Origin of the sequence: Phyllobacterium bourgognense, assembly GCF_003337575.1 — a bacterium.
Lineage (GTDB): Bacteria > Pseudomonadota > Alphaproteobacteria > Rhizobiales > Rhizobiaceae > Phyllobacterium > Phyllobacterium bourgognense.
Genome location: NZ_QPJM01000019.1, coordinates 56241 through 98464, shown reverse-complemented (window position 1 = coordinate 98464; position 42224 = coordinate 56241). Strand labels below are relative to the sequence as shown.

General features: G+C 56.8%; 41 protein-coding genes and 1 pseudogene (1 of these 42 only partly in view). 15 read left to right on the top strand and 27 right to left on the bottom strand.

All coding sequences use genetic code 11. The features are described 5' to 3' along the window. The 6 genes and pseudogenes from C7476_RS23545 to C7476_RS23525 all read left to right on the top strand — a co-directional run. A partial coding sequence (locus C7476_RS23545) for a helix-turn-helix transcriptional regulator (RefSeq protein ID WP_147274717.1) occupies positions 1–195 on the top strand: 195 nt, incomplete at its 5' end. 131 nt (positions 196–326) lie between these two features. After that, a pseudogene (locus C7476_RS23540) lies at positions 327–482 on the top strand (ATP-binding cassette domain-containing protein); the annotation flags it as partial. A gap of 53 nt (positions 483–535) precedes the next feature. Then, positions 536–694, top strand: a complete 159-nt coding sequence (locus C7476_RS28345; RefSeq protein ID WP_181872579.1) for a type 2 periplasmic-binding domain-containing protein — start codon at positions 536–538, stop codon at positions 692–694. Between the two features lie 658 nt (positions 695–1352). Beyond that, positions 1353–2318, top strand: coding sequence for a tonB-system energizer ExbB (exbB, locus tag C7476_RS23535; RefSeq protein WP_245426503.1), 966 nt, complete (start codon positions 1353–1355; stop codon positions 2316–2318). Positions 2319–2328: 10 nt separating this feature from the next. After that, the gene (exbD, locus tag C7476_RS23530) at positions 2329–2787 is read left to right on the top strand and encodes a TonB system transport protein ExbD (protein WP_114432303.1); all 459 of its coding nucleotides are present in this window, start codon (positions 2329–2331) and stop codon (positions 2785–2787) included. A gap of 83 nt (positions 2788–2870) precedes the next feature. Beyond that, positions 2871–3683 (top strand): energy transducer TonB family protein, encoded by an 813-nt coding sequence (locus tag C7476_RS23525; protein ID WP_181872575.1) that lies wholly within the window; start codon positions 2871–2873, stop codon positions 3681–3683. Here the strand turns inward: C7476_RS23525 and C7476_RS23520 are convergent, their stop codons facing one another. Genes C7476_RS23520 through C7476_RS23495 form a run of 6 tightly spaced genes read right to left on the bottom strand, consistent with a single transcriptional unit; the run spans position 3684 to position 9876 of the window. Then, positions 3684–5276: a GMC family oxidoreductase gene (locus C7476_RS23520; protein WP_114432300.1), complete on the bottom strand. Its 1593-nt coding sequence runs from the start codon at positions 5274–5276 to the stop codon at positions 3684–3686. 1 nt (position 5277) lies between these two features. Continuing rightward, positions 5278–6270 (bottom strand): branched-chain amino acid ABC transporter permease, encoded by a 993-nt coding sequence (locus C7476_RS23515; protein ID WP_114432298.1) that lies wholly within the window; start codon positions 6268–6270, stop codon positions 5278–5280. Then, complete coding sequence (locus tag C7476_RS23510) at positions 6263–7150, bottom strand: branched-chain amino acid ABC transporter permease (protein ID WP_114432296.1); 888 nt, start codon at positions 7148–7150, stop codon at positions 6263–6265. The genes C7476_RS23515 and C7476_RS23510 overlap by 8 nt, the downstream gene beginning before the upstream one ends. Before the next feature lie 2 nt (positions 7151–7152). Continuing rightward, entirely contained in the window at positions 7153–7857 is a 705-nt protein-coding gene (locus C7476_RS23505) for an ABC transporter ATP-binding protein (RefSeq protein ID WP_114432295.1), read from the bottom strand. Further along, a complete protein-coding gene (locus C7476_RS23500) occupies positions 7850–8671 on the bottom strand; it encodes an ABC transporter ATP-binding protein (protein ID WP_245426501.1) in 822 nt (273 codons plus the stop codon). Before C7476_RS23500 ends, C7476_RS23505 begins: the two co-directional genes overlap by 8 nt. Continuing rightward, on the bottom strand, positions 8671–9876 hold the full coding sequence (locus tag C7476_RS23495; RefSeq protein WP_114432293.1) for an ABC transporter substrate-binding protein: 1206 nt from the start codon (positions 9874–9876) through the stop codon (positions 8671–8673). The genes C7476_RS23500 and C7476_RS23495 overlap by 1 nt, the downstream gene beginning before the upstream one ends. Positions 9877–10179: 303 nt before the next feature. On the opposite strand from C7476_RS23495, the gene C7476_RS23490 reads away from it, so the two are divergent. Continuing rightward, on the top strand, positions 10180–11091 hold the full coding sequence (locus tag C7476_RS23490; protein WP_114432291.1) for a LysR family transcriptional regulator: 912 nt from the start codon (positions 10180–10182) through the stop codon (positions 11089–11091). Here the strand turns inward: C7476_RS23490 and C7476_RS23485 are convergent, their stop codons facing one another. The 10 genes from C7476_RS23485 to speB all read right to left on the bottom strand — a co-directional run bounded on the left by C7476_RS23485 (position 11092) and on the right by speB (position 20173). Beyond that, a complete protein-coding gene (locus C7476_RS23485; protein WP_114432289.1) occupies positions 11092–12204 on the bottom strand; it encodes an NAD(P)/FAD-dependent oxidoreductase in 1113 nt (370 codons plus the stop codon). Further along, a complete protein-coding gene (locus C7476_RS23480; RefSeq protein WP_114432287.1) occupies positions 12201–12980 on the bottom strand; it encodes a carbon-nitrogen hydrolase family protein in 780 nt (259 codons plus the stop codon). Before C7476_RS23480 ends, C7476_RS23485 begins: the two co-directional genes overlap by 4 nt. Continuing rightward, positions 12977–13777 carry an ABC transporter permease gene (locus C7476_RS23475; protein WP_114432286.1) on the bottom strand — a complete coding sequence of 267 codons (801 nt, stop codon included), beginning with the start codon at positions 13775–13777 and terminating at the stop codon, positions 12977–12979. Before C7476_RS23475 ends, C7476_RS23480 begins: the two co-directional genes overlap by 4 nt. Further along, a complete protein-coding gene (locus tag C7476_RS23470; protein ID WP_114432284.1) occupies positions 13774–14628 on the bottom strand; it encodes an ABC transporter permease in 855 nt (284 codons plus the stop codon). Before C7476_RS23470 ends, C7476_RS23475 begins: the two co-directional genes overlap by 4 nt. Beyond that, positions 14625–15662, bottom strand: coding sequence for an ABC transporter ATP-binding protein (locus tag C7476_RS23465; RefSeq protein ID WP_114432282.1), 1038 nt, complete (start codon positions 15660–15662; stop codon positions 14625–14627). Before C7476_RS23465 ends, C7476_RS23470 begins: the two co-directional genes overlap by 4 nt. 72 nt (positions 15663–15734) lie before the next feature. Further along, positions 15735–16823 (bottom strand): ABC transporter substrate-binding protein, encoded by a 1089-nt coding sequence (locus tag C7476_RS23460; RefSeq protein ID WP_114432280.1) that lies wholly within the window; start codon positions 16821–16823, stop codon positions 15735–15737. A 75-nt stretch (positions 16824–16898) separates the two neighbouring features. Next, positions 16899–17549 (bottom strand): amino acid ABC transporter permease, encoded by a 651-nt coding sequence (locus tag C7476_RS23455; RefSeq protein ID WP_114432279.1) that lies wholly within the window; start codon positions 17547–17549, stop codon positions 16899–16901. Then, a complete protein-coding gene (locus tag C7476_RS23450) occupies positions 17546–18214 on the bottom strand; it encodes an amino acid ABC transporter permease (RefSeq protein WP_114432278.1) in 669 nt (222 codons plus the stop codon). Before C7476_RS23450 ends, C7476_RS23455 begins: the two co-directional genes overlap by 4 nt. A gap of 3 nt (positions 18215–18217) precedes the next feature. Then, positions 18218–19015, bottom strand: a complete 798-nt coding sequence (locus C7476_RS23445; protein WP_114432277.1) for a transporter substrate-binding domain-containing protein — start codon at positions 19013–19015, stop codon at positions 18218–18220. Positions 19016–19111: 96 nt separating this feature from the next. Then, a complete protein-coding gene (gene speB / locus C7476_RS23440; RefSeq protein ID WP_114432275.1) occupies positions 19112–20173 on the bottom strand; it encodes an agmatinase in 1062 nt (353 codons plus the stop codon). A 212-nt stretch (positions 20174–20385) separates the two neighbouring features. Here speB and gcvA point away from each other — a divergent pair, with 212 nt between their 5' ends. Both gcvA and C7476_RS23430 read left to right on the top strand, forming a co-directional pair. Continuing rightward, complete coding sequence (gene gcvA, locus C7476_RS23435) at positions 20386–21432, top strand: transcriptional regulator GcvA (RefSeq protein ID WP_114432273.1); 1047 nt, start codon at positions 20386–20388, stop codon at positions 21430–21432. Between the two features lie 8 nt (positions 21433–21440). Beyond that, positions 21441–22616, top strand: a complete 1176-nt coding sequence (locus C7476_RS23430; protein ID WP_114432271.1) for an aminotransferase — start codon at positions 21441–21443, stop codon at positions 22614–22616. 164 nt (positions 22617–22780) lie between these two features. Here the strand turns inward: C7476_RS23430 and ggt are convergent, their stop codons facing one another. Both ggt and C7476_RS23420 read right to left on the bottom strand, forming a co-directional pair. Then, complete coding sequence (ggt, locus tag C7476_RS23425; protein ID WP_114432269.1) at positions 22781–24526, bottom strand: gamma-glutamyltransferase; 1746 nt, start codon at positions 24524–24526, stop codon at positions 22781–22783. 101 nt (positions 24527–24627) lie between these two features. Next, positions 24628–25350, bottom strand: coding sequence for a glutathione S-transferase (locus C7476_RS23420; RefSeq protein ID WP_114432268.1), 723 nt, complete (start codon positions 25348–25350; stop codon positions 24628–24630). A gap of 291 nt (positions 25351–25641) precedes the next feature. Between C7476_RS23420 and C7476_RS23415 the strand changes: the two genes are divergently transcribed. The 5 genes from C7476_RS23415 to C7476_RS23395 all read left to right on the top strand — a co-directional run bounded on the left by C7476_RS23415 (position 25642) and on the right by C7476_RS23395 (position 30931). Then, on the top strand, positions 25642–26985 hold the full coding sequence (locus C7476_RS23415; protein WP_114432267.1) for an extracellular solute-binding protein: 1344 nt from the start codon (positions 25642–25644) through the stop codon (positions 26983–26985). A gap of 79 nt (positions 26986–27064) precedes the next feature. After that, positions 27065–27961: a carbohydrate ABC transporter permease gene (locus C7476_RS23410; protein WP_114432266.1), complete on the top strand. Its 897-nt coding sequence runs from the start codon at positions 27065–27067 to the stop codon at positions 27959–27961. Between the two features lie 9 nt (positions 27962–27970). Further along, positions 27971–28858: an ABC transporter permease subunit gene (locus C7476_RS23405; protein ID WP_114432264.1), complete on the top strand. Its 888-nt coding sequence runs from the start codon at positions 27971–27973 to the stop codon at positions 28856–28858. Positions 28859–28868: 10 nt separating this feature from the next. Continuing rightward, on the top strand, positions 28869–29990 hold the full coding sequence (locus tag C7476_RS23400; protein ID WP_114432263.1) for a sn-glycerol-3-phosphate import ATP-binding protein UgpC: 1122 nt from the start codon (positions 28869–28871) through the stop codon (positions 29988–29990). Between the two features lie 20 nt (positions 29991–30010). Then, positions 30011–30931 (top strand): sugar phosphate isomerase/epimerase family protein, encoded by a 921-nt coding sequence (locus C7476_RS23395; RefSeq protein ID WP_114432261.1) that lies wholly within the window; start codon positions 30011–30013, stop codon positions 30929–30931. 40 nt (positions 30932–30971) lie between these two features. Here C7476_RS23395 and C7476_RS23390 read toward each other — a convergent pair whose 3' ends face one another. The 8 genes from C7476_RS23390 to C7476_RS23355 form a co-directional block, all read right to left on the bottom strand. After that, positions 30972–31958 carry an aldo/keto reductase gene (locus C7476_RS23390; RefSeq protein ID WP_114432260.1) on the bottom strand — a complete coding sequence of 329 codons (987 nt, stop codon included), beginning with the start codon at positions 31956–31958 and terminating at the stop codon, positions 30972–30974. A gap of 25 nt (positions 31959–31983) precedes the next feature. Further along, positions 31984–34305 (bottom strand): Tex family protein, encoded by a 2322-nt coding sequence (locus C7476_RS23385; protein ID WP_114432259.1) that lies wholly within the window; start codon positions 34303–34305, stop codon positions 31984–31986. A 79-nt stretch (positions 34306–34384) separates the two neighbouring features. Next, on the bottom strand, positions 34385–35524 hold the full coding sequence (locus C7476_RS23380) for a Gfo/Idh/MocA family protein (RefSeq protein WP_114432310.1): 1140 nt from the start codon (positions 35522–35524) through the stop codon (positions 34385–34387). A 14-nt stretch (positions 35525–35538) separates the two neighbouring features. Next, a complete protein-coding gene (locus C7476_RS23375) occupies positions 35539–36285 on the bottom strand; it encodes a sugar phosphate isomerase/epimerase family protein (protein ID WP_114432258.1) in 747 nt (248 codons plus the stop codon). A gap of 27 nt (positions 36286–36312) precedes the next feature. Further along, on the bottom strand, positions 36313–37410 hold the full coding sequence (locus C7476_RS23370) for an ABC transporter ATP-binding protein (RefSeq protein WP_114432257.1): 1098 nt from the start codon (positions 37408–37410) through the stop codon (positions 36313–36315). After that, a complete protein-coding gene (locus C7476_RS23365; RefSeq protein WP_114432256.1) occupies positions 37407–38306 on the bottom strand; it encodes a carbohydrate ABC transporter permease in 900 nt (299 codons plus the stop codon). Before C7476_RS23365 ends, C7476_RS23370 begins: the two co-directional genes overlap by 4 nt. Continuing rightward, on the bottom strand, positions 38303–39211 hold the full coding sequence (locus tag C7476_RS23360) for a carbohydrate ABC transporter permease (protein WP_114432255.1): 909 nt from the start codon (positions 39209–39211) through the stop codon (positions 38303–38305). The genes C7476_RS23365 and C7476_RS23360 overlap by 4 nt, the downstream gene beginning before the upstream one ends. A 71-nt stretch (positions 39212–39282) precedes the next feature. Continuing rightward, a complete protein-coding gene (locus C7476_RS23355) occupies positions 39283–40527 on the bottom strand; it encodes an ABC transporter substrate-binding protein (RefSeq protein ID WP_114432254.1) in 1245 nt (414 codons plus the stop codon). 285 nt (positions 40528–40812) lie between these two features. Here C7476_RS23355 and C7476_RS23350 point away from each other — a divergent pair, with 285 nt between their 5' ends. Further along, the gene (locus C7476_RS23350; RefSeq protein ID WP_114432253.1) at positions 40813–41868 is read left to right on the top strand and encodes a LacI family transcriptional regulator; all 1056 of its coding nucleotides are present in this window, start codon (positions 40813–40815) and stop codon (positions 41866–41868) included. 15 nt (positions 41869–41883) lie between these two features. Here the strand turns inward: C7476_RS23350 and C7476_RS23345 are convergent, their stop codons facing one another. Further along, a protein-coding gene (locus C7476_RS23345) for a PCC domain-containing protein (RefSeq protein WP_114432252.1) crosses the window boundary here: on the bottom strand, positions 41884–42224 show its final stretch. Its footprint extends 517 nt past the window's final position; only the last 341 of its 858 coding nucleotides appear in the window; the start codon falls outside the window, past its right edge — the gene reads right to left on this strand; it ends in the stop codon at positions 41884–41886.

The following is a 42224-nucleotide window of genomic DNA, read 5'->3' as shown; positions in this document are numbered from 1 at the left end:
CCCTATGCCTTCATTATCCGGCGCAGGATCGAGCGGGCAAAGGACTTTCTGCGCCATTCCTCGATGCCGGTCACCGATATCGCCCTGTCATGTGGTTTCTCCAGTTCAAGCCATTTTTCCAATGCCTTTCGCCGGGAAGTGGGTACGACCCCCGTGGCGTATCGCGGCGCCTGGCCGGGCAAAGCATCGCAATGATTTACTGATCAGATCCCGCAGCTGCATCAATTTACTGCAAGCACCCTCGCGTTTGCTGTCGCATCTTCGCGAAAAACAAACGAGGGTCTCCAGTGCATACGCAATCGGATAGCGGTCAATTTCAGCCACTCATTTCTGACATCAACGCCCCGCTGCGCGTCAAAAATCTGAAGAAGCGCTTTGGTACGCTCGAGGTCCTCAAAGGGATTTCCATGACCGCGCAGCGCGGCGATGTGATCTCCATCTTGGGAAGCAGCGGGTCGGGAAAAAGCACCTTTCTGGGCTGTGGACTGGTAGATTACTCTGTCTGGAAGGCATTTCTGGAGTCCAAGATGGTGCGATGGCTGTGCTCTACGGCCCCAGAATTTCGGGCGGGCTTTTCGGTCCAGGTGTGGGCATCGGTTTGCGGAAGCAGGACAAGCAACTTGCCGAGCTCTTCAATAGCGCGATCGAAGCAATCGAGGCGGACGGATCGTTGAAAGCGATAAGCCTTAAATGATTTGGAGCCGATTTAGTGTCGAACTGAACCAATTTCGGAGAGACGGATTTGGCAAGCGCTTTTGACTTCCTCCGAAGTATCATTCTTGACTTCACCGAAAATGAGTAACTCCGCACGAAACATGGTCTGCGCAATTGGGATCCAAGTGAGCGAATTGACGACTTCGGCGCTGGCCATCGCTCGACCTTGCAACGTTCGAGGTCTGGGAAGGGGCGGAGCGGTCGATTCATGGGCAATTCCTTTGCTCCAATAAGCCATTGCTATCGCTACGAAGTCGCGCTTCGAATTCGAATCCACCGCTCCATATGTCGGCTATCGTCTTAGCCGCCTCGGTGACGTCGTTGTCAATGTCGTGCTGTCCCATTTCTTTGGTGATGCGATCAAAGATCTGGGCGCCGTGCTTGACAACGCGGTGAAGCCTGGCTGCCTGAGCCGGGCTTGAATCAGGGATCTCCAGAGTTTTAGAGACGTCATCTGGCGATCTGCCTCATGAACCTCATCAGCGAAACCATCCCGTCACCCGATTCAAAAAATAGTTGATTATTTTAGTCATAAATACTAAGCCGCTACCAACCGAAGATTGCGCCGCTCGACGGAGGCCAGGTTGATCGACGAGCCAGGGCCGTTTGCAGCGAATGTAGTGAAGGATTGCGGAGCGATGCGACCAACCCCCAAAAAGCATTCAACAGCTGGCAATTTTGCTGCGGTATTGAGAATAGGGGCTCTGGGATGTGCGCTGGTCGTGTGCGGTCCGACTGCATTAATCGCCTATGCACAAAACAATATGGCTCCGGCGCCTCAGAACGAGGTTGCAGCACAGCCCGTGCAGCAACCGGAGATAACCCAGCCGCCAATCATGCAGCCTACTGCACCAGTGGAGGGGAGCCAACCTGGTCAGACGAATGGAACGCTGCCACATAATCTTTCACCCTGGGGCATGTTCATGGCCGCGGACTGGGTGGTCAAGTCGGTGATGATCGGTCTCGCTTTCGCCTCGCTCATTACTTGGACTGTCTGGCTGGCGAAGACGCTTGAGCTTGCCGGAGCAAGAGTGCGCGCCTATCGCGCACTCAACGCCATCGGCAATGCTCGCACGCTGCACGATGCCGAACGGGCGCTCGAAGGCCGAGGCGGCCCGGGCGCAGCGCTTGTCAACGCGGCACGCGAGGAAGTGCGTCTCTCCGGTGAGGTTCAACGATACACAAGCGCCGATGGTTTGAAGGAGCGCGTCGCCTCGCGTCTGTCGCGCATCGAAGCTCAAGCAGGACGCCGCATGAGTCGCGGCACGGGAGTACTTGCAACCATCGGTTCAACTGCGCCCTTCGTCGGGCTTTTCGGCACGGTTTGGGGCATCATGAATTCGTTCATCGGCATTTCAGAGTCCCAAACGACCAATTTGGCGGTCGTTGCGCCGGGCATTGCCGAAGCCCTTCTCGCCACAGCGATTGGACTCGTCGCCGCTATTCCGGCGGTTGTGATCTACAATGTCTTCGCCCGGTCTATCACCGGTTACCGGCAGTTGCTCGCCGATGCGTCGGCGGGGGTCGAGCGTCTTGTCAGCCGCGATGTGGATTTTGCCACGGTGCCTGCGACCGCCCACACCTCGCGCGCTGCTGCAGAGTAGGGGAGCGATCATGGCTGGTGGCATCAGGCATAGCGCGTCGGACGACGAGCTCCAGGAAAATCATGAAATCAACGTGACGCCGTTCATTGATGTCATGCTGGTCCTGCTCATTATTTTCATGGTGGCAGCGCCCCTGGCGACTGTCGATATCAATGTCGACCTGCCAGCCTCGACGGCAACGCCCGCGACGCGCCCCGAGCAACCGCTTTATCTGACGCTCAAGGAAGACAAATCCATCGCAGTCGGCAACGAAACGATTTCGCGTGAAACCCTTGGCAGTTTTCTTAATCAGCGCACGCAGGGCGACAAGGAAACCCGGGTCTTTCTTCGCGCAGACCGGGCAGTCGACTACGGTGCCTTGATGGATCTGATGAACGGCTTGCGCGACACGGGCTATCTCAAGATAGCGCTTGTCGGTCTGGAAAGCGTTCCTTCTCGACCCGCACCCGCCGGTGAAGGCCTACAGTAGTGCATCACCCAACTGCAATCAGAAGAGGTTTCCTGCGTCCAGATTGGCGTGAGGTTGGTCTTTGGTCGGTTGCAGGATTGGCGGTGATCGGTATTCATGCAGGCGCCGCATGGTATATCCAGAACTATCAACCGGCGACGCCAGCAAACGATATTGCCGTCGCAGTGATGATCGACATGGAGCCATTGCCGGCGCCGCCCGCGCCGGAACCGGTGAAGGAAGAGCCCCCGGCCGAAGCAGAGCCAATCAAGCCGGATGTGATCGAACAGGAAGCTGCAGCGCCCGAGCCTATCCCGGACGTGCAACCCGAACCCGAGCCAATTGATCCGGTGGAAGAACTGGTTCCGGATCAGCCAGAACCTGAGGTGGCGGAAGAGCCCCTGCCGGAACCAGAGGTGACCGAGCCGCCCGAAGAACAGATCGAAGAGGTCGTGGAACTACCAAAGGCAGAAGTGCCGCTTCCGGTGGTTCGTCCAACACCGAAAAAGCCCGACGTTCCGAAGAAGCAGGTTACCGAGAAGGTCGTGCGCAAGCCTGCGAAGAAAGTCAGCACAGCGACCGTCCAGGACGCAACGCCGCGGGAAGCAAAACAGCAGCCAAGTGTTTCGAGAGCAGCGTCAGCGCGGCAGTCGGAAACTTGGCGCTCAAGGGTGCAGTCCTATCTGGCGCGAAGAGCAAATCGCGCCCGTGCGGAAGGGCAGGGGACCGTCAGGATACGCTTTGTGGTCACCAATGATGGCGCCATCGTTTCGGCAAGTGTCGTCGGAAGCTCCGGCGTGGCCCAGTTAGACCAGAGCGTGCTTGAAACCATTCGGCGGGCGTCGCCAGTACCGTCAGCGCCAGATGGAGTTGATGTGTCGCGGCAAAGTTTTACCGTGCCGTTTCAGATAAGGTAGTTACGAACCCCTCGCGATCATCTCGGCGGCCTTTTCTGCGATCATGATTGTTGGGGAGTTGGTGTTGCCCGAGGTAATCGACGGCATGATCGAGGCATCGGCCACACGCAGACCTTGAATGCCGCGCACGCGCAATTGCGGATCGACGACCGAATCCGGGTCAGAACCCATGCGGCAGGTCCCGACGGGGTGAAAGATGGTCGTGCCAACGGCACCGGCGGCTTCGACCAGTTCATCCTCGTTCTGGTATTGCGGGCCCGGTTTGAACTCTTCCGGTTTAAAGCGCTGCAATGGTTTTTGCGCCACAATGTTGCGCGTGATGCGGATCGAATCCGCCGCGACACGGCGGTCGCTCTCTGTTGTCAGATAATTCGGCTGGATCGCGGGATGCGAGTGATAATCCGGCGATTTGACGTGTACGGACCCCCGGCTTTCAGGACGCAGATTGCACACGCTTGCGGTAAAAGCCGGGAAGGGATGGACGTTTTCGCCAAACTTTTCCAGGGTGAGAGGTTGCACATGGTATTGCAAATTGGCTGTCTCAAAAGAGGGATCGGACCGGGTAAAAACACCAAGCTGGCTCGGCGCCATCGACATGGGTCCGGACCTGCTGATGAGATATTCGACCGCGATCGCTGCCTTGCCAAGAAGGCGATTGGCCTTCTCATTGAGTGTCGGAATACCCGTAACCTTGTAGGCACAACGCAGCTGCAGATGGTCCTGCAGGTTCTCGCCGACGCCGCGGCGCTCCAGTACCGTATCAATACCCGCTCTCTGCAAGATGTCGCCGCGACCGATGCCGGACAGTTCGAGGATATGGGGTGAGCCAATTGAACCGGCAGCCAGGACAACCTCGCGCCGGCATTGGACCGAACGGATTGTCCCGGCCTGTTCGAATTCGACGCCTTTGACGGTCAAATCCTTCAGGATCAGTTTTCGCACATGCGCTCCGGTCTCAATCTTGAGATTGGGACGTCCCAAGGCAGGGCGAAGAAAGGCCTTTGCCGTATTCCAGCGGATGCCACGCTTCTGGTTGACCTTGAAATAGGACGAGCCTTCATTATCGCCGCGATTAAAATCCTCCGTGCGAGGGATGCCGGCAGCTTCGGCAGCATCGCGGAATGCATCGAGGATATCCCAATGCAACCGCGCTTCCTCCACGCGCCATTCGCCTCCCGACCCATGGAATTCGTCGGCGCCGAGATAGTAATCCTCCGACTTCTTGAAGTAGGGGAGGACATCATCCCAACCCCAACCCGTACAACCGTCCTGTCGCCACAAATCATAGTCGCGCGCCTGGCCACGCATATAAATCATGCCATTGATGGAAGAGCAGCCGCCCAAGACCTTGCCGCGCGGATAACTGAGCGAGCGGCCATTTAAGCCTGGTTCTGGTTCGGTGCTGAAGCACCAGTCCGTGCGCGGATTGGAGATGCAATAAAGGTAGCCAACGGGAATATGGATCCAGTGATAATTGTCCTTGCCGCCTGCCTCGAGCAGCAACACGGAGACGTCCCTGTTTTCGGAGAGACGATTGGCGAGCGTGCAGCCGGCTGTACCGGCTCCGATAACGATATAATCATAGGTTGACATTTCAGTTGTCCGGCTTGCTCTCGAGTCTTTTGCCGAGGCGCGAAGCATAAAGCTCACCGATGATGCCACGCCGGAACACAAGCACGCACACCATGAAGATGATGCCGGTGATCACCGTGACCGGAAACTCCGAAGTTGCGAGATAGTTTTCCAGAGCGGCCACAAGTCCTGCACCGAAGATCGGTCCAACCAACGTGCCGATGCCGCCAAGCAAAGTCATCAACACGACTTCGCCAGACATTTGCCAGCTGACATCGGTGAGCGTGGCAAACTGGAAGACGATCGCCTTCAAACCACCTGCAAGACCGGTCAAGGCGGCAGACATGACGAAGGCGGCGAGCTTGTAACGCGCGACCGAATAGCCAAGCGAAATCGCACGAGGCTCGTTTTCGCGGACGGATTTGAGGATCATGCCAAATGGTGAATTGATGATGCGCCAGATGATGAACATGCCAATGAGAAATACGGCAAGCACAAAGAAATACATGTTCAACGGCTGATTGAGATCAATGAACCCGAGCAGATAACCGCGCGGGACCCCCTGAATGCCGTCTTCACCATGGGTGAAAGATGCCTGCAGACAGAAAAAGGCAAACATCTGTGCGAGTGCCAGCGTGATCATCGTCGAATAGATGCCCTGACGCCTTATGGCGAAGAAGCCGATGATCAACCCGAGGATCGTTGCACCGAGAACACCGACAAGAATGCCGAGTTCGGTTGGAAGACCCCATTCCTTGACCGCATGTGCTGTGAAGTACGCAGCGCCGCCAAAAAAGGCGGCGTGACCGAAGGAAAGAATGCCAGTGTAGCCGAGGAGAAGATTGAAGGCGCAAGCGAAGAGTGCGAAACAAAGCACCTTCATGAGGAATACCGGATAAAAATAGAAAGGTGCGAGAACAAGCCCGATGATTCCGATCAGGATCAGCGTCGTTTCCAGCGTTAAAAGGCGTTGCTTTGGTGCAGATGTAACGGTCGCTTGCGTCATGTCAAACATCCTTTCCGAACAGGCCCGCGGGTCTAACGAGCAGGACGATAGCCATGATGACGAAGATGACGATGCTGGATGCTTCTGGATAGAACACCTTGGTCAGACCTTCGAAAATACCGAGCATATAGCCGGTGATGATAGCGCCAAGGATTGATCCCATACCGCCAACAACAACTACGGCAAAGACGACGATGATCATGTTGGATCCCATGAGCGGACTGACCTGATAAATCGGCGCCGCCATGATACCCGCAAGCCCTGCGAGACCTGCGCCGAGACCGTAGGTGAACGTCAACAACAGGGGCACGTTGATGCCGAAAGCGCGCACCAAAGTCGGGTTCTCGGTCGCCGCGCGCAGATAAGAGCCAAGCCGGGTCTTTTCGATCAGCAGCCAGGTTCCGAGGCAGACGGCAAGCGAGGCAATGACAACCCAGGCGCGGTATTTCGGCAGGAACATGAAGCCAAGATTATAGCCCCCCGCCAAGGCGGAGGGCACAGCGTAGGGTTGACCTGCCGCACCGTAGTAATAACGGAACGTGCCTTCGAGCACGAGTGCCAGACCAAAAGTGAACAACAGACCATAGAGGTGGTCGAGATTGTAGAGCCGTGAGAGTGCTACGCGCTCGATGAAAGCACCGGCAAGGCCCACAACCAGGGGCGCCAGGATGAGGGCCGGCCAATAGCCGATGCCGAGCTCCGCCAGAAGAAGGTAACCGACGAAAGCGCCGACCATATACTGTGCGCCGTGCGCGAAATTGATGACGCGCAACAGCCCGAAGATGATGGCGAGGCCGAGGCTGAGCATGGCATAGAATGAGCCATTGATCAGGCCGATGAGCAGCTGACCGAGGAAGGCCTGGACCGGGACGCCGAAGATCATTGTCATAGTCAGACTCCCAACGCTTCGTTGAGCATTGTCATGCGATCAGGCAGCTCCTTGACGTGGAAATTGTCGATTATCTTGCCATGGTCGACCACATAGAAGCGGTCAGCGACCTTGCTGGCAAACCGGAAATTCTGTTCGACCAGGAGAATGGTCATGCCGCGCTGTTTTAGCGTCACAAGCACTTCGCCGATACGTTGGATGATGACTGGCGCTAGGCCCTCTGTCGGTTCATCCAGAAGAAGCAGCTTGACGCCTGTGCGCAGAATTCGGGCAATTGCCAGCATCTGCTGCTCGCCGCCGGAAAGCTTGGTGCCAGGACTATTGCGCCGCTCCTTGAGGTTCGGGAAAAGTTCGTAAATTTCGGCAATCGACATGCCGCCCTTGGCCACGATCGGCGGAAGATTGAGATTTTCATCAACCGACAGGGTAGCGAAGATGCCGCGTTCTTCCGGCACGAAACCGATGCCGGTATGAGCGGTGCGATGCAGCGGCACGCGCATCATGTCTTTGCCGTCAAATGTGATAGTGCCGGTTCGCTTCCGGATAATGCCCATGATGGAGCGCAGGGTCGTGGTCTTGCCGACACCATTGCGGCCGAGCAAGGTCACCGTCTCGCCCTGGTGGATGTCGAGGTTGACGCCGTGCAAGGCGTGGCCTTCGCCATACCAGGCATGGAGGTCACGGACGGAAAGCAGGGACTTACTCATGTTCTGTCCCCATATAGGCTACGCGCACACGCTCGTCCTGGCTGACCGTCAGGTAATCGCCGGAGGTGAGGATTTCGCCGCGCTGAAGGACGGTAACCTGATCACAGAGATCGGCGACAACCTTGAGATTGTGCTCTACCATGAGGATGGCGCGGTCCTTTGCCACCTCGCGAATGATATCGGAAACGATGTGCACGTCTTCGTGGCCCATGCCGGCCATCGGCTCATCAAGCAGCAGCACTTTTGGATCGAGCGCAAGCGTAGTAGCGATCTCGAGCACACGCTTTCGGCCGTAGGACAGGTCGGCGGCGAGGTTTTTGCGTGCGTCCTGCAGCCCCACCGCTTCGATCAATTCCATCGCCCGTTCGTTCAGTCGATTCAGCGCCTGCATAGGCAGCCAGAACTGGGTGGATAGACCGCCCGGGCGCTGCAGGGCTACGCGGACATTGTCGAGGACGGTAAGATGCGGAAATACCGCGGAAATCTGGAATGAGCGAACCAGACCCATGCGCGCTACTTTGGCCGGGTCCGTCTTTGTGATGTCATGGTCGAGCAGCGTGATCGTACCGCTCGTCGGTTGAAGAAATTTGGTGAGAAGGTTGAACACCGTGGTTTTGCCCGCACCATTCGGCCCGATCAGCGCATGCACCCTGGCGTGATGCACGTCGAGATCGACATTGTTGACGGCAACGAAACCGCCAAAATCACGACGCAGGCCACGGGCCGACAACACCACCCGCGAATCTTGACCTCCGGAGGCGCCGGGAGAGGATTGTCCTCCCCCGAACGCTGTGTCGTTCAGCGAAACAGTCATTATTTAACCAGTGGGCAGCCGCTTTCGGCCGGCTTGATATAAGCTTCGTCACCCGGAACAGTGGCAAGAACCTTGTAATAATCCCAGGGCGCTTTGCTTTCATCCGGCTTTTTGACTTCCATCAGATAGACGTCGCTGATCAGGCGGCCATTGGGACCGACCTTCGCACCGCGCCCGAAAACGTCGTCGACCGGCATTTCGTGCATCGCTGCCGCGACTTTTTCGGTGTCGTCCGTTCCTGCCTTTTGAATGGCCTTCAGATATTGCGTGACGCCGGAATATGTCGCCGCCTGGATCATGTTCGGCATGCGGCCGGTGCGCTTGAAGTACTTCTGGCCAAACTCACGCGATTGATCGTCGCGATCCCAATAGAAGCTTTCGGTGAGAGTCAGCCCTTGCGCCGCCTCAAGGCCGAGACCATTCACCTCGGAAAGGGTGAACAGTAGCGCTGCGAGGCGCTGACCGCCTGAGACGATACCGAATTCAGCCGCCTGCTTGATGGCGTTGGCGGTGTCGAGCCCGGCGTTGGCGAGACCAATGACCTTGGCACCAGACGACTGAGCCTGCAGCAGGAATGAGGAATAATCTGTCGTCGCGAGTGGATGACGTACGGATCCGACGACCTTACCACCCTTGGAGGTGACGAATTTGGCAGTTTGCTCCTCCAGCGAATAGCCGAACGCATAATCCGCAGTAAGGAAGAACCAGCTGTCGCCACCCTGCGAGACCAATGCACCGCCGGTACCGACGGCAAGCGCATGGGTGTCATAGGCCCAATGGAAACCGTAGGGTGAGCATTGTTTGCCTGTCAGCTCCGTCGTGGCGGCTCCAGTCACGAGGTCGATCTTCTTTTTCTCTTTGGAAATGCCCTGAACGGCAAGCGCCACCGAGGAAGTCGTCAGTTCCATGATGGAGTCGACCTGTTCGGTGTCGTACCACTGGCGGGCGATATTGGAGGCGATGTCCGGTTTGTTCTGGTGATCGGCTGTGATGATTTCAATCGGCGCATCAAGCACCTTGCCGCCGAAATCTTCGGCCGCCATCTTTGCCGCTTCGTAAGACCACTTGCCGCCAAAGTCTGCATATACGCCAGACTGATCGTTCAATATGCCGATCTTGACCTTGCCATCGGAAATCTCGGCGCTTGCTGCAGGAATGACCGCGGTTGCCATGAGGGCAGCAGTTGCAATTGCTAGTAACTTCATTCGTATCTCCTCCCAAAGAATGACCGCTCACAGGATCATCGCATGATGGCTGTCGCGGACGGAACGGTTCAAATTGAAAACGTCGATAGAGATGCCGCGATCCCGCCCGCATCCCGCCGGTTGTTTATCCTCCTCAATCCAGCTTTGGCTTCCCAAGCCGGACAATATTCACCCCTATGATTGCGCTGTTTCTTCCGACCGGCAACCATGATGTCCAAAAAACTCTAACATTGACAAATAGGTACACAAACACCTATTTTTGCACACAATAAGTACAAAAATGTACAAGGCTGAAAGAGGGCGATGCGGCAGTTTACCTGGGACGATCTGCAATATTTTCTCGCGGTTGCGCGTACCGGACAATTGACCACTGCAGCGCGAAGGCTGCGCACCAATCATGTCACTGTTTCAAGGCGGATCGACCGGCTGGAAGAAGCATTGTCGGCACGGCTGTTCGAGCGCAATCCGCGTGGTTATATCCTGACGGCACTCGGCGAAAAGCTGATCGAGTCTGCCGAAATAGTGGAGCGCGAGGCCGACCGATTCCAGAACGAGGCTTCCGGGGGAACGATTTCTCTCAGTGGCGTCGTCCGCCTCAGCATCTTGGAAGGTTTTGCCAATTTCTTTTTGGCTGACCGGCTGCCGCTGATGGCGCAGTCTTATCCAAGTCTCTCCATTGAAATGGTGACGATCCAGCAGATCGTGTCGCTATCGCGGCGCGAGGCGGATTTGTCGATAACGCTGCACGCAACACGGACAGGCCCGTACCATCAGGAAAAGCTGATGCCCTACCGCCTGTTCATCTATGGATCGAAGGACTACCTCTCACGTCATCCGGAGATCAAGCAGCAGTCAGACCTCTCCAATCACCAGTTCATTGGCTATATCGAAGACATGATCTTCACGCCCGGCCTCGATTACATGCGCGAGATCTTGCCGGGGTTGCGCCCGTCATACCAGAGTTCCAGCATCTTTGCGCAGCTCAGCGCGACACGATCAGGTTTCGGACTGTGCATCCTGCCCTACTACATCGCCTGCAAATATCCCGAGTTAGTGCCGGTCATGCCGAGGCAGCTGCATCTCAACCGGGATTATTGGCTGATTTGCCACGAGGATATCGTCAGCACGCCGCGCATCCGGGTCTTGAGTAACTTCATCAGATCAGAACTCGAGAACCAGGCTGCGATCTTTGGCGGCCAGCCGCTTCTCGCCTGATCAGTCGAAACGGGCGGGCGATAGTTTTGCGAGGAGCGGCTCGACGGCTCTTTCGGGATCTTGTCTCCCGATGAGTGCTGCGGAAAGGGCCGAAAGGGCAGGGGAGGTCTGAATCCCGTAGCCGCCTTGACCCGCCAGCCAGAAGAAACCATCCACCTCACTGTCGAATCCCGCTACCGGTGTCCGGTCGGGGGCAAACGTGCGCAAACCCGCCCAGCTGCTCTCGACACGGGTGACTGGTATGGTAACGGCTTGTTCGAAACGATAGAGGCCTTCGGCGAGTATCATGTCATCGACGAAGGCGTCATGTGGCTCGACTGGTGTTTCGTCGCAGGGTGAAACGAACATTCGTCCCCCATCCGGCTTAATATACCAGGCTTCATGGACGTCATCGACGAGTGGCCAGCCCCTGGTGTCATGTCCGTCGGGAGCGGGCAATACTGCAATGGACCGCCGCATGGGTGTTAGTCCAAGCGGGCGAGCGCCGAAGAGTCCAGCAGTAACATCTGCCCAGGCACCCGACGCATTGACCACGGTCGTGGCCCGGAATGTGCGGACATCCGTTTCAACCTGCCATTCACCTGCAATATGCTTAGCGCCAACAACTTCGCATTTTGTATAAAGTTCAACCCCGAGCGCCGTTGCCTTCCGCAGCCAGCCCTGGTGCAAAGCATTGACATCGATGTCCCAGGCGTCCGCTTGGTAGCATGCTGCCTTGATATGATCGCGATTAAGGATCGGAACCATGCCGATGGCTCGATCGATATCAATCGCCTCTACTCCAAGCCCATTGCGGACAAAGTCTTCGCAAGCCTCAACGCCGTCTTCGCCAGCGACGGTCAGCGAGCCACGCGGGTTCAGCAGCGGATCAGGAAAGAGGCCGACATCGCGCTGTTGAAAAAACGGCGCGCTGGCCTTGTTCAGTCCGCGAATAACGTCATTGCCATAATTGGGAAGGAAGATGGCGGCAGAGCGTCCCGTCGAGTGATATCCAGGTTGGGTTTCACGTTCAAGAATCGCGACCTTGTGGGTGCCGGCGAGAGCGGCAGCGACGCCCACACCGGCGATACCCGCGCCAATCACAAGGACATCAGTTTCGACTATTTCGGTCATGCTGGACCCCGGTCTTTGAGATAGGGATTGCCGGTGATGGACGCGGCGAAGGCGCCAGGATCGATCTCCGCAAAGATCAACTGTTCTGTGTCATCACTGCAGGCCGCGACAAGACTGCCATCGGGCGCGGCAATTCGTGAGTTTCCGGCAAAGGTAAACCGCTCGTCAGCACCGGCATGGTTGATGTAGGCGACAAAAATCTGGTTCTCGAAGGCGCGAGTCTGAATCATGTGGTTGGCGATGAACGTTCCTGATGGGCCGGCCGGCAGGGCCGTCGGTACAAGGACGCCGTCAACTCCCGCAAGGGCGAGCCGGCGGACGTTCTCGGGGAATTCCACGTCGTAGCAGATCAGCATGCCGAGCCTTAGACCGCCCAGTTCGACAATACAATTAACCGGCGTCTCGGGCTTGAAGAGCGATCGCTCATAATCCCCGTAAAGATGCGATTTACGATAGATCGCAGGTGCGGCGTGGCCATTTACAAATGCGGCGCTGTTGTAAATATCCGCTCCATCGCGCTCCGCAAACCCCGCAACAATGGCGATACCATTCGCCGACGAAATGGCCTGCAACGCCTTGATCTGATCGCCATTCGCCGTTTCCGCCAATGCGGTGATTGCGTCTCCGGCGCCATAACCCGTGATGCAGAGTTCTGGCGCAATCAAAAGCTCAGCGGCGCCTCCAGCTGCTTCAACAGCCGCTCGTTCGATGCGCTCAAGATTGGCTTGCACGTCACCGGAGACCGAATGCATTTGCAGAGCTGCCACACGCATCATGGTTCATCCGATGCCATTGCGCCGAGCAGCTTGGGCAGGTCGCCGAACTTCGCTACCAACGAGAAGATGACTGCAGCCGTGATAACGAAAAGAATGGTCACGGACGCCATTGTCGGGGTGTAGCCATAACGCAAAGCGTTGAAAATCTTGATCGGCAGCGTTTCCAGCGTGAAGCCAACGGTCATGTACGCAACGATATATTCGTTGAGCGACAACACGAAAGCGAATGCATAGCCTGATACGAGATAGGGCAGGATCAGTGGTAGTACGACAGTGCGGAAGATGGTTCTGTCGTTGGCGCCCATCGTGGCCGCGGCCTCGACAAACGAACGGTCGATGGCGGAGAAGCCGAGCGACAAGGTTACAAGTGGCAGGGTGACGAAAAAGATCGCGTGTCCTATGACCGCGGTCCACGGCTGGCCATAGAAACCCGTCGTTGCCCAGAAAGTCAGCAGCCCGAGCGCGGTGATCACCGGCGGCAGGGTGAATGGCGCAATGCCAAGGACCTGAAAAATGTTCGCCCACGGCGCGATGCGCCGCCAAAGAAACCACGACAGCGGGAGGGCAATCAGGACGGCGAGCGCGGCCGAAGTTGTTGCCAGAACGACTGAGGCAATGAGCGCGCTGCGCCATTCAGGATTGGCAAAGATTTCGCCATACCAGCTGAGAGAAAAGCCCTGCGGCGGGAACGCCAGAGTCTGCTTTGCATTGACCGATACGCCAGCCACGACGATCAGCGGCAAGCTGAGGAAGAGCCCAATGATCAGGAAGTAAAATCGCTTGAGCCAACTGATCACGCTTTTTCTCCCTTGCGGCCGATCAGCAACGTCAGTGCGACAAGGCCGAGCGTAACGAGGACAAGGAACACCGCCATTGCTGCTGCAAACGGCATATTGGATTGATAGATCGCCTGGTCGGTGATGAGGACCGAGAGTGTCCAATGTTGAGGCCGGCCGAGGATTTGCGGCAACAGGTATGAGCCGAGCGCGAAGATGAAAACCATGATGAGCGTCGCCATGATCGTATTGCGCAGGGCAGGCACCAGGACATTGAAAAAGGCACGGATGGGCGAGGAACCAAGTGTTCGCGCCGCCTCCATCAAGGTTGGATCGAGGCGGACAATGGCGGGGTAAAGCACGAGGATCGTGTAGGGCAGGGCCTGATAGACCATCCCCGTCAGCACAGCGCCGAAGCTCGGGAACAGCGCGACTGGCTGGTCAAGAAGGCCGATCTTCACAAATAGGTTGCTGAGGCCCGCCGTGCGCGAGAGTAGTGTCGACCAGGCAAACCCAATGATCACCTCGGAAAGGGAAAGCACAGAGAGCAGTCCCACAAGCCAGATCACCTGCAGGCGCCGTGAAAGCCGTGAAAGCAGGTACGTGAAGGGCAGCGCTAGCACGACGCAGCAGATGGCAACGGTCACCGCAAGCATAAGTGAAAAGCCCAGTACGCCCCCGAAGAATGCGCTGAGGAAGCGCTCATAGTTGGAGAAGACGAATGCGGGAGTATAGAAGCCGCCCTCCTGCCTCTGAAAGAAGCTGACGGCAATCATCGTGCCAAAAGGCACGACGAAGAAAATGAGCAGCATGCCGGCAGGAAAGAACAGGGGCCCATAATCGGCGATCGATTGCGGCGGCTCGCGCTTCATTGTTTCAGCACCACGCAGACATCCGGGGACAGAACGATGCCGACGGCTTGGCCCGCAGTGACCTCGGGGCGTTCGCGCGGGGTCGATACAGCAACGATTTGCTGGCCGCCCGCTTCGACAAAGGTTTCAATGGTGCCGCCGAGATCGCGGACGAAAGTAACAGTTCCGTCGATGGCGCCGTTTCCAGGTGCTGTCAGGTGGACGTCTTCGGGGCGCACCGAAATCGTGGCTTTCTGTGCGCCGGCGGGGAGCGCAAGACCGGTTACCCGCTGCCCGAATATTGTTGCAGCTCCTGAACTGTCTGCTTTGGTTTCGATCAGGTTGGTCGAGCCGATGAAATCCGCAACGAAGGTGTCGGCCGGCTTTCGATAGATTTCAATTGGCGGGGCCGCTTGCCTGATATGTCCGCCATTCATGACCACGACCGTATCGGCCATGGTCATCGCCTCGCGCTGGTCGTGGGTGACGACGATGGTTGTGATCCCGAGCTTTTGCTGGAGCTGGCGTAGTTCCACTTGCATGGCTTCGCGCAGTTTCGCATCAAGGGCCGATAGTGGCTCGTCGAGCAGGAATATCTTTGGCGACAGCGCCAGAGCCCGGGCGATAGCTACGCGTTGACGCTGACCACCGGATAGCTTCGACACCGGCCGGTCACCATAGCCGGGCAAATGGATGAGGGTGAGCAATTCATCGACGCGTTTTTTTTGCTCTTCGCGAGCTGCGCCGCGAATGCGCAGCGGATAAGCGATGTTCTCGCCGACACTCAGATGCGGAAATAGCGCAAGCGATTGAAACACCATCCCAAGGTTCCGCCTGTGCGTCGGGACGTCCGTAATGTCGGCTCCGTCAAGGAGAATGGTACCGTTCGTGGGGTCTTCAAGTCCGGCAATTATGCGCAACAGCGTGGTCTTGCCGCAACCGGATGGGCCAAGCAGGCAGACAAAGGTGCCGTGCGGCACCGACAGATGCACATTGTCGACCGCAGTAAATGTCCCAAATTGCTTGCTGACGTTGTTCAAAACCAGTCCGGACATAAGTCCCCCGTATCTTAGGTGCTTTGTGCCCCACCCTTCGCGGCAAAGCAAAGGGTGGGCTTGCGCCGAATGTTAACCGACGATCAGCTCGGTCCATTTCTGGTTCAGCCAGTCGGACTTGGTTGTATAGAGGTCATAGCGCGGAATGATCGGCTCGATATCGGAAGATACCGCCGCGAATTCCTTGTCGCTCAGATCGAGCAGCTCGCGTTTCACTGTCGGCGAAGTACCAACCTTGCGCGATAGCGTTGCCTGAATGGCAGGCTGGCTCATGTAGTCGATGAAAATATGTGCTTCGTCGGCTTTCTTCGATGCACGCGACAGAGCCCAGCAGCCAGAGTCCTGAACGCCGCCTTCCTTGGGGAAGGTGGAACGAACCGGATGCCCTTCGGAAGCAGCGAGGCCGGTCACGTCGTGGTAATACTGCCCCATCGGAATTTCGCCCGACTTCAGCGATTGTTCGAACTGGGCCTCGTCACGGTACCACAGGCGAACATTCGGCTTGACCTCTGCAAGCTTGTCGAAGGCCTTCAGCAGTCCTTCTTCCGTATCGAGAGCGTTGGTGCCTCCGAAGAATGTTTTTGCAGTCACTTCCAGCAGGAATGAGTTCGATACAAGTGCGAGCAGTCCGAGCTTGTCGGCGTTCGCCTTGTCCCAGAAGACTGCCCACGACGTCGGCGCTTCCTTGTAGACATCGGTGTTGGTAACGAGCGTGATGTACCATGAGACCGCGCCGATACCCGCGACGGAACCATCAGGGTACTTGTTGACGAAGCGGTCAATGAGGTTCTTTGAATTCGGAATCTTTGCCAAATCGAGCGGCGTCCACAGTTTGGTCGTCTGACCCTTCAGCATTGCCACTTGCGACATCATTGAAACATCTGCGGGGGCGGCGCCAGCTTTTGCGGCCTGCTCAAGCTGGACCAGCCAGGCTTCGCCCGTTGGTTCGGCCACGGATTCGATAGCGATGCCGGTTGCTTTGGTGAATTCCGGAAAGATGTTCTTGTCGAAGGAGTCTTTGAAATAGCCGCCATAGACGCCGACCTTCAACGACTTGTCCTGCGCACGCAGGATGTTTGGCATGGCAAGGATGGCGGCGCCCATCACGCCCGCACCAAGTACCGCGCGGCGGCTGACGCCCGTCTTCAGAAAAGTGTCCATTGTCGTATCTCCTTTTTGAAAGCCAGTTTGCTGGCCGATTCCCACTTCTGTTTTTGTCTAATATCGAGCTGTTGTTCAATGCTGACGAGCGGTTCGGAGCTCCAATATCTTTGTATAGCGCGTCAGCGGATAGCACAGAACAAAATAGATCAGCGCTACCAGCCCATAGACCGTAAAAGGTTCGAATGTTGCATTGTTGATGGCATTCGAGGTTCGGACCAGTTCTTCGAAACCGATGATCGAGGTCAGTGCAGTGCTCTTGATCAGCTGCACCAGAAAGCCGACGGTCGGCGCCCGCGTAATCGCGAAGGCTTGCGGCAGGATGATGAGGCGCAGCTGCGCTATGTAATGCAGGCCGAGACTGCTTCCCGCATCCCACTGGCCGCTTGGCAATGCTTGCACGCCGCCGCGCCAGATTTCGGCGAGGTAGGCACTTGCGCAGAGCGTCAGCCCGACGACTGCGGCCGTCCATGCCTCGATACGGAAGCCTAGCAGTGGCAGGCCGAAGAACAGCAGGAAGAGCTGCATCAGCAGCGGCGTTCCCTGGAAGAGGCCGATGTAATATTCAGCCGCACGACGCAGCCAGCGCCGCTTGGAGATGCGGAGCAAGAGGATCGTCAATCCGGCAATCGCGCCTCCGGCAAAGGCCACGATGGACAGCAGGACCGTCCAGCGGGCTGCCAGCAGGAGATTGCGCAATATGTCCCAGAACGTGAATTCGATCATGCCATGCCTCCGGCAATCGCCCGTCGTCCCGTTGCGAACAGGAGCCTGCGCAAGCCGATGCTCATACCGAGGTAGACAATAGTCACGACAAAGTACGTCTCGAAGGCGCGGAACGTTCGTGCCTGCAGCATATCCGCCTCGTAGGTGAGTTCGCGCACCGCAATTTGCGAGACAACCGAAGACTCCAGCATCATGATGATGATTTGACTGGTCAGCGCCGGGAAGATGACTTTCAGCGCCTGCGGCAGCACGATCTTGATGAAGACGAGCCACGCTGGCAGACCCAGCGCCGCCGCGGCTTCCCTTTGACCTTTGGGTACGGCATCGAGTCCGGCACCAACGATCTCGGTGGTATAGGCAGTCATATTCAGCGTCATCGCCAGCATGGCGGCGATGACAGGATCAAGGCGAATGCCGAACCGCGGGAGCCCAAAGAAGATGAAGAAGAGCTGCACCAGAAATGGCGTGTTGCGGATGAGCTCGACATATGCCCCGATGGCCTTGCGCAAGATGGGATAGCGGCTGCGTTTGGCTGCAGCCCCGAATATGCTCAGGATGACGCCAGCGACGGTGGTGACAGCGATCAGGAAGATCGTCATCGCCGCGCCGCTGGCGATCATGCCGATCGCGCCATTCAGCCAGCCGAAGTCGAGCGCATAGCCCACAGATCAATCCTTGAGGTTTTCAGGATTGAGCGGTGTCTTCAGCCAGGCTTCCGAGCTCTTGCTCAGGCTGCCATCGCTCAGCATCTTGGCCACGGTGTCGTTGATGGCCTGCTTGAGGCGATCCTCTTTCTTGTTGAGGGCAATGTGCGACGGCGATGTCAGCAGCTGGAATTTCTGCTCGGGAGCCAAGGCTTCCTGACGGGCAAGAACCTGTGCACCGACGTCATTGCCGACTACCATGAGTTGAGTCTGGCCGGAAATGAAAGCCTGGATCACTGAGTTGTAGTTGTCGAAGCGCTTGACGTCGGCAGAAGCCGGAACCACCTCGGTCAGCGACGTGTCTTCCAACGTACCACGATTGACGGCAATGCTCTTGCCGGCAAGGTCGTCCTTGTTCTTCACTTCAAGTGCCTTCGGACCGATGACGGCGATGTAGTAGGGCGCGTAGGCGGCTGCGAAGTCGATGACCTGTTCGCGCTCCTTGCTGTAACCGACACTCATCAGAAGGTCGACGCGACGTTCCGTAAGATAAGGAATGCGGTTCTGACCGGTTACCGGAACCGGATTGAGCTTTACCTTCAACGCATCGGCCAGGGCCTGGGCCACATCCATATCATAGCCTTTAAGCGTCATGTCGGCGCTGGCGGAAGAGAAGGGCGGGAAGTCGGCAAAGACGCCGACATTGAGGACGCCCGCCTTGGTGATGTCATCGATCGCATCGGCATTGGCCACACCTATGCTCGCGCCGCTGATCAGCAGCAGGGCGGCAAAGGATGCTCGCAGTGTCTTGTAGATTGTCATTTTATTCCCCTTCGTTGTTATTGTGATTGACGAGAACAATCCGGCTTTATGCCATTTACCGCCTCATCATTCGTTGGTTGCGTAATTCCGGATGCATCAGCGCTGGCCCTGAACGAACGGGCTGAATACCATCAGGCTGAGGATTTCGAACAGGACCTGGGCGCCCGCATGGGCGGTGTTCGTCGTGGCGTCATATTGGGGTGCAACTTCCACGACGTCACCGCCGACGAGATCGATACCCTTGAGGCCGCGTATGAGTTCGAGCACTTCGCGCGTTGTCAGGCCGCCGACTTCCGGAGTACCAGTGCCCGGTGCAAAACTCGGATCGAGGCTGTCTACGTCGAAGGAAAGGTAAGTCGGACCGTCGCCGACGATTTTTCTCGCCTTTTCGATAATAGCGGGGATGCCGAGACCGGTTACTTCTTCCGCATGAATGACGGTCATGCCGGATTCGTAGGAGAATTCCCACAGATATTCCGCCGAGCCGCGAATGCCGATCTGGATAGTACGGCTCGGATCGAGCACGCCGTCGAGGACCGCATTGCGGAAGGGACCGCCATGATGGAATTTGGTCTGGTCGAAGGCGCCTCCCGTATCGCAGTGCGCGTCAATATGGATCATGCCCACCGGGCGCTTCTTGCCGACAGCTTTCATGATCGGATGGGTAATCGAATGATCGCCGCCTACGGAAAGTGGTACAACACCGGCATCGACGATCTGGTTGATGCGACGTTCGATGTCATCATGGCTCTGCTCGAGCCTGTAACGGCTGGCAAAAGGCACGTCGCCAATATCTGCAACGCGCAGGTCGAATACCGGCGCGCATTCGAGAACGTGATTGTACGGACCGATGCGCTCGATGGTCCGCAGCGCCCGCGGGCCGAAGCGCGAGCCGGTGCGATTAGTTACGCCGAGGTCCATCGGCACGCCAACCATGGCGACCTGGAGATTACCGAAATCGGGATTGCTGGAGTCGACCGGCATGTGAGGGGCGGTCAGAAAGGTCGGCATGCCCGCATACGGTGCAAGGCGCGTACCGCTTTTTGAAAAGATCTTGTCTGCGACCTTGCGGAATGTCGGATCAAACAACTCACCGCCATGGCTTTCCCCATATTTCGCGCGCAGTTCGTTCAGCTTTTTCTCATCCCAAGATGCCATGACAAGTATCCCAATGTCCTAAGTGCGCGGGGATAAACGGATTCGGCGTGTGTTGCGGGTGGCTATCCGTCGGTGTCTGTTCCCCGGGCATTTTTGCCTCGTTAAGCGTATTATCGGTGCAAAAGGCACAGAAAAGCAATTGACATTGTTATAGCTTATTGTGTGAATAAATCTCACATGACTTTCCGACAATTGGCAGCTATTGAAATCCTATGACGCAAGGCCGCTTGCCCCCGCTGAACCCGTTGCGCGCCTTCGAGGCGACAGCACGACATGGCTCTGTAACGGCCGCAGCGCGTGAACTTAATGTTACACACGGCGCCATCAGCCATCAGATAAAAGCGCTGGAGGCCACTCTTGATGTCCAGCTGTTCGAACGTGGCGCTCAACGTCTCAAGCTTACGCCCCAAGGGGCGCTCCTCTTGCCGACGGTATCAAAAGCATTCGAGGATATTGCTGCGACGACTGCGCTGATCAAACGTCCCACGACAAGCGGCGAACTCACGGTGACTTGCGTGCCAGCGCTGCTTTCGCTTTGGCTCATCCCGCGCATGAACCAGTTCACCGAGCAGTATCCGGATATCAGGCTGACGCTGATTGCGTCGAACGAGTCGGATCATCTGCACTCTTCGGATGTCGATGTCTGCGTGCTCTATGGCCATGGCAATTGGGCCGACTGTTGGATAAGGCTCTGGACGACGCTGAAGCTGTTTCCTGTCGCAAGTCCGACGCTGCTCAACATGCGGCCTCTTCGCTCCGTACGCGATCTGCGCAATCACGTGCTCCTGCATGGCGACGATGGCCGTGAATGGAACACTTGGCTGGCTGCAGCCGACGCAACCGAGCACGCCCGAGGCGCGCAGCACTTCATGAGCGACGCTCGGCTCTCGACGGAAGCGGCAGTCTACGGCCAGGGCGTTGCACTGGGCGATACCATCACCGCAAGCCATCTCATTGCCAAGGGCGAGCTGATTGTCCCGTTCGACCTCACTGTGCCGGCAAACAATGCTTTCTACGTTGCCTGCCGCAATGAGGTGCGCAACGCGCCGATAGTCAAGGTTTTCATCGACTGGCTGTTTGCCTCGCTGGAGACAGATACAATCACCGAACCGCAAACCTCGGCGCGGCGTATCATCCGTCCGCGCAATGGCAAGGTTAGTGCTCAGGAGCGTCTGGCCAGCCCTCCATCCATCCCAACGACACGCCCGAAACGGCTGGATCGCGCCCTGAAACGCCGCGCGAAAATCGATATTCGATAGGATATTCCATGACTTCCGCTTTACTCAATCCGCTGGTCACCCGTTTGTCGCCCCCGCCGATACCAGCGGTGCAGGCCTGGGGCAAATCCTATGATGGTAGCCTTGGCCCGTTGATCGATCTGTCGCAGGCCGTTCCCGGTTACCCGCCGCATCCGGATATGCTGCGTTGGCTGGGCGAAGCTGCGTCATCGCTTGCCTACACCAATTATGGTGCAATCGAGGGTGAAACTTCGCTGCGCGAAGCTTATGCGGCACACGTGTCACAGGTCTACGGTGCGAAAGTGGGTGGCGGCAACATCCACATCACATCAGGCTGCAACCAGGCGTTTATGTGCGCAGTGATGGCTGTTGCTGCGGCGGGTGATACGGTGCTGATGAGCGATCCGTTCTATTTCAACCATGAAACGACTTTGTCGATGCTCGGCATCGAGACGGGTTTCGTCGCCTGCGACTCCGCCAATGGGTTCGTACCGACGCTCGAAGCCGTGGAGCGCGCGCTGACTCCTCACGTGCGTGCCCTTGCCCTCGTTACTCCGAACAATCCCACTGGCGCTATTTATCCTCCCGAAAGGCTGAAGGCGGTCTTTGACATCTGCCAAAAAAACGGCATCTGGCTGATCCTCGATGAGACCTACCGCGATTTTCTGCCCGAGGGCGCGGGTGCGCCGCATTTCCTTCTCGGCGAAAAGAACTGGCAGGACAATCTGATCCAGCTCTATAGCTTTTCCAAATCGTTCTGCATTCCGGGACACCGGCTCGGGGCGCTCACAGCAGGTGAGAACGTCGTGGACGAGGTCGCCAAGATCATGGACAATCTGCAGATCTGTGCGCCGCGAGCGGCTCAGGGCGCAGTTGCGCGGGCCCTGCCGGCACTCATCGAATGGCGCGCCGGAAACCGGCACGAAATCGACCTGCGAGCAAAGGCATTGCGGGAGGTCATGAAGGATCTCGGTGGTTGGAAACTAGAGGCCATCGGCGCTTATTTTGCCTTTGTCCGTCATCCTTTCGAAAGCCGCTCGTCGACCGAGGTGGCCGAGCACCTCGCCAAAAAAGCCGGGATTTTGAGCATTCCCGGCGAGTATTTTGGTGCAAAACACACCCAATTCCTGCGTTTTGCATTTGCCAATGCCGATGCCGAAACCATCCAGCAGCTGCGCAGCCGGATGGTTGACTTCAGTCTGTGAGGCAGAAAGTTGTGCTGCACGGCTATCGTGCGTGGTTCGACGGGGCTCACCATGAGGGAGAATGGGGTTTTGCAGTGCGCGACCCTGCTCGGATAGCTCACTTTGCAATCAAATCACGTCCCTCATGGCGAGCTTGTCGAACCACGCACAGAGCGCTTTGCCGATCAATAACCCAACGCCTCTCCAGACCCTGACCGGCTGTCCATTGCGCCGTTGTAGCGGGCGCCGCCGCCCTTCTCAATGTCGGCCAGGCTTTCACCGCCGACAAGAATACCGGCTGCCTGTCCCCAGATCGTCCAGCTCTTGTCTATCTCGACATCGTGGCCCATCTCGGTGAGGATTTTGCGTGTGTCAGATGAGAGGGCATAGGGCTCCATATAGACCTTGTCGGGCAGCCATTGGTGATGGATGCGCGGCGCGTCGATTGCTTCCTGGATGTTCATGCCATGGTCGATGACGTTGATGATCGCTTCTAGCGTGATCGTGATAATGCGCGCCCCGCCCGGGCTGCCAATGACCATGAAAGGCTTGCCGTCTTTCGAGATAATGGTTGGGCTCATCGAGGACAGGGGTGTCTTCTTCGGCTGGATAGCATTGGCTTCTCCTTGCACCAGCCCATAGAGATTGGCCGCACCAGGCTTGGCCGTGAAATCGTCCATCTCATTATTGAGTAATATACCTGTTCCGGGAGCAACGACACCCGCGCCGAAGGAGCCGTTGAGCGTGTAAGTCACAGCCACTGCGTTGCCCTCGTCGTCAACAATGGAATAATGCGTGGTCTCTTTACTTTCGCCAAAGCCCTTCGGCATCAGTTCTTGCGATACGCCGGCCTTGAATGGGCTGATCTTCTCGCGGATTTCCTTGGCGTACTGCTTGTCGAGCAATTTCTTCACAGGATTGTCGACGAAATCCGGATCTCCAAGCGATGTGTTGCGGTCGACATAGGCATGACGCATGGCCTCGACCATCGCGTGAACAGTCTCGGCAGAACCATAACCGAGATAGCCGAGCGGATAACCTTCGAGAACATTCAGGATCTCACAGATAATGACGCCACCGGAACTCGGTGGAGGCGATGAGACAATGTCATAACCGCGGTAATTGCATTTGACCGGCTCAAGTTCGCGTACGGAATATTGTTCGAAATCGGCCTTTGCCAAAATGCCGCCGGTCGACGCGCCGGCTTTCACGATGGCATCGGCTGTTGCACCTTTGTAAAAAGCATCCGGTCCCTTCTCCGAAATGCCCGAAAGCGTTGCGGCGAGATCAGACTGAACCAGTGTTTCGCCGATCGCATAAGTCTTGCCATCCGGCTTCAGGAAGATTTCGGCGGCAGTCTTGTCCTTGGCAAGTTTCTTGGCGCCATTTTGCAGCGACGCAACATCACCCTGATCGAGCACAAAGCCGTCACGGGCGAACCGGATCGCCGGGCCCATCAGTTCTTCGCGCGATTTGGTGCCATATTTCGTCCGGGCGGTCTCAAAGCCAAGGACAGAGCCAGGCACGCCCACAGCGAGATAACCATCGGTGCTCAGGCCCTTGACCATGTTGCCCTTGTCGTCGAGATACATGGTCTTGGTCGAGGCAAGCGGAGCGCGTTCGCGGAAGTCGAGAAAGGTCGTCTTGCCGTCCTTGAGACGGATGGTCATGAAGCCCCCGCCGCCGATGTTACCCGCCGTCGGATAGACGACAGCCAGCGCATAGCCGACAGCAACAGCAGCATCCACTGCATTGCCACCACCTTTGAGCACATCCACCCCAATTTGCGACGCCAAATGTTGCGCCGTAACGACCATTCCATGCTCGGCTTTGACCGGATCGGGGGAAGCCGCGAACACGGTGGCGACCGGTACAAAGCCAAAGCTCAGTGCGACAGCAAAGACGCCAGCTTTCGTAGAGCGATAGTCCATGGTCTTTCCTCCGGAATATTGACTGGGGGACAATGGAACCTGTTCGGCGTGGCATGTCCAGAGAAAGTGAGAAGGCGGCGGAAAAAGTGATTGCCGCCGCGTCACGCGTCCTGATCGAGCTCGGGATAGTGGCGGAAAACACCGGACTCATTGAAGTCGAGCCGCCGGTCGGAGGCAAGATATTTCTTGATATTGGCCCGGTTCTCAACGGCATCATGCAAGGCCGTCAGCGCCGGATAACGTTCACCGAAGCGTTTGGTGGCGCGCGGAAAGGCGTAATGGAGCCCTTCAATGATCTGGAACAGCGAAAGGTCTACGTAGCTTAGCCGGTTTCCGACAGCATGCTTTTTTCCATCCGGATTTTGCTCGAGCACACGCTCGAAATAACCCATGAATTTGGGGATCCGATGCTCAATGAAATCGGCCGAGCGCTGCTTGGCTGCCTCCTTCTGATCTTCGAAATACAGATTCGTCGAGAGCGGGTGGTGGGTGTCGTGCACCTCGGCCACAAAGTCAGTGATTGTCAACTGCAAGCCGTTTGCGATGAAGCGCAATGGTTCATCCTCCGGTGCAAGGTCTAACTTCGGTCCGAGATAAAACAGTATATTCGCGACATGCGATACGATCAGATCACCGTCCTTCAAGAACGGCGGCGCAAAGGGAATATATGGTGCGGATTTGCTCTTTAGAAGCTTCATCATTGCTGCAGTTCCATCCGATTGGCGCGCAACGTCCATGTATTCGGCTCCAGCCTCTTCCAGGGCCAATCGCACGAATTCGCCGCGCCCCTGCAATCCGTCCCAGTAATAAAGTTCATAGGGCATTAGGGTCTCCTTGTGTCTGGTCAGAGTTTATCGCAGGGAAGCAGGAGAATGTGGCAGCAATTGCCTTATAGATGAGAACATGCTGGCATTTCGAGTGTCCTCTTACGAGCACCAGCTGCACTGACAGCCGGCTTATCCAGCTGTTTTACGCAGCTGTGCATTGTCACAATACTTTCGCATCAGTTCGATCAAAGGTTCACATAACCGCCCTAGACATAGTCCCGGTCGAGGCGGACCGGCTCTCCTGGTACTGCCCAAAAATCATTGTCACTCATTGGATCGGGGCTTCAGATGAAAACACTTGGTGTCAAATTGAGCATGGCTGTAGCCGCCTTGGCCGTTGGTCTGGGCGCAACGCCGGCGCTCGCGGAAAAGGTCAAATTTGAATTCTGGTACGGGCTGAGCGGTGACCTCGGCGAGCGTGTTCAGGATACGTGCAAGAAATTCAACGAATCGCAAGCGGATTACCAGATCGTCTGCACCAGCCAGAATGGCTATCCCGAGACAGTACAGAACGCCATTGCGGCCTATCGCGCCAAGAAGCATCCGGCCATCGTCCAGGTGTTCGACGGCGGCACGCTCGACCTGATGCTGTCAGGCGCTTTCGTTCCGGCGAAGAAGCTTATGGAAGACAACGGTTACAAGATCGATTGGGCCAATTATTTCGGCGGCATCGCCAACTACTATGCGACGTCCAAAGGTGAGCTCTACTCGTTCCCGTTCAACTCATCGACCGCCATGTTCTATTATAATGTCGATGCTTTCACCAAGGCCGGCATCGAGGGCGCTCCGCAAACCTGGGAAGACGTGGAAGCCGCCGCACGCAAGTTGAAGGCTGCCGGTTATGCCTGCCCGCTCGGATTCAGCTTCGACACCTGGGCGACGGTCGAACAGTTCTCAGCCATTCACAACCAGCCGATCGCTACCAAGAACAATGGCTATGACGGCCTCGATACGGAACTTGTGATCAACAAGACCAAACTTGTCGATCACCTGACCTTCTTCAAGAAGATGACCGATGAAGGCCTGTTTGTTGTGAAGACCAAGCAGCTCGGCATGGATGTTGTGCCGGCATTCACCTCCGAGACCTGCCAGATGATCCAGTCGTCGATTGCCGATCATGGCACCGTTGGCAAGACTATCAAGCCTGGTACCAAGTGGGATGTCACCATGCTCCCCGTCTGGAAAGGTACCGAGCGTCAGAATTCACTCGTCGGCGGTGCATCACTCTGGGTCCTGAACAACCGTCCGGAAGCGGAATATAAAGGCGCAGCCGCCTTCCTCAACTTCATTGCCCAGCCGGATATGGTTGAGTGGTGGTCGACTGTCACCGGATACATTCCGGTCACGAAGACCGGTTTCGACGCCATGAAGGCCAACGGTTTTTACGACAAGCCAGCCTATAAAGGTCGCGACAAGGCCATTGCCAGTCTGACATTCACCCCGACATCGGCCAATACTCGCGGCATTCGCCTTGGCGGCTTCCCACAAATCCGCAAGGAAATCTCGGATGCCATGGAAGGCATTTTCTTCGGCAAGTTGACGGTGCAGGCGGGCCTCGATCAGGCTGTTGAACGTGGCAACGCCATCTTACGCCGCTTCGAAAAGACCTATGCCGGCCGTGCATTGAACTAATCCTGTCGTCGCGATGGCCCGGAGCGCATCCGGGCCATCGCTTTCTTGCATCAGAAGAACAGGCTGGCAGGTCGATCTCATGAACAAGCGCACTGTTTTCAAAAGCTGGTGGTTGCCGATCGCGTTTGCGCTGCCGCAATTGCTGCTGATTTTCTTTTTCTTCTATTGGCCGGCAACGTCGGTTCTGACCTGGGCTTTTTCGCTGGAGCCGGCATTTGGCGGGGTGGGCGAGAGACTGTTCGTCGGCTGGGACAATTTTCGGGAAGTTTTTGCCGATACGGAATATTGGCGGTCAGTTTCGCTTAGCCTTTTCTTCGCCTTCAGCGCCACCGCGCTTTCCATGTTCATCGCCTTCGTGCTTGCGATTTGCGTCGATCGCCAGCTCAAGGGATCAGGCCTGTTCCGATTCTTCTATATCTGGCCCTATGCCATCGCCGCCCCGGCGGTTGGCCTTGCCTTCCGCTTCATCTTCGCGCCTGAGAGTGGCCTGATTGCCGTCGTCAATACCTGGTCGCCGGATCTGTGGAATCCGGCGAAGTTCGGCAGCCACGCCATGATCCTCGTCATCGTGTGTTTTGCCTGGAAATGGATCGGCTACAATTTCATCTTCATGACGGCAGGTCTCCAGTCGATCCCGCGCAGCCTGATTGAAGCTTCGGCGATGGACGGATCCGGTCCAGTACGCCGGGCATTGGATCTGCAAATCCCGCTGCTTGCGCCAACCCTGTTCTTCCTGCTGGTCCTCAACCTGACCGAGAGCTTCGTCGGTCCCGACACCTATGGCATCGTCGACCTGACGACCGAGGGCGGGCCGAACAAATCAACCGATGTCATGGTCTACCGCATAGTCAGCGAGGCATTCCGCGGCCTGAATTATTCGGGCGCGGCCGCGCAGAGCCTCGTTCTCATCGCCCTGATCATGCTCTTCACATTCATCCAGTTCCGCTACGTCGAGCGGCGCGTGCACTATAAATAGGATCCGGTGATGATCGAACGCACCCCCATTCTCAACGCCGTCACCTATTTCATCATGTTTCTCGGCCTGCTGCTCATCCTCGGCCCATTCTGGATGATATTCGCGGCTTCGACGCAATCCTTGGCACAGGTCAATACTGTCCCCTTCAATTTCGTGCCGGGAGCGGATTTTCTGCATAACCTGCAAGCCGCATGGCAACGGGCCAATCTTGGACCGGCCCTGTTCAACAGCCTTGTCACGTCGTTGCTGGTCATGTCGGGCAAGGTGATCGTTGCGGCGCTCAGCGCCTTCGCCATCGTCTATTTTCGCAGCCCGCTGCGCCATGTCTTCTTCTGGATGGTGTTCCTCACCCTGATGCTGCCGCTCGAGGTGCGTGTGATCCCGACCTATAATATCGCCGCCGATGTTTTCGCGCCGGTGCGCTGGCTCATCCAGACATTGACCGGAATCGAACTGTCGTTGCAGTGGAACCTTTTGAATTCCTATTCCGGTCTAGTCCTGCCGCTTATCGCGACAGCAACCGGTACGTTCCTGTACAGGCAGTTCTACATGACGCTACCGGATGAACTGGCAGAGGCGGCAAAGATGGATGGGGCGCGCCCTTTGCGCTTTTTTATCGATATCCTGCTGCCGCTGTCGCGCACCAACATGCTGGCGCTGGCAACGATCATGTTCGTTTATGCGTGGAACCAATATCTCTGGCCAAAGCTGATGACAACAGAAGCCGACTACCAGACAGCGATGGTCGCGATGCGCACGCTCGTTCCGAATATCAACAGCCTGCCAGAATGGAATATCTCCATGGCCGGTGCACTCATCATCATGCTGCCGCCCCTGATCGTTGTCGCTGTTCTGCAGCGCTGGTTCGTCCGTGGTCTGGTCTCGACAGAGAAATAAAGGAAAACTCATGGCCGAAATCAACATCCGGAACGTCCGCAAGTCTTATGGCCGCACACAGATCCTGCATGGGGTCGATCTCGACTTCAAGTCTGGCGAATTCGTGGTGATCCTTGGCCCGTCCGGCTGCGGCAAGTCCACGCTGCTGCGCATGATTGCCGGGCTCGAGGAGATTTCTGCAGGCGAGATTTCGATTGACGGCACGGTCGTAAATGACCTCGAACCCCGCGATCGCGGCTGTTCGATGGTATTTCAAAACTACGCGCTCTATCCGCATATGAACGTGGCCGCCAATATAGGCTATGCGCTGAAGGTTGCGGGTGTTCCGCGTGCCGAGCGAGATCGGCGTATCACTGAGACTGCGCGCATTGTCGGGCTTGAGGAAATGCTGGACCGTAAGCCGGCACAGCTTTCCGGTGGTCAACGGCAGCGTGTGGCCATGGGGAGGGCGATCATCCGCGAACCGAAGGTCTTTCTGTTCGACGAGCCCCTTTCCAATCTCGACGCCAAGCTGCGGGTGCAGATGCGGGTAGAAATCCGCCGCCTGCACAAGCGACTTTCAGCAACGTCGGTATTCGTGACCCACGATCAGGTCGAGGCGATGACACTTGCCGACAAGCTGATTGTTATGAACAAGGGCCATGTCGAACAGGTCGGCACGCCGCTGGAGATCTACCACCGGCCACGAACCCGCTTTGTCGGGACATTCATCGGTTCGCCTGCCATGAACTTCTTTGACAGCACCATAGCGCCAGGCGGCAACTTTGTTTTGCTCGACGGCATCCAAATGGCGATTGACCCGGCACTTGGCCGCGACAATGCAGGAAGCACCGTGTCTGTCGGGATTCGTCCGGAGCATTGCCGTCTGGTAAAGGCAGGAACGGCAAACAGTGTGCCTGCGACCGTCGATTTTGTGGAAGAGCTTGGCTCCGGGCGCAATGTGCACGTCGACATCGATGGAACGATCTTTGCTGTCGGCGGCGATGAAGCTCCATTCTTCGAGACTGGTGCGACGGTCGGCCTGCAATTGCCATCAGAACACATTCATTTGTTCTCCAGGGATACCGGTTTGCGTCTCGACGACGCGCCTGCATTGAAACACAATACCAATCAATCGACCGTGGCAGCTTAGCTGTACTGAAAGGATCAATCATGAATACGGAGTCCATCATTTCAGCCGTCGGCTTCTGCACCTATACGGGGGACGGCAATTTCAGCGTGCTTGAAGATTCTTTGCGGACGATCAGTGATCTTGGCGCGAGTGCTGCTGAGTTGTCGCTCTATGGGGAAGAGCTCATTTCCGGTGGCCGCATCATCCCAAGCCGGTTGGAACGCCTGCTGGAAATTACCGGTCAATTCGACCTTCGCTATAGCGTACATGGCCAGATTATTTCCAACTTCATGGACAAGGAACATCTGATGCTGCAGAAGTCCGTTGTTCGCGCCATGCTTGAACTGTGCAATCGTGTGGAGGCTGGCATTCTCGTCCATCATAGCGGACAGGCCAAGATGCCAGCGTTGACGCGTATTGGCGATCTCGACCAGATGGAACGCGATGCTTTGGCAGAGCTGGCCGAAGTCGCCAAGGGTTATGGCGTACGGATTGCACTGGAAAATATCTTCGCACTCAGCGACGCAGAATATCGCCAGACGCCGGCAAAGGTCGGTGAGACCGTCCGAGCCGTCAACAGTCAGAATGTCTGTGGGTTAATCGACTTCAGTCATGCCTATATCGAATGCACACGGCTCGGTCTCGATTGGCGCGAACAGATCAAAGCCATGGCTCCGGTCACCGGGCACATGCATGTTCATGACAGCTTTGGCCGTCCATACAGCATGACGAAGTTCTATCATCCGGCTGAGGCGACTGCACTTGGCATCGGCGATCTGCATTTACCGATTGGCTGGGGCGACATTCCATGGGAAGAGATTTTCTCGGAACTTACATTTCTGCCGGATACGACGCTGATCATGGAAATAACCGGGAACCGTTTCGCCACCGAGCAGGCGGACAGTCTTGCGCGGGCGCTAAAGCTTATGGATCTGGTCAATAGCCGCCGTATAGCAGCGTAAATTCGTCAATTGTGGCGGTTGTAACCGCCACAATTGACCTTCATCGGATGGTGAACGGTTCGACCGCGTCATAGACCGCGTCCGGTACCCCCACGTTTAACAGCTCCATGTTCCGGGTGAGGCTCGAGGGCTTGGCTGTGCCGATCAGAACGTTGGCGACGACCGGCTCCCGTAACGGGAATTGCATCGCGGCGGCGGCAAGTGGGATCGAATTCGCTTCTGCGATCTTCTGCATGGCGCGAACGCGACCTAGAATATCGTCCGAGGCAGGACCGTAGTCGAAATTTGCGCCCGGAACCGGCCCGGTTGCGAGAATGCCTGAATTGAAGACGCCGCCGATCACCAGCGAAACCTGTTGTCTGCGGCAGACTTCGAGCAAACCGCGCTCTGCGGAGCGATCCAACAGTGAATAGCGGCCTGCAAGCAGGATACAGTCTATGGGGTGCCTGGCAATCACGTCGAGACAGACGTCAACCTCATTGACGCCGAGACCGTAGGCCGAGATCGCGCCCGATGATTTCAGTTCGTCCAGTGCGCGCACGCCACTATCCAGCAATTGCGCCTGATAGATCGCGTTCTTTTCTGCGCCGTGCGTATATGCGCCGATATCGTGGACGTAGAGTATGTCGATCTTGTTCAGGCCCAGCCGGGCATAGCTGAATTCGAACGAACGCATGATCCCATCATAGCTATAATCGTAGTCAACTGTGAAGGGTAACGGATTGACGTAGGAGTAGTCCGGTACCTGATCTTCCGGGACGGGCCGCAACAAGCGGCCGACCTTCGTCGAAAGCACATATGTCTCGCGCGGTTTGCTGCGCAGAAAATCGCCGGTCCGCCGTTCGGATAGACCGAAGCCGTAAAAGGGCGCGGTGTCGAAATAGCGCATTCCCGCATCCCATGCAGCCTGCAACGTTTCCATCGCTGCTTCCCGCGTACATTCCCGGTAGAGACCGCCGATCGCTGCGCCACCAAATCCGAATTGCGTTACGGCGAGCGGTGTCTTGCCTATTGTGCGGATATCCACGGTTGTTCTCCCATAATTGTTCCAGCTATTTCTTGCGCAGTGCATCTGCCAGAGCTGCGCCGAAAGCGCCTTGTGTCGAAGGTTGCGGCTTCTGGCCGCCCGAAGCGGGAACAGCGGCGCGCGACGGCTTGTCAACGGCACGGGGACTGCGTGACGACTCGCTTCCCCCACCATCCTTGCGCATTGTCAGGCTGATGCGGTTACGTTTGGGATCGACATCAACAACGCGCACTTTGACGACATCCCCAGCCTTGACCACCTCGTGTGCGTCTTTGACAAAGCGATCCGCCAATTGCGAAAGGTGAACAAGGCCGTCCTGGTGCACGCCGATATCGACGAACGCACCGAAGGCGGCAACATTGGTAACCGTTCCCTCCAAGAGCATTCCGGGCTTCAGATCCTTTATGTTGTCGATGCCGTCGGCAAACGACGCCGTTTTGAATTCCGGCCGGGGATCTCGGCCAGGCTTTTCCAGTTCTGCAATGATATCCCGCACCGTCGGCAGGCCAAAGCGTTCATCGACGAAGACGCGAGGATCGAGCGCCTTCAACGCGCTGCTGTCGTTCATCAGTGACCGCACATCGCGACCGCAAGCACTTACGATTTTCTTGGCAACGCCATAGGCTTCCGGATGGACAGCAGAAGCATCCAGCGGTTCGGTGCCGTCGGGGATGCGCAGGAAGCCGGCGCATTGTTCATAGGAGCGTGGTCCGAGGCGTGCGACTTTCAGGAGGTCGCGACGGGTTTTGAATGGACCAACGTCGTCGCGATAGGCGATAATCGCTTCAGCAAGTGATGCACCAAGGCCGGAAATGCGCGCAAGCAAAGAAGCCGAAGCGGTGTTTAGATCGACGCCCACGGCATTCACTGCATCTTCGACGACGCCTTCGAGCGAACGCGCAAGACGGTACTGATCGACGTCATGTTGATACTGGCCGACGCCGATGGATTTCGGCTCGATCTTGACCAGTTCCGCCAGCGGATCCTGCAAGCGACGGGCAATGGAAACGGCACCGCGAAGCGACACGTCAAGCCCGGGGAATTCGGCAGCGGCAGTGGCCGATGCGGAATAGACAGAGGCTCCGGCCTCACTGACGATCACCTTCAGCGGTTTGGGTGCTGGCATCTCCGCCAACATATCGGCAACGAGACGTTCGGTCTCGCGGCTACCTGTACCATTGCCAATCGCGATAAGTTCGATCTTGTGCCTGACAACGAGCTTTGCCAGCTCGGCCTGCGTTCCGCGCACATCATTCCGCGGCGGGAAGGGGTACACGGTTGTAGTATCGAGAAGCTTGCCTGTGCCGTCGATGACAGCAACCTTCACACCTGTGCGGATGCCTGGATCAAGACCCATCGTTGCGCGCGAGCCTGCAGGCGCGGCCAACAGCAAATCCTTCAGGTTGCGGGCGAAGACGTGGATTGCTTCTTCCTCGGCGCGTTCACGCAACGCGGTCATGAGATCAACAGAGAGATTGAGCGACAGGCGGATGCGCCATGTCCAGCGCACCACTTCCATCAACCAGCCGTCTGCCGCGCCGCCATTAGCCTGGATTGAATAGGCGTCGGCAATCATGCGCTCGACTGGTCTGATAGCGGAGGTATCTTCAGCATCGACCTCGATTTCGAGCGACAAAACCTCTTCGTTGCGCCCCCGAAGCATAGCCAGGGCCCGGTGACTAGGCACGGTTGCCCAGCGCTCAAAATGATTGAAGTAGTCCGAAAACTTCGCTCCGGCCTCCTGTTTGCCGTCCACTACTTTGGCGCGGAGAACCGCGCGATCTTGCATGTACTTGCGCAAACGACCGACGAGCTCGGCGTTCTCCGAAAAGGCCTCGACAAGAATATCCCGGGCACCATCGAGCGCAGCCTTCACATCTGGAACATCGTTGTTCAGGAAACTCTTGGCCAGCTCGGAAGGAATGGTTCGCCGGTCTGACAAGATTGTTTCCGCCAGTGGGCCAAGCCCGCGTTCGCGGGCAATCTCGGCCTTTGTTCGCCGCTTGGGCTTGTAGGGCAGATAGATATCCTCCAGCTCCGCCTTGGTGACTGCGTTGGCAATCTTGCCTTCAAGATCGTCGGTCAGCTTGCCCTGGCTGCGGATGGACTCGATGACCGTGTCACGGCGCGCATCGAGTTCGCGCAGATAGATGAGCCGTTCGTCGAGCGTACGCAGCTGCGTATCGTCGAGCCCGCCCGTGGCTTCCTTGCGATAGCGCGCAATGAAAGGGACGGTTGCGCCGCCATCGAGAAGTTCTATCGCCGCATTGGCCTGTTCGGGCCGTGCGTGTATCTCGGCGGCGATGAGACGAGCGATACGGGCGGTATTGGCAGCACTGGCAGTCACGAGGCATTCCCATAAAACATGATCGGGCGGCCAACATAGTGGCGCCCGACCATGACCGCAATCGCCGGGGAGAAATCCCTCAGGTCTTTTTCAGCAGCGATTTGGCTTCCTTGATGCCAAGAGCCTCGGGCCGTGAGCAACTTGTCTTGATGTCGATGAACTTCTTCTCCTCACCGGAGCGGAGAATGGAGACCATCACATCGACACCGTGTAAGGCACGCTCCAGCGAACAGCGTATGTCACGCCCCTGCAGGATTGCAGCGGCCATGTCGGCAAGACCGGCTGTGCGGTAATTCGCCATCATGCCGGCAGGATGCTTCTGGTTGGGTGTACCGAAAGGATGCGCCCAGGGCTTGACTGGTTTTGCCTTCTTTCCTGGTTTTGCCAACTTGATCTCACCGCCAAAGAAGTTCGGATCGGGCAGGAAGATCGAGCCGTCAGTGCCGTAAAGCTCCATGTTGGGATGATGGTGAGCCCAGACATCCCAACTGGCTGACAGGGTTATCGATGCGCCGCTTTCGAATTCAAGCAGTGCCTGAACAGTCGTCGGCGTTGTTACCTTGATCGTCTCGCCCCTGCGCGGTTCGCTGGAGATGGTGCGGGTCGGCGTGGCCATCGATGTCAGTGCCGCAACGCGCCTTATCGGTCCGATGAGGTTGATCAGATTGGCAATATAATAAGGGCCGAGATCGAGGATGGGACCGCCACCCGGACGAAAGAAGAAATCCGGATTGGGATGCCAGTGCTCCATACCATGGCTGAGAACGTGGGCCGTGCCTGAGGTAATCGTTCCGAGCTGTCCATCGTCGACGAGCTTGCGTGCGAGCTGGTGCGCGCCGCCGAGATAAGTGTCCGGAGCGCATCCGGCTTTGAGCCGCTTTTTCGCAGCGAGCTTCTGAAGCTCCAGTCCGTCTTTCAACGAGAGCGTCAGCGGCTTTTCCGAATAAAGATGCTTGCCGGCCGAGAGAATCTGCTTCGATACATCGAAATGCGCATCCGGGACCGTGAGGTTGACGACCAGATCGATGTCGTCGCTGGCAAGCAGGCCATCAATAGTCCGCGCCTCGGTTTCGTATTCGGAAGCGCGAGCGGTGGCTGCCGTGTAGTTGATGTCGGCGATGGCGCGGATTTCAATGCCCTTGAAGAGTGGGGCTAGTCGCAAATAGGTCGCTGAGATATTGCCGGCACCAATGATGCCGATGCCTAGTGTCTTGGCCATGGTGCTGTCTTTCTTCAAAATGCTTTCACGGTTGCGATCGAACGGCGGGCAAACCGTTCATCGTCCGACGGGTTGTCATGTTCCATGATGAAGTACTTCACCGGCGTATCTTTTAGTGCCGACGTCAGCGCCTTCCAGTCGACAGTTCCGTATCCGACGTCAGCCCAGCCATCCTCATTGGTATTCTGGCCTTGAGCAGCGATATCCTTGACATGCACGGCAGTAATGCGTGAGCCGTGGTCCTCGATCCACTGGAATGGGTCCGCCCCGCCCCGGATGATCCAGGCGATGTCGGCTTCCCAGGAGATGCTTGGCGCTGCGTCGAAGATCAGCTTTTGCGGAATCGAACCATCGGCGAGTGCCTTGAACTCAAAATCGTGATTATGCCAGCCGAACACATATCCAGCCTTGCTGTATGTGGCATGAGCAGCTTCAAGCCGCTCGCCGAAGGCGGACCAACCCGCCGCATCGGCAGGCCGCAGGTCCACAGCGAGATGTGGGCAATAGATTGCCTTCATGCCGAGCGTTCCAGCAATGTCGAGAACCTTTTGCTCTTCCTGTTCAAGAAGATCGATACTGAAATGGCCCGAAGGCATAGTCAGGTTGTGGGCGTCAAGGGCAGCCTTGGTGGCTGCTGCGTCTCCGTAGACAGCGCCATAGCCTTCGACCTGCACATAACCATTACGCTGCAACATTTCGAGCGTCTGGTCGAGCGGCGGAAAATTGCGGGAGCTGTAGAGCTGATAGGAAAAGTCGGTCACTTCATTTCTCCATGATGCTTGGGAGGTTCAAAGGCGATTTTCGGTCCCGGCGTCGAAGAGCGAGGCCATGGCGGGATTGAATGTCAGGAATACTTTTTCACCGGGCTGGTAGCGCCTGCCGGAATCGACGCGAACCGAGATGGCTTTTCCTGCAACCTTCAACCAGACGAGACTGTCGGCGCCCATTGGCTCGTCGAGATCCACGACTGCTTCGCACGAGCGGCCGGCTGGACCGGGCTGGTCACTGATAGCAATGTGTTCCGGTCGAAAGCCGAAAATGACGGAATGCCCGGGGGCCAAAGGTTGTTGCGCTTCATATCCTGCAAGCGAAATATCAAGATCGCTCGCCTTGAACGCCGGCGAACCTTCCGGCCCGGTGATCTCACCTTTAAGGAAATTCATGGCGGGTGAGCCGATGAAGCTTGCGACAAAGAGGTTGCGCGGCTTGTTATAGATCGTCAGCGGATCATCAAGCTGCTGGATCAGGCCGCCCTTCATGACCGCAATGCGATCCGCCAAGGTCAAGGCCTCGATCTGGTCATGGGTGACATAGATCATGGTATTGGCGAGCTTGTGGTGCAGCCGTTTTATCTCGACGCGTAGTTCCGAGCGCAACTTGGCATCGAGGTTGGAAAGTGGTTCGTCGAACAGAAAAACGTCGACGTCGCGAACGAGCGCGCGGCCGATGGCAACGCGCTGCCGCTGACCACCGGAAAGCTCGGCAGGCTTGCGTCGCAGCAGCGGGCCGATCTGCAGGATTTCGGCCGCATGGGCGATGCGCTTCTGGATTTCCGCAGCAGGCAGACCAGCCACGCGCAGCCCGAATGACAGGTTCTTCTCGACAGTCATTTGCGGGTAGAGCGCATAGGACTGGAACACCATGCCAATGCCGCGATCCTTGGGCTCTTCCCAGGTCACATTCTTGCCCTTGATGAAAATTTGTCCGTCGGAGATTTCGAGAAGGCCGGCGATGCAATTGAGCAAAGTGGATTTTCCGCAACCGGACGGCCCGAGAAGCACGAGGAACTCGCCGTCCGCGACCTCGATATTGAGGTTTTGCAAAACGCTGATCGAGCCGAAATTGAGCGAAAGATCCTTGATTGAAACACTGTGCACTGAGGTCACCCTTTTACGGCGCCAGCGGCGATGCCTCTGACGAAATATTTGCCTGAAAAGAAATAGACGAGGAGCGGCACCGCACCGGTGAGAATGGTCGCGGCCATGTTGACGTTGTATTCCTTCACCCCTTGAGTGGAGTTGACGATGTTGTTGAGCTGCACTGTCATCGGGAAATTCTTGGTGCCAGCGAAGATCACGCCGAACAGGAAGTCATTCCAGATGCCGGTCACCTGCAGGATGACAGCCACCACGAATATGGGTAGAGACATCGGCAGCATGATCTGTAGGAAGATGCGCCAGAAGCCCGCGCCATCCACGCGCGCAGCCTTGAAGAGTTCCGGTGGCAGCGAAACGAAATAATTGCGGAAAAGCAGGGTGAGGATCGGCATTCCGAAGATTGTGTGAATGACGATGACGCCGGTCAGCGTACCGAAGATGCCGAGTTGTCGCGTGATGATGACGAGGGGATAGAGCATCACCTGATAGGGAATGAAGGCACCGAAAATCAGCGCCGTGAAGAACAGCTCCGAGCCTTTGAAGCGCCAGTTGGAGAGGGCATAGCCATTCACCGAAGCGATGATGATCGAGAAGATCACACTTGGGACCAGGATCTTCATTGAGTTAAAGAAGCCGACCTTGATACCCTCGCAGTAAAGACCCGTGCATGCGCTGTTCCAGGCCGTCGCCCAAGGTTGGAAGGTAACCTCGACCGGCGGGGAGAAAACGTTGCCCAGTCGTATCTCGGGCATACCCTTCAGTGACGTCATGACCATCACATAGAGGGGAATGAGATAGTAAATGGCGGCAACCAATAGCGCTGAATAAATCATGATCGATGTGGGTGACAGGAAGCGCTTGGGGCGACCTCCTCGCGGTTCGGCACTGGATAGAGACGAGCTCATTTCGAGGCTTCTCCTTTGCGATACCGGGGCCGGAATTCCAGCAGCGCCCAGGGTACGAGAATAATCAGCACTGTGGTGAGCATGATCGTCGAGGCGGCGAGGCCCTGACCCAGATTGCCGCGCGAGAACATGAGATCGTAGACATATTTTGCGGGAACTTCGGAGGAAATGCCTGGCCCGCCATTCGTCAGGGCAACGACGAGGTCGTAGACTTTGACTATCGTTGCCGAAATGATGACGAGCGTGGTGATGAAGACCGGCCTCATCATCGGAATGATGATGAAAAGATAGGTTTTCCACGCCGGTATCCCATCAACGCGTGCTGCTTTCCAGATTTCATCGTCAATGTTGCGCAAACCTGCAAGCATCAGTGCCATGACAAGGCCAGTACCTTGCCACAGACCCGCAATCACAATGGCATAGATGGTAAAACGGCCATCGGTCAGAATAGGAAAATTGAAAGTTTCAAAACCGAGGTCCCGAACGACCTTCTGCACGCCATAGGCCGGGGTGAGTATCCATTGCCAGACCAGGCCGGTGACGATGAATGACAGTGCGTGCGGGTAGAGGAATATGGTGCGGAAGGTATTTTCGAAGCGGATTTTCTGGTCCATCAGTGCAGCAAGGATAAATCCGAGCACCAGAGAAAAGCTCAAAGACAAAACGCCAAAGATGGCGAGGTTCTTCAGGGAAACGGTCCAGCGCGACGTCCGGAAAAGCCGCACGTATTGATCCATCCCGACGAAATCCAGCGTTGGCAGAGACCGCGAGGACGTGAAGGAATAAACGACGGTCCATAGCGTGCAGCCAATAAAGACAACAAGCACCGTCAGGATCATTGGCACCGCCGCGATTTTGGCATTCAGGTTGCGCAGAGGGGTAAACGGGCGCCGGCTCCCAGCCATCGAAGTCTCCAGTCCTATCACCGGATGCCGGACCCGAGAGGCCGGCATCGCTGCTATAGTGGTTGTTCGAGTTATTTGGCTTCGCCGATGATCTCGACGTAACGGGCCTGTGCATCCTCGACCGTCATGCTCTTGTCAGCGAAGAACTCCGTCATCAGATCTTCGATCTGGCCTTGCGTATCGGAGGAGAACGCCTGTTCGTATGAAGGCAGCACATTGTTGCTGTCCGCCAATATCTTGATGCCCTTCTGCATGCATGCATTGGCTGCCTGCATGTCGACGTCGCCACGGATCGGCAGCGACCCCTTGGCGAGATTGAATGCAACCTGCGTCTCCTTGGAGACAAGCATGCTGGCAAGCTTCAGCTGGGCCTTGGTAATTTCCGGGTTTTGGTTCTTCGGAAAATAGAAGGCGTCACCTCCTGTATCGAGGGCCGGATGAACACCGAGGCCCGGAAGACAGTCATAATCAGTGCCCGCAACCTTTCCAGCCACGCCAAATTCACCCTGTGCCCAATCGCCCATGATCTGGCCGCCGGCTTTACCCGTAAGAACAAGTGATGTCGCTTCATTCCATTGCCGTCCGACGTAGCCGGGGTCGGCAAGGTCTCGCGCATTGGCAAAAGCTTGCCAGACCGCTTTCATCTCGGGGCTGCCAGCGGCTTCGGTACTCTTTTCATCCACTATCTTGAGATAGAGCTCCTTGCCGCCAAGGTTGGCCAGCAGCACGCGAAATACGCCGTCGATTTGCCACGCATCACCGGTCGCGAGTGGGATGACGCCTTTTTCCTTTAGCTTGGGTGCAGCAGCAACGAATTCGTTCCAGTTGGTGGGAACCGCTGCTCCGGCGTCCTTGAAAGCGTTGGGATTGATCCACATCCATTGCAAGGAGTGGATATTGACCGGAACGCAATAAATCTTGCCCTCATATTTGCAGGCGTCGAGCAGCTTGGAGGGGCGAATAAAATCGGCCCAGCCTTCCTTGGTAGCAAGCTCGGTCAGGTCCGTCATCAAACCGGCCTTGACCAGATCTTCGGCATCGCGACCGGTATTCAACTGGGTGGCACCCATTGGATTTCCGCCAAGAATGCGACTGACGATGATTGGGCGGGCTGTGCTGCCGCTGCCGGCGATCGCGCCGTCCACCCATTTGTCGCCGCCCAATTTGTCGTAAGATTCGGCGAGAACCTTGGCAGCTGCCGCTTCACCGCCGGAAGTCCACCAGTGAGTGACTTCCAGGTCAGCGGCGGTAGCCGGATTGGTAGCGAAAAGAAATGTAGACGTAGCAAGAGCGGCCAAGACAGAACGGTAACGCATCGTATCCTCCCAAATCTGAAACGTTACAGGTAGGCTAGTGTAAAGCGCCATCAAGTGCAATCACCGAAAGCCAATTTTTTCGAAATTGATGTGACGGGTTTGTCAAATTGCCGGATAATCTTGCAAATTCAGGGAAATAGGCAATTGTGATTACTGGGTGTGATTGCCAAGTAGCGCCAATATCGTCTAGGATCACGTTGTGACAGCAGTTAAAAAGTTTCGAGTTGCGGTATTTTTGTAAAACGATACAGGTTCATCGAAGAACGGCTTGAAGGCCAATTGAATATGAAGACGACAGAAGGCGATCAGAAGGCGGTAATCGATGCCGGGCCCGTTGAAGGCGAGCGGCCGACGTTGAAGACGATTGCCTTCATGGCGGGGCTTGGTGTCACCACTGTTTCGCGCGCGCTCAAGGATGCACCCGAAATTGGCCAGGCGACCAGGAATCGTGTTCAGCTGATCGCCAAGCAGATTGGATACAGGCCGAACCGTGCCGGTGTGCGTCTTCGTACCGGCAAGACCAATGTCATCAGCCTCGTGCTCAATGCCCAGTCGGAGATCATGGGGCTCACCTCCAACATGGTTTATGGAATTTCCGAAGTGCTTTCGGAGACGCCCTATCATCTGACCGTCACGCCTTATTCGGTGAAAAATGACCCGATGCAGCCGATACGCTACATCGTCGAAACGGGCTCGGCCGACGGGATCATCATGTCACGTACGGAGCCGGATGATGCGCGCGTCCGCTACCTAACCGAACATGGTATTCCGTTCGCTACACATGGCCGGACAGAGATGGGGATCGAACATCCCTTCCATGATTTCGACAACGAGGCCTTCGCCTATCTCTCGGTGAAGAGCCTGCTGGCAAAGGGACGTCGCAGGATCGCCATGCTTGCGGGCCCGTCACCTTCGGTCACCTATTACCGGCACCTCGATCGGGGTTTCTCGCGTGCGGTGGGGGAGGGAGGCGCAAGTACCGTTGCTGTGTCCGATATTGATGTCGATACCTCGCTCGGCCGTATCCGGAACCGGATGGAGGAGATCATGTCGACCCCAAACCGCCCCGACGGCATTGTCTGCTGCAGTGGCAGCGCGGCCATTGCGCTGGTTGCGGGTATTGAAGCCGCCGGACTGAAGATTGGCGAGGATGTTGACCTTGTCTCGAAGCAGTCAACCGATGTGCTGCAATGGTTCCGCCCGCAGATCATCGTGTTCAATGAGGACGTTCGCCATGCCGGGCGAGAACTGGCGCGAGCAGTTTTGCGAAGGATAGCGGGGGTCGATCCAAGGGAATTGCAGAGTCTCAGCTACCCCGATGAACACGAGCGGCGCTCGTGAGGAGGTCAGGGATCGTTAGGCTTCTTCCAGGCATAGCTCGAATGTGATGCAGACGGGGTTTTCACCGCGAAGGAGCTCGCCGCATGTGATATTGCCCTGGGTGTCGACCATAACGATATCGACATGTGTTCCGGTTGGCTGACGCGTGACGAAGCCTTGGGTGACGAAGACTTCGGTTGCGATATCGTCTACTTTGGAACCATCCGCATAGCGTGCGCCGATCAGGCTGCCTAAGCCGCCGCGCAATTTTGCTGCAGCGAAATCATGTTTCCGGCAGATATCCTCCAGGGCAATGATGAGGTCCTCATTGGGACCAACACGCGCGATCACCGTGCGCGGACCATTGTTGGCGGTGA

Coding starts and splice junctions, on each gene's coding strand:
- C7476_RS28345 (WP_181872579.1), top strand. CDS start 536: ATGGCTGTGCTCTACGGCCCCAGAATTTCGGGCGGGCTTTTCGGTCCA.
- exbB (WP_245426503.1), top strand. CDS start 1,353: ATGCGACCAACCCCCAAAAAGCATTCAACAGCTGGCAATTTTGCTGCG.
- exbD (WP_114432303.1), top strand. CDS start 2,329: ATGGCTGGTGGCATCAGGCATAGCGCGTCGGACGACGAGCTCCAGGAA.
- C7476_RS23520 (WP_114432300.1), bottom strand. CDS start 5,276: ATGTCAACCTATGATTATATCGTTATCGGAGCCGGTACAGCCGGCTGC.
- C7476_RS23515 (WP_114432298.1), bottom strand. CDS start 6,270: ATGTTTGACATGACGCAAGCGACCGTTACATCTGCACCAAAGCAACGC.
- C7476_RS23510 (WP_114432296.1), bottom strand. CDS start 7,150: ATGACAATGATCTTCGGCGTCCCGGTCCAGGCCTTCCTCGGTCAGCTG.
- C7476_RS23505 (WP_114432295.1), bottom strand. CDS start 7,857: ATGAGTAAGTCCCTGCTTTCCGTCCGTGACCTCCATGCCTGGTATGGC.
- C7476_RS23500 (WP_245426501.1), bottom strand. CDS start 8,671: ATGACTGTTTCGCTGAACGACACAGCGTTCGGGGGAGGACAATCCTCT.
- C7476_RS23495 (WP_114432293.1), bottom strand. CDS start 9,876: ATGAAGTTACTAGCAATTGCAACTGCTGCCCTCATGGCAACCGCGGTC.
- C7476_RS23490 (WP_114432291.1), top strand. CDS start 10,180: ATGCGGCAGTTTACCTGGGACGATCTGCAATATTTTCTCGCGGTTGCG.
- C7476_RS23485 (WP_114432289.1), bottom strand. CDS start 12,204: ATGACCGAAATAGTCGAAACTGATGTCCTTGTGATTGGCGCGGGTATC.
- C7476_RS23480 (WP_114432287.1), bottom strand. CDS start 12,980: ATGATGCGTGTGGCAGCTCTGCAAATGCATTCGGTCTCCGGTGACGTG.
- C7476_RS23470 (WP_114432284.1), bottom strand. CDS start 14,628: ATGAAGCGCGAGCCGCCGCAATCGATCGCCGATTATGGGCCCCTGTTC.
- C7476_RS23465 (WP_114432282.1), bottom strand. CDS start 15,662: ATGTCCGGACTGGTTTTGAACAACGTCAGCAAGCAATTTGGGACATTT.
- C7476_RS23460 (WP_114432280.1), bottom strand. CDS start 16,823: ATGGACACTTTTCTGAAGACGGGCGTCAGCCGCCGCGCGGTACTTGGT.
- C7476_RS23455 (WP_114432279.1), bottom strand. CDS start 17,549: ATGATCGAATTCACGTTCTGGGACATATTGCGCAATCTCCTGCTGGCA.
- C7476_RS23445 (WP_114432277.1), bottom strand. CDS start 19,015: ATGACAATCTACAAGACACTGCGAGCATCCTTTGCCGCCCTGCTGCTG.
- speB (WP_114432275.1), bottom strand. CDS start 20,173: ATGGCATCTTGGGATGAGAAAAAGCTGAACGAACTGCGCGCGAAATAT.
- gcvA (WP_114432273.1), top strand. CDS start 20,386: ATGACGCAAGGCCGCTTGCCCCCGCTGAACCCGTTGCGCGCCTTCGAG.
- C7476_RS23430 (WP_114432271.1), top strand. CDS start 21,441: ATGACTTCCGCTTTACTCAATCCGCTGGTCACCCGTTTGTCGCCCCCG.
- ggt (WP_114432269.1), bottom strand. CDS start 24,526: ATGGACTATCGCTCTACGAAAGCTGGCGTCTTTGCTGTCGCACTGAGC.
- C7476_RS23420 (WP_114432268.1), bottom strand. CDS start 25,350: ATGCCCTATGAACTTTATTACTGGGACGGATTGCAGGGGCGCGGCGAA.
- C7476_RS23415 (WP_114432267.1), top strand. CDS start 25,642: ATGAAAACACTTGGTGTCAAATTGAGCATGGCTGTAGCCGCCTTGGCC.
- C7476_RS23410 (WP_114432266.1), top strand. CDS start 27,065: ATGAACAAGCGCACTGTTTTCAAAAGCTGGTGGTTGCCGATCGCGTTT.
- C7476_RS23405 (WP_114432264.1), top strand. CDS start 27,971: ATGATCGAACGCACCCCCATTCTCAACGCCGTCACCTATTTCATCATG.
- C7476_RS23400 (WP_114432263.1), top strand. CDS start 28,869: ATGGCCGAAATCAACATCCGGAACGTCCGCAAGTCTTATGGCCGCACA.
- C7476_RS23395 (WP_114432261.1), top strand. CDS start 30,011: ATGAATACGGAGTCCATCATTTCAGCCGTCGGCTTCTGCACCTATACG.
- C7476_RS23380 (WP_114432310.1), bottom strand. CDS start 35,524: ATGGCCAAGACACTAGGCATCGGCATCATTGGTGCCGGCAATATCTCA.
- C7476_RS23365 (WP_114432256.1), bottom strand. CDS start 38,306: ATGAGCTCGTCTCTATCCAGTGCCGAACCGCGAGGAGGTCGCCCCAAG.
- C7476_RS23360 (WP_114432255.1), bottom strand. CDS start 39,211: ATGGCTGGGAGCCGGCGCCCGTTTACCCCTCTGCGCAACCTGAATGCC.
- C7476_RS23355 (WP_114432254.1), bottom strand. CDS start 40,527: ATGCGTTACCGTTCTGTCTTGGCCGCTCTTGCTACGTCTACATTTCTT.
- C7476_RS23350 (WP_114432253.1), top strand. CDS start 40,813: ATGAAGACGACAGAAGGCGATCAGAAGGCGGTAATCGATGCCGGGCCC.